This window comes from Neisseria flavescens (assembly GCF_001618065.1).
Classification (GTDB): domain Bacteria; phylum Pseudomonadota; class Gammaproteobacteria; order Burkholderiales; family Neisseriaceae; genus Neisseria; species Neisseria flavescens_A.
Genome location: NZ_LAEI01000001.1, coordinates 56,071 through 112,513, shown reverse-complemented (window position 1 = coordinate 112,513; position 56,443 = coordinate 56,071). Strand labels below are relative to the sequence as shown.

Here is a 56,443-nt window from a genome sequence, read left to right as displayed (position 1 = left end):
GCAGACGGCGAAGTTTGGGCGGCTTGTTGTTTTTATGTGTTTGATGAAGCCAATGCCCGTCTAATTGTGTTGACTTCTTTGAAAACAAAGCATGGCGGACTGATGAGCCGTTCTGCCAAAGTAGCCGGCACCATTGCCGGACAGCCTGACAGTATCACGAAAATCAGCGGTGTTCAGTTTGCGGCGACTGCCGCTTTGATTGAAGATGAAGCGGATTTGAAAGCGGCGCAGTCTTTATTTTACAAAGCGCATCCTGCTGCTCGAGTGATGAAAAGTGATGTCTGGGTGTTGAATTTGGATAATGTAAAATTCACTGACAATAAATTGGTATTCGCACAAAAAACGTATTGGAATCGTGAGGATTAAGAAAAGGCCGTCTGAAAGATGAAATTTCAGACGGCCTTTGATGCTTTAAGAATTAATCGTGTCCGATGTCTACGGTTTTTTCTTTGTAACGTGTGTCGGGAATCAAAACAATTTTATCGTCCACTTTGCCGATGGCTTTCACGTCTTTGCCCGGATAGTCCAGTTGATGCAGGAAGTAGCGGATACAGTTCAAACGTGCACGTTTTTTGTCGTCGGAACGGATGATGACCCAAGGCGCGTCGCCGGTGTGGGTGTGGAAGAACATAGCGTTTTTGGCTTCGGTGTAGTCGTCCCAGCGGTCGAGTGACTGGATATCCACAGGGGACAGTTTCCAGTGTTTCAGTGGGTCGTCACGACGGGAGATGAAGCGACGGAGTTGTTCTTCGCGGGATACGGAGAACCAGAATTTGAACAGATGGATGCCGCTGGCAACAAGCATACGTTCCAATTCAGGGGTTTGACGCATAAAGAGCAGGTATTCGTTGGGTTCGCAGAAGCCCATTACGCGTTCTACGCCTGCACGGTTGTACCATGAGCGGTCGAAGAATACCATTTCGCCTGCGGTCGGCAGGTTTTGGATGTAGCGTTGGAAATACCATTGGCCGCGTTCGGTAGTAGTCGGTTTTTCCAGTGCGACAACGCGTGCGCCGCGCGGATTCAAATGTTCCATAAAGCGTTTGATGGTACCGCCTTTACCGGCTGCGTCGCGGCCTTCAAACAGGCTGACAATACGCTGACCGGAATCTTTAACCCAGCTTTGTACTTTCAACAATTCGATTTGCAACTTCTGTTTTTCTTTTTCGTAAACAGAGCGGCGCATACGTTGTTTGTACGGGTAGTTGGCAGGAAGCGGTGCGCTGCTGGAATCTTCGTCAGTGCCGCGTCCTTCGTGTTCCAAAACAGCCTTTTCGAATACTTGCAGCTGGTCTTGTTTCTCGCCCAGTTCAACATTCTCGAACGGTTCTAATTGGTGGTCTGCCATAAAGTCTCCTTATCGATTAAGTTTTAAATGATATGGTGTGGTATGACTTGATTTTACCTCTTTATGCTGTGTTAGCCTACATAAAATTACACATAAGCAATTTTTCCGGTTTATTTGATAATTTTTGTAAAAACAGCGTATAATCAGCCTATTTGTATCATACATCATGCCTTATTTCGCCCTGTTCGACGATGCGTTAAGCGGTCGTGCAAAACTCTATCAAAATCATGTGGAAAGCTGCCTTTTTCATCATAACGAACTGGCGTCGTTGAATGATGTTTTGCAGGCAGGCTGGAAAAAAGGCCTGTATGCAGTGTTGTTTGCAGACTACGAATTCGGATTGCCACTGATGGATATTTCATCCGCGTGCAGTGGCAATTTGCGTTTGCACTGGTTTGCTACTTGTGCAGAAATCGATGCCGAAAGCTGGCTGGCCAATCATTCAGACGGCCTTGAGGCAGGCATCTCCACTCCCCGATTCTCTGTATCTGAAGCCGATTATCTCGAGCATATCCACCAAATCCACGAAGCCATCCGCCGCGGCGATACCTATCAAATCAATTACACCGCGCGTCTACACCTGCAAACTTACGGCAATCCGATCCAGCTTTACCGCCGTTTGCGTCAGCCTGTGCCGTATGCCGTTTTGTCTTGTCTGCCTGACGGGGCAGGGCAGGAAGCGTGGACTTTGTGTTTCTCTCCCGAACTTTTCCTCAAAATCGATTCAGACGGCCTGATCACAACCGAGCCGATGAAAGGCACTGCGCCGATTCTTCATGACGGACAAGATGAGCGCCGCGCCGTTGAATTGCAAAACGATCCGAAAAACCGTGCCGAAAATGTGATGATTGTCGATTTGTTGCGCAATGACCTCGGTAAAATTGCACAAACGGGCAAAGTACGCGTGCCTGAACCGTTTAAAGTTTCCCGTTTCGGCAGTGTTTGGCAGATGACCAGTGCTATCGAGGCACAGGCACTGCCTGATGTTTCGGTTGCCGATATTCTTCATGCAACCTTCCCGTGCGGCAGTATTACCGGCGCACCCAAACGAATGAGTATGCAGATTATTGAGTCTCTTGAATCCGAACTGCGCGGTTTGTACACAGGCAGCATCGGCTTTTTGCATCCGTGCAATACGGGTTTGGGGTTTGAAGGTGTGTTCAATGTCGTGATCCGCACCTTATCCCTGAAGCTGATTTCAGACGGCCTTTATCAAGGGGTTTATGGTGTGGGTTCGGGGATTGTAATTGATAGCGATCCTGAAGCCGAATATCGCGAGTGCGGTTGGAAGGCGCGTTTCCTCAATGACTTGAGGCCTGATTTCGGTATTTTTGAAACCATGCGCGTGCAAGACAAACAATGCCGTTTGCTCGATTTGCATTTAGACCGTCTAAAAATTTCGGCACAAGCGCTCAACCTGCCTTGGCCTGAAAATGCGGCAGAGCAAATCCAATACTATATAGATGCGTTGCCAAGTGGATTATTTAGAGTCAAAGCCGCTTTGTTTTCAGACGGCCTTGCATTGAGCCATGCGGCTGTTTCTGAATTGGATAGGCAACAATACGTCATCCTGAGTGTGCACACATTAAGCCAACGCGATTATCTGCGCCGCTTCAAAACCACGCGCCGTGAAATTTTTGACCAAGCATGGAAAACGGCAGAAGGGCAGGGCGCATTTGACAGCCTGTTTTTTAATTCAGACGGCCTTTTGTTAGAGGGTGGAAGAAGCAATGTGTTCGTCAAATATCAAGGACAATGGCTCACGCCGTCTTTGGATTTGGATATTTTGAACGGAGTGATGCGCCAAGCGGTATTGAAGCAGCCGCAGCTATATTTAGGTGCGGATACAATCAAGGAAACCCACATCACGCGCGTGATGTTGGAAAATGCGGAAGAAATCCGCTTGAGTAACGCTTTAAGGGGCATGTTTGCGGTTTCGCTCCGTAAATAAATGGCAATAGTCAAATCATCGTGATTCAAATTGTCGTAAAGCGGCAATATCCGATAGAATACGTCATTTCAACATTGAGGCCGTCTGAAAGGGAAAACAATATGGCAAAAGCAAAAGGTGGATTGGGACGCGGTTTGGATTCGCTGATTTCCAATGCAGTGGACAGCAGCAGTAGCGACCGCCTGACAACGGTTGCCATCGCCGATATTCAGCCCGGCCGTTATCAGGCGCGCGTGCAAATGGATGACGAAGCCTTGCAGGAACTGGCTGACTCCATTAAAGCGCAAGGCATTATCCAGCCGGTTATCGTACGCGAACGTGGTCTGTCTCAATATGAATTGATTGCCGGCGAACGCCGTTGGCGCGCTTCTCAGTTGGCCGGTTTGACCGAAATTCCCGTCGTCATTAAAACCATCAGCGACGAAACCGCGTTGGCCATGGGTTTGATTGAAAACCTGCAACGTGAAAATCTCAATCCGATTGAAGAAGCACAAGGTTTGAAACGCCTTGCCGACGAATTCGGCCTGACTCATGAAACCATCGCAAAAGCCGTCGGTAAAAGCCGTAGTGCCATCTCCAACAGCCTGCGCCTGTTGAGTTTGCCTGAGCCGGTTCAGGAAATGCTTTATCAACGCCGTCTGGAAATGGGTCATGCCCGTGCGTTGCTGACCTTGCATGTGGTTGACCAATTGGAGTTGGCGCAAAAAGCCGTCAAGAACGGTTGGTCGGTGCGCGAGGTAGAACGCCGCAGCCAGTTGGCGCATCAAAAAGCCAAACCGGAAGCAGCCAAAACCATCAGCCCGGATATCCGCCGTATCAATGATGCCCTGACCGAGCGTTTGGGTGTCAATGCCGAAGTCAAAACCAGCAATCAGAAAAAAGGCAAAATCGTACTGCATTTTGATACGCCGGAAACGTTTGACTACCTGCTGAAACAGTTAGGCATTAATCAAGAGTTTTAACGGTTTTATGAACAGGCCGTCTGAAAAAAGTTTTTCAGACGGCCTGAATTTTTGAAAAAGCGTAGAGCGTATAAATGTTTACAATACAAATCAAAATCTTCTGTAAAATCTATGTAACAACATGTAATTTGTGTTAAACTCCGTTCCAGCAAAGATTTGTTTTATATGTGTTAATCATTTATTTGTGAAAGGTTCACAAAGATTAACATATTGCTTGACGTTAACAAACTTCTTGATTATATTAGCCTGCCTTGCTTTTTGGGGTACAAAGTACAATGAATCAGATAGTCCCATTGCAAGTGATTGTATTATTAATAATTTCAGTTGTTTGTGCGTTATTTTCCGGATTGCCCGGCTTCCTCTCTGCTTTGGCGGGAGGATTTTCGTACATTTTGCCTACCCTAGTTGCAGTTTTACTTTTAAAGTTTTCCCGACGAAATCCCGATCTGCAAAGTTCGATGTTTATCGGCGGAGAGGTTTTAAAAGTAGTGCTGTCGCTGGTATCTATGTTGGTCGTTTTTGCGATATGGCATCGATCACTGGTATTTTACCCATTTTTATTGGCGTTTCTTGGCGTCAGTCATTTGGTTTTTTTATTATTGTTGAGAGTAAAACACTATGGCAGGTGAAACTATGACCGCTGCCGACTACATCAAGCACCACTTGCAAAGCTTGACCAGTATGTCGGATGTTACTCAGGGTCAAGGACTGAAAAACATTGCTGATTTTTCGTTCATTAACCTTGATGCAATCTTTTTTGCCGTTCTGTTGGGCGTAATCGGCAGCTTCCTTTTGTGGCGCGGTGCCAAAAAAGCGACGGCCGGTGTTCCCGGTCGTTTCCAAGCGGCTGTTGAAATTCTGTTCGAATTCGTGGATGACATGTGTAAGAGCATTATCCATAACGAACAATCGCGTAAAGCCGTTGCCCCATTGGGTCTGACCTTGTTTGTCTGGATTCTCTTGATGAACGCCATGGATATGCTGCCGGTTGATTTGCTGCCGATGGCATGGCAAGGCATTACCGGTAATCATCATGCCCTGTTGCGCGTCGTGCCGACAGCTGACTTGAATACGACTTTGGCTCTGGCGATTGGCGTATTGCTGATCTGTATTTACTACAATGTTAAAATCAAAGGCCTTGGCGGTTGGATTCACGAGTTGTTCTGCGCACCTTTCGGTCCGTGGCTTGCTCCAGCCAACTTCCTGCTGAACTTGGTAGAGTTTTTGTCCAAAACCGTATCCCACGGTATGCGGTTGTTTGGTAATATGTATGCCGGCGAGCTGGTGTTCCTGTTGATCGCTCTGTTGGGCGGTGCATGGGCGTCAACCGGCAGTGTCGAAACTTTGGATCCGATTTTATTTGTGTTCCACCTGATTGCCGGTTTGGCTTGGGCGATTTTCCACATTTTGGTCATCACCTTGCAGGCATTTATTTTCATGGCGTTGGCGTTCGTATATATCGGACAGGCGCATGATGCACACTAATCAAGTAGTTTTTTCGTAGTTTGTTTTTGTAGTTTAACCTTTACTATTTTAAGGAGTTTAAAAATGGGTTTGATTGCTATCGCATGTGGTTTGATCGTTGCCTTGGGCGCATTGGGTGCCTCTATCGGTATCGCAATGGTTGGTTCTAAATACTTGGAATCTTCTGCTCGCCAACCTGAGCTGATCGGTCCTCTGCAAACCAAACTGTTCTTGATCGCTGGTCTGATCGACGCGGCTTTCTTGATCGGTGTGGCTATTGCCCTGTTGTTCGCCTTCGTTAACCCGTTTGGTGGTGCGTAATCAAGACGGAGCGATCCGTTCAGATACAGGCTTGCCGTCTGTTTGATTAACCCAGATACGAAGGTTAAGTAACGTGAATATTAATGCAACCTTATTTGCGCAAATCCTAGTTTTCTTTGGCTTGGTTTGGTTTACGATGAAATTCGTATGGCCTCCGATTTCCAAAGCATTGGATGAGCGTGCCGCAAAAATCGCCGAGGGCTTGGCTGCCGCCGAGCGCGGTAAGAGCGATTTTGAGCAGGCAGAGAAAAAAGTTGCAGAACTTATGGCCGAAGGGCGTAATCAGGTAACCGAAATGGTTGCCAACGCCGAAAAACGTGCTGCAAAAATTGTAGAAGAAGCCAAAGAGCAAGCTTCTCATGAAGCAGCACGCATTGCAGCCCAAGCAAAAGCTGATGTAGAGCAAGAAGTTAACCGTGCACGCGAAGTATTGCGCGAACAGGTCGCTTCATTGGCTGTTAAAGGTGCGGAATCTATCCTGCGTAAAGAAGTCGATGCTTCCAAACATGCAGATCTGCTCAGTGCCTTAAAACAGGAGCTGTAATCTTATGGCAGAGTTCGCAACGATTGCCAGACCTTATGCGAAAGCATTGTTTAGTCTGGCTCAGGAAAAAACCAAATCGAGTCTTGGTTGGGCGAACTGAAAGAACTCGCAGCGGTTGTTCAGGATGAGAAAGTCATTGCTTTCATCGAGCAGCCGGAAACGGGAGCTTCCGAAAAGGCAGAAACGCTCAAAGGTCTTGTCGGTATCAAAAATGTCGAATTGGCAAATTTTATTACCGTTTTGGCCGAGCAAAAGCGTTTGCTGGTATTGCCGGAAATTTATGCCCAATATCAAGATTTGACCTTGATACACAACAATACGAAATCGGCAGTAATTTACAGCGCGTATGAGCTCAGTTCTCAGCAGCTGGCCGATGTTACCAATATCCTGACAAAACGCTTCAACAGCAAATTGGATGTGGTAACTAAAGTTGCCCCTGAATTAATCGGTGGCATCAAAGTAGAAGTGGGTGATCAGGTCTTGGATTTGTCCGTACAAGGCAAACTGAATGCTTTGTATGCGACTATGACAAATTAGGAGAGTTTTCATGCAGCTTAATCCTGCTGAAATTAGCGATTTGATTAAAGCCAAAATCGAAAATCTGTCCGTCAATGCAGAAGTGCGTACCCGTGGTACCGTTGTTTCTGTTACAGACGGCATTGTGCGCATTCATGGCTTGTCAGACGCGATGCAAGGTGAGATGCTCGAATTCCCCGGTAACACTTTCGGTCTGGCCATGAACTTGGAGCGTGACTCCGTCGGTGCCGTAGTGTTGGGTGAGTACGAACACATTAAAGAAGGCGATACAGTTACCTGTACCGGTCGTATTTTGGAAGTGCCGATCGGTCGCGAACTGGTTGGCCGCGTGGTTGATGCATTGGGTCGTCCTATCGATGGTAAAGGTCCAATCAACACAACATTGACTGCTCCAATCGAGAAAATTGCACCGGGTGTGATTGCGCGTAAATCGGTTGACCAACCAATGCAAACCGGCCTGAAAGCCATTGACTCTATGGTTCCGGTTGGTCGTGGCCAACGTGAGTTGATCATTGGTGACCGTCAAACCGGTAAAACTGCCGTAGCACTGGATGCCATCGTTAACCAAAAAGGTACAGGCGTTATCTGTATCTATGTGGCTATCGGTCAAAAAGCATCTTCTATTGCCAACGTAGTACGCAAATTGGAAGAGCATGGTGCGATGGAGCATACCATCGTGGTTGCTGCAACTGCTTCTGAAGCCGCTGCACTGCAATACATTGCTCCTTACTCCGGTTGTACCATGGGTGAATTCTTCCGTGACCGTGGTGAAGATGCGTTGATCGTATACGATGACTTGTCTAAACAAGCCGTTGCATACCGTCAAATTTCTCTGCTGTTACGCCGTCCTCCTGGCCGTGAAGCATATCCTGGCGACGTATTCTATCTGCACTCCCGTCTGTTGGAACGTGCAGCCCGTGTCAGCGAAAACGAAGTTGAAAAACTGACCAATGGCGAAGTAAAAGGCAAAACCGGTTCTCTGACTGCGTTGCCAATTATTGAAACCCAAGCCGGTGACGTATCAGCATTCGTACCAACCAACGTAATCTCGATTACAGACGGCCAAATCTTCTTGGAGACCGACTTGTTCAACGCCGGTATCCGTCCTGCAATCAATGCCGGTATTTCCGTATCGCGCGTAGGTGGTGCAGCACAAACCAAAGTCATCAAAAAACTGGGTGGCGGTATCCGTTTGGCGTTGGCACAGTACCGTGAATTGGCGGCGTTCTCGCAATTTGCTTCCGATTTGGACGAAGCAACACGTAAACAGCTGCAACACGGTGAAGTGGTTACTGAATTGATGAAACAAAACAATTCAGCACATTGAATACTGCCGAAATGGCATTGACTTTGTGGGCGATCAACAACGGTTCTTACGCAGATGTTCCGGTATCCAAAGCCTTGGCTTTCGAAGCAGAATTCTTGAGTTTCGTACGTACGCAACATCCTGAGGTTCTGGAAGCGATTAATGCATCAGGCGCAATGTCTGACGAAAGCGAAAAAGCATTGACCGAAGCCATGAAATCTTTCAAATCTTCTTACGCTTACCAAGCATAAGTATTGAGATGAAAGGAGTCTGAAATGGCAGTCGGAAAAGAGATTCTCACCAAAATCCGTAGTGTTCAAAATACCCAAAAGATCACTAAAGCGATGCAAATGGTGTCGACCTCTAAAATGCGGAAGACTCAAGACCGGATGCGCTTAGCGCGTCCGTACGCCGAAAAAGTGCGTACAGTAATGAGCCATCTTGCACAGACTAATGCCGATCATGGTATCAAATTGTTGGAGCCGCACCGCGAAGTGCGTCGTGCCGGTTTCATTTTGATTACCTCGGACAAAGGTTTGTGCGGTGGCTTGAACGCAAACGTACTGAAAAAGTTTTTGGCGCAAGTTCAAGAGTATCAGGAACAAGGTATCGAAGTCGAAGTCGTGTGCCTGGGTAGTAAAGGTTTGGCTGCATGCCAAAGCATCGGTTTGAATGTTATTGCCAGCGCAACCAATTTGGGTGATACCCCAAAAATGGAATTGCTGCTCGGCCCTCTGACCGAAATCTTCCAACGTTATGAGAAGCATGAATTAGACCGTATCCATATGGTTTACTCACGTTTCGTCAATACAATGCGCCAAGAGCCGCGTATGGAAGTTTTGCTGCCTATCGGTGAAAACGTTATTGACGACGGAACAGGTCATTCTTCATTTACTTGGGAATACCTCTACGAGCCGAGTCCTATCGCCGTATTGGAATATTTGGTTCGCCGCTATTTAGAGTCTGTGGTTTATCAGGCATTGAGCGACAACATGGCATCTGAACAAGCCGCGCGTATGGTAGCGATGAAAGCCGCAACCGACAACGCAGGCAATGCCATCAAAGAATTGCGCTTGGTGTACAACAAATCGCGTCAAGCCGCGATTACCACAGAATTGTCAGAAATTGTAGCAGGTGCAGCGGCAGTTTAATGCCGTCTGAAGCCTGAACAGGAAATTAGGATACGATAATGAGCCAAGGCAAAATCGTACAAGTTATTGGTGCGGTGGTTGACGTGGAATTTCCACGCGACGCTATCCCGCATGTTTACGATGCCCTGAAATTGGACGAGAACGGTCTGACTCTGGAAGTTCAACAGCTTCTGGGTGACGGCGTTGTCCGTACTATTGCAATGGGTAGTTCAGACGGCCTGAAACGCGGTATGTCTGTAAGCAATACTGGTGCGCCAATCACTGTGCCGGTAGGTAAAGGTACATTGGGTCGTATTGTCGACGTATTGGGTACACCTGTTGATGAAGCAGGTCCTATCGATACCGACAAGAGCCGTGCCATTCACCAAACTGCTCCAAAATTCGACGAGTTGTCTTCAACTACCGAATTGCTGGAAACCGGTATTAAAGTGATCGACTTGCTGTGTCCGTTTGCTAAGGGCGGTAAAGTAGGTCTGTTCGGTGGTGCCGGTGTGGGCAAAACCGTGAACATGATGGAATTAATCAACAACATCGCCAAAGCGCACAGCGGTCTGTCCGTGTTCGCAGGTGTGGGTGAACGTACCCGTGAAGGTAACGACTTCTACCACGAGATGAAAGATTCCAACGTATTGGATAAAGTAGCCATGGTGTATGGTCAAATGAACGAACCTCCAGGCAACCGTCTGCGCGTTGCTTTGACCGGTTTGACCATGGCCGAATACTTCCGTGACGAAAAAGACGAAAACGGTAAAGGTCGCGACGTATTGTTTTTCGTTGACAACATCTACCGTTACACTCTGGCCGGTACCGAAGTATCTGCACTGTTGGGCCGTATGCCTTCTGCAGTGGGTTACCAACCGACATTGGCTGAAGAAATGGGTCGTTTGCAAGAGCGTATTACCTCTACCCAAACTGGTTCCATTACTTCCATCCAAGCCGTATATGTACCTGCGGATGACTTGACTGACCCGTCTCCAGCGACAACTTTCGCCCACTTGGACGCGACCGTCGTATTGAGCCGTGATATTGCATCTTTGGGTATTTACCCGGCAGTTGACCCGCTTGACTCTACTTCACGCCAATTGGATCCGATGGTATTGGGTCAAGAGCACTACGACGTAGCACGCGGTGTACAGTCTACTCTGCAAAAATACAAAGAATTGCGCGACATTATTGCCATTCTGGGTATGGATGAATTGTCTGACGAAGACAAACTGACTGTGATGCGTGCCCGTAAAATCCAACGCTTCCTGTCTCAACCGTTCCACGTTGCCGAAGTATTTACCGGTTCTCCAGGCAAATACGTTTCATTGCGTGACACCATCGCCGGCTTTAAAGCCATCTTGAACGGCGAATACGACCATCTGCCTGAACAAGCGTTCTATATGGTAGGCGGCATCGAAGAAGCGGCTGAGAAAGCGAAAACCTTAAACTAAGGAGGCCGGCATGAGCACCATGCAAGTTGAAGTGGTTAGTAGCGAGCAAAACATCTATTCGGGCGAGGCCAGCTTTGTGGTGGTTCCGACCGTTCAAGGTGAGCTTGGTATTTATCCACGACACGAGCCGATTATGAGTTTGGTACGTCCCGGCGCATTGCGTTTGACTGTTCCGGGTGAAGCTGAAGAAGTGCTGGTTGCCGTTTCCGGTGGCGTTTTAGAAGTACAGCCTGATAAGATTACCGTATTGGCAGACGTTGCCGTCCGCAGTACAGAAATGGATCAGGCGCGTGCTGAAGCAGCTAAAAAAGCAGCCGAGGCAGGTGTTTCTGCAGCCAAAGATGATAAATCTCTGGCCGAAGCGCACAAAGCATTGGCAGCAGCCATTGCCCAGCTGAAAACTTTGGACTACCTTCGTTCGCAAAAAAACAAGTAATGTGGGTTCATCAAGAAAAAGCACAACAAAATGTTGTGCTTTTTTATTTGCCTGAAGATAAGCGGTTTGATATTAAAATGTCGATAGATGAGTAGATGGCAAGTTTGAAATCGAAACGGTAGAACAGGTTTTTATGATTAAATTATTGGTGGATCATTATTGAAGTAGTTAGCCTTGTGATTCACATTTAAAATAGCCCACCCAATCTTTTTATCCTCAAAAAATAGATTGGATGATTCCTAATTTATTGCAATCGCAATAGAATTGAATTTATCAGTATTGAAAATATTAGCGTTTTTCTGAGCTCTTATATCAAAAAGGCCGTCTGAAAAGTTTCAGACGGCCTTTAAACCATTATGATTGTATCTGTTTATGATTGGTCGATGGTTTTATCAAGTCCTTGGGTCAGGCCGTTGATGTCGCCACCATTCAGTCCCAACTCTTTCAAGAGACCGTCAACCAACGGAGCTTGGCTGCGGTAGCGCAGGGCGCTGTTGACCATTTGGTCTGCAAGGCTGGCTTGTGTGGTTTGGCCGTCTGAAACACCTTCCGCACCGTTTGCACCACCAGCAAAGCCACCCAGACCATTGACTTGCAAGATTTTGATATCTTCGATTTTTTCCATTGGGCGGACGGATTCGCGGATGATGTCAGGCAGGTGTTTTAAGAGGGCAAGGCGGACTTGCATTTCAACCTGTTCAACGCTCAGGACGTTGGCAGCTTCGTTCACAGCGCGTGTACCTTCTGCATCAACCTTGTATTGTTGCTCTTGCGCTTGTGCCAACAGAATTTTGGCATCGGCCTCACCTTTGGCCTGCAGGCGTTGTTTCTCAGCTTCGGCTTCGGCGGCAATACGCACGGCTTCGGCTCGGTCTTGTGCAGCTTGTTTTTCGGCTTCAGCGGCGACGGTGAGCGAAATCGCATCTTTTTGCGCGGCTTCTTCAGCGGCAATCAACTCAACTGCTTTGGCACGCTCGGCGCGTTCGGTTTCGCGTACGGTAATCACGCTTTCTTCTTCACGAACAGCTGCGGCACGGGCTTTGTCGGCTTCGGCTTTGGCTTCGGATTCGGCGCGTGATTTTTCGGCAACGGCGATGGCGCGGTCTTGTTCGGCCAATTCGATGGCTTTGCGGCGTTCAACCTCCGCTTGCTCAACGGCTTGGGCTTTGCGGATGTCTTCGTTTTTAATGTCACGTTCGGCGGCAATGCGTTTCAGATCTACTTCGCGTTCGGCGGCAATTTTAGCTTCTTCCGCTTCACGTTTTTTCTGAGCTTCTTGTTCGGCGATGCTGGCTTCTTGTTCAGCACGGCGTACCGAGATTTCACGCTCTTGCTCGAGTTTGGCGTATTCTTCTTCGCGTGAGATTTTCAGGCGTTGTTGTTCGGCTTCGAGGTTTTTGGTTTTAATTGCCAAGTCGGTGTCTTGTTCGATTTCGTTACGTTTTTTGCGGCGGCCTTCGATGGTTTCGGTCAGTTTGGTCAAACCTTCCGCGTCAAAGGCGTTTTGCGGGTTGAAGAACTCAAAGCTGGTTTGGTCGAGGCCGGTCAGGGAAACGGTTTCGAGTTCGAGACCGTTTTTAAACAAGTCTTCGCTCACGACTTGTTGTACTTTCTGAACGAAATCAACACGTTTTTCATGCAGCTCTTCCATCGCCATTTCGGCGGCAACGGCGCGCAGGGCGTCAACGAATTTACCTTCGACGAGGTCTTTCAACTCATCGGGAGACATGGTTTTCATACCCAGCGTTTGTGCAGCGGTCGCAATGCTCTCGGCGCTGGGTTTAACGCGGACGTAAAATTCCGCCATCACGTCAACGCGCATACGGTCGCGGGTAATCAGCGCTTGTTGGGCAGCGCGGCGCACTTCAAGGCGCAGTGTATTCATGTTGACGGGGATGATTTCGTGCAATACGGGCAGCACCATCGCACCGCCGTTCATAATGACTTTTTCGCCACCAAAACCGGTGCGGACAAATGAAACTTCTTTGCTGGCACGGCGATACAGACGGGTCAGGATAAGGCCGAGTACAAACAGCGCGACGAGTATGACGCCGGCGATAGTGCCGATGGAGACCAAATTCATGGTTTTTCCTTTCTTCTTGTTAATATGCCTTTGGGGGCGGTGGATTCAGAAGGCTTTGAGAGAAAGAGGCCGTCTGAAAGGGTTAAAAATATGGGTTGAAATAATAGGGGGGGTGTTTTTTCTAATTGTTATTTCAAATTTCTAGATGGTAAGGATAGGGAGGTGAAGTATCTATTTTTCCCGTATCGATAAATCAGCGGTTTCAGACGGCCTTAATCAACCAAGCTGCCGCTCGGATTCAAAATCGCTTTAAATGTATTTCCGTCCAACGACACCAGCAATACTGCATCACCTTGTTTTAATACATCTTCAGAGTCAGGCTCTACCATCACATAATGCTGTTGGCCGTAAGCATCTTTCACGCGCACCTGCGCCGCATTGCCTACCCGAGCTTCGCCCAACACCACCGTACCGACGCGGCCGATTAAACTTTCCTGCAAAACGGCAGTGGTTTCATCTTTCGGCATAATTTTGTACAAACCGCTAGCTGTTACCCGCACTAAGGGCAGGGAAAGAAACCAAACGATGACTGCTGCCAGCGTGCCATTCAGATAACTGCCGAATACAGTGGCAAAGGCCGTCTGAAACAGATAACCCGTCAGTCCGTATACGGCAAGAAACACCACCATCAACATCAACACCGGGATACGTCCGACATACAGCCAGCTCAGGAAACGCACGAATATGCCTGCATCCGCCACATCCAATCCGACCTCGGCGTGCGCGGTTTCGGTCAGACTGTCGGGCAACAGGTTGTCCAGCCAGTCGCTGATACCGCCTGCCAGCATGGAAATGACTTCCAACACACCGAGCAAAACCATCAGCGCAATGGCAATGCCGAAGATTTCAGTTTCGGGGGCGTTGATTAAATTCCACATATCGCATTTCCTTATTCTTTTTAATTTTCAGACGGCATATATTTTATTTTAAAGTTAAGCCGATTGGATATGGGTATTTTTATTAATTTGTCGTAACTGACAGGATTTTTCCCAATCCGGCATCTTTTTGTTATTGAGGTGTGTATGGTTTTCTTTTTTCAGACGGCCCCGTGAAGATAGAGGCCGTCTGAAACCGCGATTTTCTCAATATGGCTTATGATTTCGCTTTCAATGCCGCCAATCTTTCGGCAATGCGGTTGTTGCGGCTTAAGTCTTCCAGTTCTTTCAGTTTGGCCAACTGCGCCGCATCGGTGCTGCTGTGTACCGAGTTTTGGCGACCCATCACACGGTCGAAGGCATTGCCGCTTTTTTCGGCATCACGGGCAATGCGGTTGAGGTCGCTGCCGTTGCCACCGGCTGTTTTGCCTGTGCCCATGCTTTGCTGCGCGGCGCGCCAGTCTTGCAACTGCTGCTGCATCTCGCGTTTTTTTGCCTGCAGGGCGGCGATAAAGCCTTCGAGCTCTTTTTCTTGTGCGGCACAATCGGCAATGGTGTTTTCCAAGATGGGCAGACGCGCTTCGATGTCCATCTGTTCGGCGATACCCGCTTCGGCAAGGTCGTCGCGACCGGCATCCACGGCAGCTTGTAGGTTGGCATCGATGGCTTCGTGGCGGTTGCTCTCATCCGCCATTTTCTTGGCGGCAAGGTGTTTCTGCGCCAATACTTTGCCCAACTCAGCACGAACTTCATCTACTGCACGCTCAATTTCGCGGATGCTTTCGTTCATTACCGCTTCAGGCGCAAGGTTTTCCGCCGCATCAATCAGGGCATGAAAACCGCCGCTTACCAGACGGCCTACTCGGCGGGATAGGGTTTCGCTCATTTGGATTTTCCTTTCTATCTTTCTTTATGTTGATAAATGCATATAAGCTGCACACTTTGTTTTTCTGCTGGCCTTTTATTATTTCCAGCCATATACAATTAGCGTATCGGCCTGTATTTCAATTTCGTATTGTCCGTTTTGGTGGATGATTAAGAGTAATGTTTCATGGTCGATATTAGGTGGAAGTGTAACAATTATGTATTCGATTTCTGCAAGTTTTAACGGGCCGGCCATGCCGTCAGCCGTATAGCCACGCAGGTTTGTGCTATATGATTCGGAAGAACTGAGCGTGTCGGCATAAATTTCCAATTTCATCGAATATAAATATTCATCACCCAATATTTTGGCACGGGCTTCTACTACGCCAGTATATTCAGTAATTAGACGGAAGATTTTTGCCCACTTGCTGTTATTCATCAGGCCGTATTTACTGGCTTGGATGGTTGCAATACGCTTTTCGTACCTTCTCTGTCGTTCAGCCTGTTTACCGTTGTGCGTCATTCCTCACCTATCTGCTGCACAATCTTCGCCAGTTTCAAAGTGTTTTCAAGCTGTTGCAATATGCTGTCGTCGTATGCCGCGCCTTTACCGGTTACGGCGAGCTGCAAGATGCTGTCGGTCAGGCGGACGATGCGCCACATCAGTTCGCGTTCGTATTTTTTCAAATCGTCGAGGTCGGCTTCTTCGGGTAGGTCGGCGGCGAGTGTTGCGCCTAAGTCGGGAAGCTGTTCAAACAACCTCGCCACGATATGCGAATGCACTCCGGCCTGTTTTTCAGCGTGCAAGATTTCGTGTTTTGCCGCTTGGAAAAATTGCTCCTGCGCCGTCAGTGCGGAGCCGTAATTGCGTGTCTGCGTATGCGCCAAGCGCGCCAGTTTGAGCAATTCGCGGATTTTTTCAGACGGCGTATTCGCACCTTCGATTTTAAGTTCGGCAATAAAATCAGCATCTTCCTGAGTGATGCGCACGCTGATTGGGATACGGTTCGTTGCATTCATATTCGTTTGTTTTGGTTTGTATTCATTTGAATACAAATATACAAGATGGGATTCTGAGGCGCAATACCTGAAACCGTATATTTATGTAAACATCAGGCCGTCTGAAACCTGATTTTCGGTTTTCAGACGGCCTTTTCCTTTATAATCCGTACATTATTTTCATACACACAGCAGGTTCTCCATGTCCAACAAACCCACACTCCTTCTCGTTGACGGCTCTTCTTATCTTTATCGCGCCTATCATGCTATGGGGCAGAACTTGTCCGCGCCCGACGGTGCGCCGACAGGGGCGATGTATGGTGTGTTGAACATGCTGCGCCGGTTGCGGGCGGATTATGTGCACGACTATTGCGCGGTGGTGTTTGACGCGAAGGGCAAGAATTTCCGCCACGAGATGTTCCCCGACTATAAGGCGACGCGCCCGCCGATGCCGGACGATTTGCGCCCACAGGCGGAAGCCTTGCCGGATTTGGTGCGCCTGATGGGCTGGCCGGTATTGGTGATTCCGCAGGTGGAAGCGGACGACGTTATCGGCACTTTGGCTAAGATGGCTAGCGAAGCAGGGTGGAACGTGGTGGTGTCTACCGGCGATAAGGACATGGCGCAGTTTGTGAACGAGCGCGTGACGCTGGTGAACACGATGAGTGGCGAAACGCTGGATATTGAAGGCGTGAAAGAAAAATTCGGCGTGCGTCCCGACCAAATCCGCGATTATCTCGCGCTGATGGGCGACAAGGTGGACAATGTGCCGGGTGTGGAGAAGTGCGGCCCGAAAACGGCGGTGAAGTGGCTGGAAGCCTACGGCTCGCTGGCTGGTGTGATGGAACACGCTGCGGAAATCAAGGGCAAGGTCGGCGAAAACCTGCAAGCCGCGCTGCCCCAACTGCCGCTGTCGTATGATTTGGTGACGATTAAAACCGATGTGGACTTGCACACCGAGCTTTCAGACGGCCTCGAAAGCCTGCGCCGTACTACACCTAAATGGGCGCAGTTGGTTGTCGATTTCAAACGCTGGGGTTTCCGCACTTGGTTGAAAGAGGCAGAGAGCCGTATGCACGAAGCGCAAAACACAGATTTATTCGGCAGCGAGCATATCGGCGAACAGGCCGCATTGGCGATGGAAACACAGCCTGAAAAGCAACCTGAACTCGCTCCAGCCCCTGAAAAACTGGATTATCAAGCTATTACCACCGAAGCGCAGTTTGCCGCTTTGTTGGACAAACTGGCGCAGGCGGAAAAAATCGGCATCGATACGGAAACCACGTCCCTAGACGCGATGAACGCCTCGTTGGTCGGCATCAGCATCGCGTTCCAAGCAGGCGAAGCGGTTTACATCCCCGTAGGCCACAGCCTGACTGCTGCGCCCGAACAACTTGATTTGCAAGAAGTATTAGGCCGTCTGAAACCGCATTTGGAAAATCCTGCCCTGAAAAAAATCGGGCAAAACCTCAAATACGACCAACACGTTTTCGCCAACTACGACATCGCCCTGAACGGCATTGCCGGCGATTCCATGCTTGCTTCCTATATCATCGAGAGCCATCTCGGACACGGTTTGGACGAATTGTCTGAACGCTGGCTCGGCTTGGAAACCATTACCTACGAATCGCTGTGCGGCAAAGGCGCGAAGCAAATCAGTTTTGCTGACGTTGCCATCGGACAGGCAACTGAATACGCCGCCCAAGACGCAGATTTCGCCCTGCGCCTTGAAGCGCACCTGCGTGCGCAAATGGACGCCAAACAGCTTGAAATGTATGAAAAAATGGAGCTTCCCGTCGCGCAAGTATTATTTGAAATGGAACGCAACGGCGTACAAATCGACCGCGCCGAACTCGCCCGCCAAAGTGCGGAACTCGGCGCCGAGCTGATGAAGCTCGAACAAGAAGCCTATGCTGCCGCAGGCCAGCCGTTCAACCTCAACTCGCCCAAACAGCTTCAAGAAATCCTGTTCGACAAAATGGGCATCCCCACCAAAGGCCTGAAAAAAACCGCCAAAGGCGGTATTTCCACCAACGAAGCCGTGCTCGAACAGCTCGCGCCCGACTATCCATTGCCCAAAATCATCCTGCAAAACCGCAGCCTGGCGAAACTCAAATCCACCTACACCGACAAACTGCCCGAAATGATTTCCCCCAAAGACGGTCGTGTGCATACCACTTACGCCCAAGCCGTCGCCATTACCGGCCGCCTCGCCAGCAACAACCCCAACCTGCAAAACATCCCCATCCGCACCGCCGAAGGCCGCCGCGTGCGCCGCGCCTTCACCGCACCGCAAGGCAGCGTCATCGTTTCCGCCGACTATTCCCAAATCGAGCTGCGCATCATGGCGCACCTCTCCGGCGACAAAACCCTCATCGCCGCGTTCCAAAACGGCGAAGACGTACACCGCCGTACCGCCGCCGAAGTATTTGGCATCGTCCCCGAAAACGTCTCGTCCGAACAACGCCGCTACGCCAAAACCATCAACTTCGGCCTGATCTACGGCATGGGCCAATACGGCCTCGCCAAATCATTGGGCATCGACAACATCTCCGCCAAAAACTTTATCGACCGCTACTTCGCCCGCTATCCCGGCGTCGCCGAATATATGCAGCGCACCAAAGAACAAGCCGCCGCGCAAGGCTTTGTCGAAACCCTGTTCGGCCGCCGCCTCTACCTGCCCGACATCCACAACAAAAACGCCAACGCCCGCGCCGGAGCCGAACGCGCCGCCATCAACGCCCCCATGCAAGGCACCGCCTCCGACCTCATTAAACGCGCCATGATAGACGTGTCCCGCTGGCTGGCTTCAGATGACCTGAAGAGCAAGCTGATTATGCAGGTGCATGATGAATTGGTGTTGGAGGTACCCGAAGCCGAGCTGGATTTAGTCAAAGAAAAACTGCCGCAGATTATGGCGAAAGTGGACGAAGGGATGTTGAACGTGCCGCTGGTGGCAGAAGTGGGCGTGGGGATGAATTGGGAAGAGGCGCATTGAGGAAATGGGTATGTATTTTAATCGCTATGTTTTTGATTGTTATCTGCAAACTGATTCAGCAAGAGAAACTAAAAACTTCTTTGAAAATTTATCTGTATGGGTAAAAGAAGAAAAATGGAAGGAAATATACTCTTACTTATTTAAGCAGGGATATACACAGGAAAGCGAAGGTTATTGGATAGAAACTTTTGTCTTTATACAAGACCTATTAGCAAATTTTTCAGATTGGGAACGTGCTGAGAATCTCGAGCAGGCAATTGAAGAGTTTGAAGGATTTGTTGATTCTTTTCTTGCTGAAAGTGATAAAAAGGAATGTAGGGACAAATTGGCATGGTTAGATGGAATTTCATTGTTTTTGTATCTAAAAGACCCTGAACATTATATTCCGTATTTTTTTACTAACCGGTTTTTCTTGTTGGAAAGAGTTTTTCAGTCATTTGATATACCTTTACCAATGCCGCCAAGTAAACAGAAATACCGTGATCGTTTCCTTTACTATGGAAATTTATGCCGAGATATATACGAATTTCGGAAAAAATATTCATTAGACTATATAGAATTAAGTTGTTTTCTATATGATTTTTCGTTAAAAACCCTACCTGACTTTATCAATACCGATGAATTGCCTGATGCGATCAATATTTATATCAGCGGAGGAACCAAAGAGGATACGGATTTATTAAGGAAGAATGGGGAAAAATATCAAACTTTTTGGCAGGGAAATTCACAAACGAAAATAGGGGATATTATTTTATTGTATAGTTTGTCCCCGTATAGTGGATTGACGGCTATCTTCCGCGCGGTATCTCCTACCTACTATGATCCATTTAGTTACTATCCTGAACGAGTTTGGGTAGGCTTTCCCATAGTCATTCCAACGATTCATTTATCTGAATTGAAAAGTAACCCAGTTTGGAAAGAAAAAGGTTTGGTTAAAGCCAATATGCAAGGAGTGAATGGAAGGGAATGCACATCAGATGAATACAATGCAATCATAGAGATTTTAAAATCTAAAAACTTTGATGTTTCTATACTGCCAAAATTACCATTTTTAGACGAGCCTGATTTTGGCAATTTAAGTAATGAACGGGATGTAGAAATTACTTTACTTGAACCGTTGTTGAAACAATTAGGTTTTGATGAAGATGATTGGCTAAGGCAGATGACTTTAAGAATGGGGCGTAATGATCGTGTTTTTCCTGATTATGCCCTATTTGCAAATGATCGACGTGGAGAAGAGAATGCTCGATTTATTTGGGAAGCCAAATATCGTATTGCTAATGAAAGACAGTTAAAAGATGCCTTCCTGCAGGCAAAGTCTTATGCTTTGCGTTTGGGGTGTGATGGCTTTGGCTTGGTTGCGCTTGAAGGGGTATGGATTTCAACTCGGCAAGATGACTTTAAGTGGGAGCAATTGTATAAGTTTTCTTGGAGTGAATTGAAACAAAAAGAAAATTTTTCAAGATTGACAGGATTGGCAGATAAACGTGTATTGATTAAGTAGTTGTCGGTTGAATTCAAAACATATCCGAGGTCGTCTGAAAACCTTTCAAGGTTTTCAGACGATGTTATATTCAGCATTACTAGATTTTAAGAATTTGATTTAATGGCAACCCCATTTTAATGGGTGTAATTAAAAAATAGTTATGGTATCGAAAATAAAAAATGAATAAGACTGGGAATATAAGATGAAATTGTTACTCGCTTGTTTTTTAATAGCTATCGCGATTTTTCTTTTCAGGCTTATGAGGCGAAGTACGGCTAAGGAATATGCTCCTGTCGATACTCCTGATCCTATTCAAGCTATTACTCAGTTGGCAGAAGAAGGGAATGTCCATGCCCAATATAAATTAGCTGGGTTATGTTGTAATAAAGAGCCTAAAGATTATCGAAAGGCAGTGCATTGGTATATGAAGGCGGCAGAGCAGGGGCATCTTGATGCGCAATGCCTTTTGATAAAGGAGTATTCTAGTTTTTTGACTAACAGGGACTATGAGCAGTTGAAACAGTGGCTGTATGTGAAGGCAGAGGAGGGTATTGTTCAAGCCAAATTCTATTTGGGTGAGCTGTATTTCCAACTGTCAGATTATGAATAGGCATTGTATTGGTATCGTTTGGCTGGTAATCAGGGATATGGTCCTGCGATGTGCCGATTGGGTCAGATGTATGAGAATGGAATGGGTGTTGCGCAAGACTATAAACAGGCAGAAGAATGGTTTCTTAAAGGCGGGCCATATGGCGATGCTCAGTGGTATCTGTTGACGATGTATGAGCATATGGCAAATGAAGGAAATATAGAGGCTCAATATAAATTGGGTTTTCAGTATCGATACGGTGGAAGTGTAGATCAATGGGATCCTTCTTTTGGTATTGATTATAAACAGGCACTGTCTTTGTTTCGTAAATCGGCGGAACAAGGGCATGCCGATGCTCAGTTTCAATTGGCTCAGATGTACAATGATGGAGTAGGCGTAACGCAAAATGATGTGTTGGCGATTTATTGGTATCGTAAAGCGGCAGAGCAGGGAGTTGCATCGGCTCAGTTTCGTTTAGGCATTAAGTATAAACTTGGCCAAGGTTTTCAACAGGATGACACGCTGGCTCAAGAATGGTTTGAGAAGGCTTATAGCAACGGGTATCCTCGTGAGGAATCTTAAGTTTGAATAAGTAGTTGCTCAAGTAACCTGACAATAATATTAGGCCGTCTGAAAATCCCTAAATATTTTCAGACGGCCTTTTTCTATTTTTTCCATTTCCTGTATTATTCATATTGATTTAAACACTCTTTCTTGAAAGGTCAAAAATAATGTCGCTCACTTTAAAATCTGTTCTGACCGCCGGTTTGCTCCTTCTTGGATTCCAAGCTGCAGCCCAAGATATTCCGCAAGCGTTTCAAGGCAAATGGGCCGGGCGTTCTGAAGGGAAGGTATCGCCCAAACATATAAGGGCTTTATGTGCCATGGGTTATGATGAAAACGCTGCTATGGATAATGTCGATGTGTCGGAAGATAGTGGCTTTTATATTGAAATAGGTAAAAAATCAATTGAATTAAAGGGTTGGGAATGGGGTGCGAAATATATGAAACTGAATTATCGAATTTATTCGACCGATAAAATTGCAGGTACGGCACGCGTTCGGGATGAGCAGCCGGAGCTAGGTACGCAGATTTATAACGATAATTTTGAGTTTTCTTTAAACCGAGGCGTGCTGACGCAAAGATTCCGTGATTACTCGACGGATGGCTCAGGCAAAAAAGTTTGGCGGACGCGTACGCTGATGCGTTGTAAATAAGATTCGGTAAATTGTAGCCAGTCTACCAAACCTAAACCCAAAACCCATCCGAGGTTGTCTGAAAACTTGAAAATCAGGTTTTGAGACAACCTTTATTCTTCCTGCCGACAGGCATACAATCAAAAGTGCAGTACCTTTCATTGATTCAATATAAGGAGACAGTTATGCGCGGCATAAAATCAGTTGCATTGTTGTGTACTTTGGCATTGGGTGCGCCGGCGTTTTCGGCGGGTTTGACCAAAACGCTGCCGAGAGATTTGACGGCGGCTCAGGCGCAGGCGGTGGTGCAGGCTTCGATGAAAAAGGCGCGTGAAATCAAGGTGCCGATGAATATTGCGGTCATGGACGCGGGCGGTAATTTAAAGGCGTTTACGCGTATGGACGATGCGTTTATCGGCAGCATTGATATTGCGCAGAAAAAAGCGAAAACGGCACGCTATTTCAATATGTCCACCCGCGATTTGGGCAAGGCTTCGCAGCCGGGTGGCGAGCTTTACGGTATTGAGGTGACCAACGACGGTTTAGTGATTTTTCCCGGCGGTGTGCTGCTGGTGGATAAAAACGGCGTTATCGTCGGCAGCGTCGGCGTGAGCGGTGGCTCGGTCGATGAAGACGAAAGCGTCGCAAAAGCAGGTGCGACGGTATTATCGGGAAGGTAAGCCGTAGTTTGAAACAAGACCCAATGCGTTTCTTTTCATGATTTGCGTTGGGTTGTTGAAACAGGCAGAGGCCGTCTGAAAATCCCTAAATATTTTCAGACGGCCTTTTTCTATGCGGATTCTTTATATTCTATTCGCCGTATGCTTTTATTCTCGGCCTTTTGTCTCTTTTTTTCATGAATAATGGTGCCGGTGTTACAATCGGCATATTCTTATTGTTATCAAACAGGTGTTTTATGCAGTTTTTCGGCCTGCTTATTCCTATTATTATCGGCTATTTTGCTGATGAGATGTTCACCGGCATCATTATTGGGTCGTTGTTTTGGCTGGTTGCTTGGTCAATCGCCAAACAACGCCAAGAAGAGCGTTTGGCTGAATCTGCTACGGCAGGCGACAGGATGCAAAAGCTGGAGCAGGAAATCGAGCTGCTGAAACAGCGTTTGTCGGTGTTGGAGCATGAGGCTGTCCGTGATGAGGCGAAAGTAGGGCAGGGGCTTGAGGCTCGGCCTGTTGCCGATGTTCAGACGGCCTCTGAGCCGCTTCATGCTAAGGTTGAGCCTGAGGCGGAAGCTGCGCCTGTTAAGCAGAAAATCGAGGAAGCGTTTGCCCCTTCTTTTTCTATACCTATTGATCCTGTTTCTGCCAAGGCTTCTGCTTCGCCTAGGCCTGTTGTGGAATCGGAAGTTATCGAGGCGGTTGCTCCGGTTGCTGCTGAACAAGAAGAGCAGTCTAAGGAAGAGGCTGTTGGTGCTTCGATGCCGTCTGAAAATGGAGATGCGCCATCGCGTCAATTCGTTATCCATAAAGAACAGGCGGAATTCGGAGAGTACAAGTTTTCCGACAATCCGATTGTTGCTTGGTTTTTGCGCGGCAATCCGCTGCTGAAAACCGGTATTGTGGTGCTGTTCCTCGGCCTGGCGTTTTTGCTGCGCTATGCTTCCGAGCGGGTTCATGTGCCTGTCGAACTGCGTTATCTGACTGTGGCAGGCGCTGGTTTGGCGGCGGTGGTCGGCGGCTGGAAGCTGCAAAGCCGTAAGCGTGAATATGGCTTGGTGTTGCAGGGTTTCGGCGTGGCGGTGATGTATTTGACGGCGTTGGCGGCGTTGAAACTGCATCCGCTGTTGCCTGTGTCGGTCGTGTTCGGGCTGATGGTGGCGATGGTTGTGCTGATGGCGTGGCTGGCGGTAAGGCAGAATGCGCAGATTATGGCGCAGGTTGCTTTAATCGGCGGTATGGCCGCGCCTTTGCTGACTTCAGACGGCAGCGGCAATTATTTGGTGCTGTTTTCTTATCTTGCCCTGCTCAATGGCGGTGTGGCCGCGATTGCGTGGTTTAAGGCATGGCGTCCGCTGAACCTGACGGGCTTTGCCGCTACTTTTGCCATTGCCGCGCTGTGGGGCATGCGAAGTTATACGCCGGAACATTTCGCCACTACCGAGCCTTTCCTGATTTACCACTGGCTGCTCTATACCTTTATCGCTTATCTGTTTGCACGCCGTAAGCTGACGGAAAACAGCGAAGACAGCGTTACGCCGATTGCCGACAATGCGACTTTGGAAGAAATCGGCAAGAGTATTTATACACACGGCCTGCGCGTGCATGTCCTCGACCATACTTTATTGTTTGGTACGATGGCGGCGGCGTTTGGCCTGCAATACCGCATGGTGGAGCATTGGCCGTCTGCGGATGCGCTTTCCGCATTGGGTTTTGCCGCTGTGTACGGACTGGCCGCGCTGCTGCTGAAACGTCAGCAGGGTTTGTATATTTTGCGTCAGGCGTTTTTTGCGTTGGCGGTGTTGTTCCTCACGATTGCCGTTCCGCTTTATTTTGAACCGAGCAATACGGTTATCCTGTGGAGTGCAGAATCCGCACTGGTTTATTTCTTCGGTCTGCGCCAACAGCGTCCGCATATCCGTTTGGGTGCGCTGATGGTTTATCTCTTGGCGGCACTGATTCAGCTGGGCAATTATCAGGGCTTTGGTACTGATACCGTTCTGGAAGGGCAGTGGTTTACAACGGTTGTGGTGTTGCTTGGCGGAGCGGCGATTTACTTGCTGTGGTATTTCCCGCGTCGCGAAGGTTCGGCGCAATGGGAAAAATCCGTTCAGACGGCCGTGTTGTCTGCCACCTTGCTGTACATCTCTATTTTGCCTTTGCTCTTCTTAGCCGACCAAGGCAGCATTGTCGCTCTCTCCGCTTTGGCGGCGGCGTGGGCATTCTGCCGGCGCAAACATGAGCCGAATGTGTTTATCACATTTACCTTGGGTAATGTATTGTTCGCCCTGTTGCTGCAAAGCAGCATCATTTATGAATCCCAAGGCTTCCTGAGTCATCTGTACCTTATTGCTGCTACGCCTTTGCTTTTTGCGGCTGCCTACGCGCTGCAATATCCGCGTGTGCAGGTTGCAAGCGAAAAGCCGGAAGGAAACGAGGTTTACTTTGCGCAGGTTTCAGGCTGGATCATCCTGCTTACTGCGTTGGCAACAGGCAGCTACGCCCTCTATATGCAATGGACAGGCGAGGAAACCCTGTTTATCGAGTTGTGGATGTGGCCGATATTTGCCGGCTTGCTGCTGTTTGCCAAACGTTTGAAATGGGAAGAGCTGTTGCAGGCAAACTTGGCATTCCTGCCCGTGTTTGCCCTGCATTTCGTCTTCTACCATACCGAACACGCATGGACAGCCGCCGCAGCCTTGCCGCTTGTGGCCGCCACCGTGTTGAACTTCATTATTTTGAACAACTATCCGCACCATGATCTGATTTGGTTGCACAAACTCAATATCACGATACTCGGCGTACTTTGGACGCTTTGGACGGCGCTGTATGTCGGCGGCCTCCTCTCCGGCGTTTGGTCGCAGCTCTCATGGCTGGTTGTGCCTTTGGCGATGTGGATTGTTTTCCATACGCAGCGCCAACGCGAATTTTTCAGACGGCATCAAGCCATTTATCAGCATTTTGCTATGCCGTTGTGCGCCCTTGCCGCTGCCTGTTGGATGCTGTGGACCAATTTCTCCACGCCGTTTCAACCTTCGCCGTTGCCGTATATTCCCGTGCTCAATCCGGTGGAACTCGCCAGCGCCGGTATGCTTTGGTTTGCCCTGAAATCCCTGCCTGAAGCCTTACCGCCCGACCTTCGCCGTACCACGGCAACCACAGTTTCCGCCTTGGCATTTATGCTGATCAGCGCGGGCGTGATGCGCGTATGGCATTTTTATGACGGCATCACTTGGCGTCTCGACATCATGCTGCAATCCTTCGGCCTGCAAGCCAGCCTCTCCGTCGTTTGGGCAGTAACCGCCATCATCTTGATGGTACTCGGCAACCGCCGCAAACAGCGCTCCTACTGGATGACAGGCGCGACGCTGATGGGTATCGTGGTCGTCAAACTCTTCTTGATCGAGCTTTCCAATAGCGGCGGTATCGAGCGCATTGCCTCCTTCATCATCGTCGGCCTGTTGCTGCTTCTGGTCGGCTGGTTTGCACCCGTTCCGCCCAAAGCAGAGAATGATGGCGAACCTAAAGCCTAATCATTAATCTCAAATAAAAAGGCCGTCTGAAAAACCATTTAGTTTCAGACGGCCTTTATTTTTTTAGAAGGTACCATCTGCTTTGTTCTAGAATGTCTAATCGTATTGAGTTATGATGCCTTTTAATATTATATAAATGGATAAGCCGTAGGCTGTCTGAAAAAACGAAAACGGGTGCAACCCGAATATTCGCATACCACGCATGATGCGCCCGACAGACTGACCATGGGTGGACACATAAAGATAAAAACCGCTACCGAAGGAAATAGAAAATGCCTAACCGCAATGAGCTTCCCTTAATTTATTCTTGTTCCGGATGTTCCGATGTGGCGCAGCTGGCCAACAACACTGCCGTAGCGCTCGACCATGCCGGAGAATTTGAAATGTCGTGTATTTCCGGCGTGGGCGGCAAAGTCGCGCCGTTAGTGCGCAAAGCGCAGTCCGGACGGCCGATGTTGGTTATTGACGGCTGTCATTTGCATTGCGCCAAATCGTGTTTGGAAAATGTGGGCGTTGAAATCCCGGAAGGGCATCATGTAAAACTATACGAACTGGGCTACAAAAAACGCTTTGGCAAAAGCTATGACGAAGCTACGGTAGAAGAAGTTTATCAATATGTTTTGACGAAGAAGAAAGATACGTTCAACAGTTGAATGCCTTGATTTGCGATTGTGATTTAATATGAAGGTATGATTTAAAAGTGGTTTGAATGTAACAAAGGCCGTCTGAAAACGGATAGCAATTTTGAGCTAAAACGTTTTCAGACGGCCTTTATCATTCCAAGCCTTCTAATTTTTACATCTCTTCCAATTTCGCAAACTTGGTGTCCAGCTCTTTCACGCCCTGTTTGCCGAAGTTGATGGTCAGGCGGGCGGATTCGCCTTTGTCCACGGCATCGATGATGACGCCGGTGCCGAATTTGGCGTGGCGGACGTTTTGGCCGATGCGGAAGCCTGCGTAGGTTTGCGGCTGTTTGAAGTCGTCGAGGATTTTGTCCCGTTGTACGGCGGTTGGGCGTGTATTGCCGTAGCTGTCGTAGGCAGGTTTTTTGACGGACAGGTAGTGCAATACTTCGGGCGGGATTTCTTCGACGAAGCGGGAGACGATGCCGAATTGGGTTTGTCCGTGCAGCATGCGTTGTTGCGCCATGGTGATGTAGAGGCGTTTACGGGCGCGGGTGATGGCGACGTACATGAGGCGGCGTTCTTCTTCGAGGCCGCCGCGTTCGGCGAGGCTCATTTCGCTGGGGAAGCGGCCTTCTTCCATGCCGGTGAGGAAGACGGCGTTAAATTCCAAGCCTTTGGAGGCGTGGACGGTCATCAGTTGGACGGCTTTTTCGCCTGCGCCTGCTTGGTTTTCACCGGATTCGAGGGCGGCGTTGCTCAAGAAAGCGAGGATGGGGAAGGCGGGGTCGTCTGAAATGTTCTCAGGCAGGGTTTCAAAGTTGCTGTCTTCGGGTTTGAACTCGATGGCGGCGTTGACGAGTTCGTCGAGGTTGTCGAGGCGGTCTTGGTTGTCGCCTTTTTGGGTTCGGTAGTGTTCGGTCAGGCCGCTGTCTTTGAGGATGCCGACGATGATTTCGGACAGGGGCATTTGTCCGACTTGGTTGCGCAGGGCTTCAATCAGGCGGACGAAGGCGGCGATTTTGGTGGCTTTTGCGCCGGCATTGCAGGCTGCCTGCCAGAGGGTGATGCCTTGTTCGTTTGAGGCCGTCTGAAGGTTTTCGATGGTGCGTGCGCCGATGCCGCGCGGTGGGAAGTTAATCACACGCAAGAGGGCGTTGTCGTCGTCGGGATTGACGGCAAGGCGCAGGTAGGCGAGGGCGTGTTTGATTTCTTGGCGTTCGTAAAAGCGCAGGCCGCCGTAGATTTTGTAGGGAATGCCGCTGCGGAACAGGCTTTGTTCGATGACGCGCGATTGGGCGTTGCTGCGGTAGAGGACAGCAATTTCGTCCAAATCCCAGCCTTCGCGTTCGAGGGCTTTGGTTTCGTCCACAATGAATTGGGCTTCTTCGAGGTCGGTAAAGGCGGAGTAGTAGCGGATTTTGTCGCCTGCTTCAGCGTCGGTGCGCAGGTTTTTGCCGAGGCGTTCGTCGTTGTTTTCGATGACGGCGTTGGCGGCGGCGAGGATGTTGCCGACGGAGCGGTAGTTTTGTTCGAGTTTGACGGGCGTGTTGATGTGGAACTCTTCCATCAGCGCGGTCATGTTGCCGACGTTTGCGCCGCGGAATCGGTAAATGCTTTGGTCGTCGTCGCCGACGGCAAAGACGGCGGCATTGTTGCCGGCAATCAGTTTCAGCCATGCGTATTGCAGTTTGTTGGTGTCTTGAAACTCGTCGACCAGAATGTGGTTGAAGCGGTTTTGGTAGTGTTGGCGTAGGATTTCGTTGCTTTGCAACATTTCGTAGCTGCGCAGCATGAGTTCGGCAAAATCGACCACGCCTTCGCGTTGGCAGATTTTGTCGTATTCGGCGTAGCACTCAATCATGCGGCGCGTGTGCGGATCGGGCGCGCTCAAGACGGAAGCGCGCAAACCGGATTCTTTTTGCGCGTTGATAAAGCCTTGCAGCGAACGCGGCGCGATGATTTCTTCGGCGATGTTGAGGCTTTTGAGCAGGCGTTTGATCAGGGAAAGCTGGTCGCTGCTGTCGAGGATTTGGAAGGAAGAGGGCAGGCCGGCGTCGCGGTGGTGCAGGCGTAGAAAGCGGTGGCAGAGACCGTGGAACGTGCCGAGCCACATGGCGCGGACGTTGACGGGAATCATTGCGCCCAAACGGGTCTGCATTTCTTTGGCGGCTTTGTTGGTAAACGTTACTGCCATAATGCTGTGCACGCTGGCTTGTCCGCTTTGCAAAAGCCATGCGATACGCGTGGTCAGCACGCGCGTTTTGCCGCTGCCCGCGCCTGCCAAAACGAGGGCGGATTGCGGCGGCCAGGTTACGGCGGAGAGTTGTTCGGGGTTTAAGCCTTGCAGGAGGTTGGGGGCGGATTCGTTGGGAAACATGAAAAGGCCGTCTGAAAATAAATGGGAATGCGATATTTTAAAGGAAATACAAAAGGCCGTCTGAAAAGATGTTTCAGACGGCCTTTGCGTTGGAAGCCGATTAGAACGGACGTACTTCCAAACCGAACATACGGCGCGCGGTGTTCAGCATTTGGCAGCTGAAGCCCCACTCGTTGTCGTACCATGCGAACACTTTAACCATTTTGCCTTCGGTTACTTTGGTCAGCGTAGAGTCGAATGTGCTGGCTTGGGTGGTGTGGTTGAAGTCCATAGAAACCAGCGGCAGGGTGTTGTAACCCAAAACGCCTTTCAGACGGCCTTCTTCGGAAGCGGCTTTCATCAGCGCGTTGATTTCTGCGACAGAAGTCTCACGGCTTGCTTGGAAGCTCAGGTCAACTAGGGAAACGTTGACGGTCGGTACGCGGATGGCGAGGCCGTCGAGTTTGCCTTTCAGGGCAGGCAATACCAAGCCGACGGCTTTTGCCGCGCCGGTTTTGGTCGGAATCATGTTTTCCACGCCGCTACGCGCACGGCGCAGGTCTTTGTGGCGTACATCGGTTACGGTTTGGTCATTGGTCAGCGCGTGGATGGTGGTCATCACGCCGTTTACGATACCGATGTTTTCGTTCAACACTTTGGCCACAGGCGCCAGGCAGTTGGTGGTACAAGACGCGTTGGAGATAACGCTCATGTCGTCGGTAATCACGTCGTCGTTTACGCCGTAAACGATGGTTGCGTCAACGTCATCGCCGCCGGGAGCGGAAATCAGCACTTTTTTCGCGCCGCTTTCCAAGTGGATTTTGGCTTTCTCTTTGCTGGTGAACGCGCCGGTACATTCCATTACCAAGTCAACGCCCAATTCGCCCCATGGCAATTCGGCTGGGTTGCGGGTGGAGAAGTAAGGGATTTTTTTACCGTCGATGATGAGGTGTTTTTCATCATGGGAAACATCGGCGTCAAAGCGGCCGTGAACAGTGTCGAATTTGGTCAGGTGAGCATTGGTCTCGATGCTGCCGCTGGCATTGATGGCAACGATGTCGAGTTGGTCTTGCAGTTTGTAGTCAAAAATAGCGCGCACTACTTGGCGGCCGATGCGGCCGTAACCGTTGATGGCAACTTTGATACCCATGGCTTTTCCTCTTCTTTTGGGTTTGGGTTGTGGATTGAATGGCGGCAATTATAGCAAAAATGTAGTGCTGTGTAATTAATGTTTTATTGAAATTTTTTGGTTTGATTATTTTTAATTGTAGATGATTAGAGTAGAAATGCAGGTTTAAATTTAATGTTATTTTATATTTTTTGAAATTTTATTTTTTATTTATTCTATTTTTGGTGTTTTATGCTTGTTTTAAATCATGGTAATGAAGGGAACGGGAAAAGGCGGATTGTTTTTGTTTATATTAAACAGAATTTGCGTGTGGCTTTTGATTACAACATACAACAGTGGAATTTTCAGACGGCCCGGATTGGACGGAAGGAAAACAGGCCGTCTGAAACATTTTGATGACGGGGGATTTGAATGCGTTGGGTTGCCGCTTTTCCTTACGGGATAAGGGAAAGGCGGTTTGCGGCGAGGGCGGTTGTCAGTGGGAAGGGGAGGGAAAAACGGGGCTTGGGTGTTGCGTTTGGCTTGTATATAAAGAAGTGTATGAAGATTTTAGTCGTAGTGCATGAAGATTTTCCTTGCGATTTTAATGCAATACTGACTTGCCAACAGTGTTAAATTTTTTTACGATAAGGTCAGATTATGTTTGCATGGTCATAAGCGGTGCATTCTTTAAATACCGGATATTATCCTTGTCCGAATATCTATTTTAACCGGCCGGTTTGTCCGACCTGATTTCTAAATATATACGCGCAAGGCCGGGAGGCCTTGACGACACTCGATTTTTAAGAGGTTCATCGTGTCAAATTCTCAATCCAGCGAACGCGCGACGTTTAGCAGTCGCCGCGCCTTTATGTTTGCTGCCATCGGCTCGGCCGTGGGCTTAGGCAACATTTGGCGATTCCCTTACATCGCTTTCGACAACGGCGGCGGTGCTTTCGTCCTCCCTTATTTGGTTGCGCTGTTGACGGCAGGTATTCCGCTGTTGCTGCTCGACTACGCTATCGGCCACCGTTACCGCGGCTCGCCTCCTTTGGCTTTCCGCCGCCTCGGCCGTTTGTTTGAGCCGATGGGTTGGTGGAACTTCCTGACCAACGTCATCATCTGTATCTACTACGCCGTGATTGTCGGCTGGGCGGCAAGCTATGCCTATTATTCTTTGACTTCGGCATGGGGTGCGGATCCGCAGACCTTCTTCTTCAAAGACTTCCTGCAAATGGCCGATGCCAAAGACTTGGGTTTGGACTTTGTCGGTAAAGTGGCCGGCCCGCTGATTGCCGTTTGGGTGTTTACGCTGGCGATTATGGCTTTGGGCGTACAAAAAGGCGTAGCCGGTGCGTCCACATTCTTCATGCCTTTGTTGGTGGTGATGTTTGTCATCATGGTGGGCATTGCGCTGACTCTGCCGGGTGCGGCAAAAGGTTTGGACGCTTTGTTTACGCCTGACTGGAGCCGTTTGGCGGATCCAAAAGTCTGGGTAGCCGCATATGGCCAGATCTTCTTCTCGCTCTCCATCTGCTTCGGCATCATGATTACTTATTCTTCTTACCTGAAGAAAAAAACCGACTTGGGCGGCACAGGCTTGGTTGTCGGCTTTGCCAACAGCAGCTTTGAGTTGCTCGCCGGTATCGGCGTATTTGCTGCATTGGGCTTTATGGCTCAAGCCGCAGGCAAGGAAGTCAGCGAAGTGGCATCTAACGGTATCGGTTTGGCGTTTATCGCGTTCCCGACCATCATCAACCAAGCGCCGATGGGCGCGTTGATCGGCGTGTTGTTCTTCGGCTCGCTGGTGTTTGCCGGTGTGACTTCCATGATTTCCATCGTTGAAGTGATTGTGGCCGCAATTCAAGACAAAATGAACATCGGCCGTGTCAGCGCAACGCTGATTGCTGGCGTTCCCATGGCGATTATTTCCACCTTGCTGTTCGGTACGACCACCGGCCTGCCTGTGTTGGACGTATTGGACAAATTCATCAATACTTATGGCATTGTGGCTTCCGGTTTTGTTTACGTTTTGGCGATTGTCTTGTTGAACAAGCTGCCGGAACTGCGTAACCACTTGAACGCGCTGTCTTCCATCCGTGTCGGCAAAGTGTGGACCGCCAGCGTGGTGGTTACCGTCGCCATGCTCGGCTATATGCTTTATCAAGATACCGCCGGCCTCTTAAAAGAGAATTACAGCGGCTATCCTGACAGCTTCCTCAATATCTTCGGCTGGGGAATGGTAGGCGCCATCCTCGTATTGTCGGTCTTGCTGTCATTCTTGCCGTGGAAACACGGTCAGGGCTTCAATGTCAAAGACGAACATGAACACGAACGTGAAGGAGAAGAATAATGAGTACTTCAGCCATTATTATGATGCTTGTCGCATTGATCGTCATTTGGGGCGGATTCATCGTCTCCGTCCTGCGCCTGCCTAAAGAATAAGGCTTGAGCAAATGAAAGGGCCGTCTGAAACTTAAATTTCAGACGGTCTTTTTGCGACATGACGGGGAAAGTGGGAAAGAAGGATTCCCCTGATTGGTGGGGTAGTCTGGAAGTTTGATTATGTATTATTGATTATGATGTGTAAATTATATCTATTTGTTTTTAAAAGATTTTAGTCCGATTGTCGTTTTAATGAACCGTTGTTCCCTTTGGACCCTACCTGCTATTTTCTTTGTTTTAGAATAAAGGCTCTCATCGACCTGATGGGGTATTGGGTACAGCAACTGTTTATTTTTAAGGAGACTTCCGTGGCTAAAGTATATCAACCAGGTACAGAAATTGATTCTAAAGATTTTGTTTTCGGTCTCGATCCACGCGAGTGGAATGGCTTTTTTTCAAAAGGCATAGGGTCGGATAATGGCCATAATGAGCATGTCTTCCGTCTCGATCCGCGCGAGTGGAACGGCTTTTTTTCAAAAGGAGTAGAGTCCGATCATGGTCATAATGAGCATGTTTTCCGCCTCGATCCGCGCGAGTGGGACGGTACTTTTTCAGGAGAAGGCAAAGGTCCTAATGACGGTTATGATGATGACCATATCATCCGCCTTGATCCGCGTGAGTGGGAAGGTTTTGAGCCTGCACAACCGGCCGCGAAGCCGATATTGGAATCCAAAGCTTTCGATGGCGATGAACTTTTGAGCCGTGCCTTTGGTGAGGTTGATCCTCTTGATTCTTCTGTCGGTCTTTCCTCAGACAATGCGACCTATTCAAGCAATGGTACAGGTTCATCTGCGTTGGATACCATTCATGATTTAGCAGAGGCTTCTATTTTCAAACTGTAATCGTTCCATAATATAAAAGGCCGTCTGAAACCGATATGTGTTTCAGACGGCCTTTTTGTGTATGGTCATCGGGACGAAGCCTAACTCATCATCCAAATTACCAAATGCACCATGGTCGGGCCAAACAATACCATAAACAGTCCGGCCAGAATCATGGTCAGACTCGCCATGACGCCTTCAGTTTCGTGGCGTTGTCCGGCACGCGATGTGCCGAAGCCGTGGGCAGCATTGCCGAATGCTACACCGTTGGCGGTATGGAAACGGATGCGGGTAAAGGCCAAAAAAAGGTCGCCGAATATCATGCCGACAAAGCCGGTGATGATGGTGAACAGGGAAACGAGCGAGGCGGAGCCGTGGATTTCGCTGGCAAGGACGACGGCAAACGGGGTGGAGATGGAGCGCGCCATCAGGCTGTTGGTCACTTCGTTGTTGAAGTGGAACATATGGCTCATGAGGAATGCGCTGATTACGCCGACAAACATGCCCACCATAATGGCGATGGAGAGGATGGGCAGTTGGCGGCGGATGACTTCGCGGTTTTCATAAATGGGGACGGCAAAGGCAACGGTAACTGGAGTAAGCAGGAAGACGATGCCTTGGGTATATTTGTGGTAGGTGTCGTAATTGACGCCGAATGCCAGCAGCAGGAGGATGGTGCTGACGGAGACGGTAACGACGGGGGAGAAAATCATTAAGGGTTTTTTGCGGTGGATTTTTTTGGCAACGACATAGGCAAAGCAAGTCCAGATGAAGCAGGCGAGGGCGGTATAGTCCATTTTTATTCTCTATTTTTAGGAGTGGAGTTTTTTGTAGAGGCGGCGTTTCCAGCGGTAGCAGAAATCGAGGGTCAGGGCGGTGCTGATCATCACGAGCGCGGTGCCGACGGCGATGGTCAAAATCAGCTGCCAACCTTCGGACATCAGCAGGTCTTGATATTGCAAGACGGAAACCATGATGGGGATGAAGAAAAAGACGAGTTCGCCCAATGCCCATTTTGCGCCGTGGTCAACCATGCCCGGGCGGATGATGCCGAGCCCCAAAAGGGCGAGCATGAGGAACAAGCCCAATACGCCTGAAGAAACAGGCAGATGCGTGAAGCGGACGATAAGGTCGGAGACGCCCCATACTGCGCCGATGATGGCAAGCTGCAAGGCCGTCTGAAAAAATCTGGTGAGGGAATCCATGATATGGGTGTGTGTTGAATGAAAGGCTTGATTATAGAAACCTGGTTTCTGCATAATATGAATTATTAAACGAATAATCATGCCTTAGAGGAATAATGGACTTCAAAAGCCTGTATTGTTTTGCCGAACTCATCCGCCTGCAAAGTTTTTCGGCCACCGCTTCCGCGTTGAATTTGACGCAGCCGACGGTCAGCAAAATCATTCAGGCTTTGGAAGAAGAATTGGGCGTGCCGCTTTTGTGCAAAGAAAACGGACGCAAAAAGCGGCAGGTGCAGCCGACCGCAATCGGCGAAGAAGTCTATCGCCATGCGTTAAACCTTTTGCACGAACGCGATTTGCTGCTGGCCCGCATTGACGATTACCGCCATGTCAAAAGCGGGACGCTGCGTTTGGGTTTGGCCTTGTTCGGCAGCGATTTGCTCGGGCAGGCTTTGTTTGATTTCCACCACAAATGGCCGGACATCGAATTGTCGTTTTTGGAACAAGGCTCACTCGCCATCGAGCAATCCCTGCGCAACAACGAACTCGATGCCGGGCAGCTGCTCGCTCCGGTTCACGAAGACTTCGACAGCATCACGTTGTGCGACTATCCGCTGGTGGTCTTGATGCCGAAAAATCGGGCGAGACACGATGCGCTGACGCTCAAAAGCCTGCAACACGAGTCCTTCATTCTGTTTGGCGCAGGGTTTTCCCTCAATGAAACCATTCAGACGGCCTGCCGCAATCAAGGTTTTAAACCCAACGTTGTCTGCCGTACCGGACAATGGAATTTGGTCGCCGACATGGTGGCGCACAATATGGGCATTGCCTTGTTGCCCGAATACTATGCCCGAAAAATCAATCCCGATGTCTTTGCCGCCATTCCTTTGGTCGAACCCGAAATCCGCTGGCAGCTCACCATGGCATGGAAAAAACACCAACGTCCGACGCCGGCCTTAAGGGCTTGGTTGGACGTGGTCAGGGAAGCGTTTGGCAGGCGAAACAAATAAAATCAAATCATCAGGCCGTCTGAAAAAAAGGGTGTCGATATCACCCGATTTCAGACGGCCTTTCCCGTTAAAAATGGTAAAATGGCCTAAAAAAGAGTAGAATATGCACCGTTTACAACTCTGCGCCTCTCAGCAGGCTCGAATTATGGACCTTCCCAGTTCGCCTTTGAACTTCCCATCAGACACACAACAACAATAATCATCCCGCCGAAATGCCTTCCCGCGTCCGGCGGGCGGAGCATTTATGAGCATCGAACAAACCCCTCCGAATCTCGACAATACCCCCGACAATGATGTGGTAGAAGACCGCATTTCTGACGATCGCATCTCTGACGATATCGACCGCATCCACGCCTTATGCGAAATCCTCGAGCCGTCCTTTGAACAAATCGAAGCAGGCGTGCCGATTGAAGACGAAAGCCTGCGTGACAAGTTCACCGAGCTGACCGTCCTCTTGGCCGAGCTGCACCCTGCCGACGTGGCCGCCGTCTTGGAATCCCTGCCGCCGCGCGAGCGTAACATCGTCTGGCTTTTGGTCGCCCCGGAAGACGACGGCGAAGTATTGCTGGAAGTATCCGACGCCGTACGCGAAACGCTGATCGAGTCCATGGACAAAGACGAGCTGTTGGCCGCCGTCGATGATTTGGACGCAGACGAATTGGCAGAACTGGCAGACGACTTGCCGCACCAAGTGGTGTACGAAGCGCTGCAAACGCGTGATGAAGAAGAACGCGAGCAGGTCAAAGCGGCGATGTCTTACGAAGACAACCAAGTCGGCGCGATTATGGACTTTGAATTGGTCAGCATCCGCGCCGATGTGGCGTGTGAAGTCGTATTGCGCTACTTGCGCCGTTTCGACAGCCTGCCCGACCATACCGACAAGATTTTCGTGGTCGATGAAAACGACGTGTTGCAAGGCGTGCTGCCCATCCGCAAACTCTTGGTCGCCGACCCCGAAGACATGGTGGCGGACGTGATGGCCACCGATGTCGTGCGCTTCCGTCCCGAAGACGACGTGGAAGAAGCGGCACAGGCGTTTGAACGTTATGACTTGGTCACCGCGCCGGTTGTCGATGAAACAAAAAGCTGATCGGCAGGATCACCATTGACGAAATGGTGGACGTGATCCGTGAAGAATCCGAAGCCGACATGTTTAACATGGCCGGTTTGCAAGAAGAAGAGGACTTGTTCGCCCCGATTTGGGACTCGGTGAAAAACCGCTGGATGTGGCTTGCCATCAACCTGTGTACCGCCTTTATCGCCAGCCGCGTAATTGGCGCATTTGAAGGCAGTATCGAGAAAATCGTCGCACTGGCTGCGCTGATGCCCATCGTCGCCGGCATCGGCGGCAACTCCGGCAACCAAACCATCACCATGATCGTCCGCGCCATGGCAATGGGACAAATGACCAGTACGCAGGCAGGCCGCCTGCTGAAAAAAGAAGTCGGCGTCGCCCTCGTCAACGGCATTATTTGGGGCACGGTAATGGGCGTGATTTCATGGCTGCTCTACGGCAACATCGGCATCGGTTTGGTCATGGTGGCCGCGATGACCTTGAACCTTTTGCTGGCCGCGACCGTCGGCGTCCTCATTCCCGTCATGATGGACAAAGCCGGACGCGACCCGGCATTGGGCAGCTCGGTGCTGATTACCGCGGTTACCGACTCCGGCGGCTTCCTGATTTTCTTGGGATTAGCAACCATGTTCCTGTTGTAATAGGAAAAAAAAGACGTGTTCGATACGTCCTTTTCAAACCGTTTAAAAGGCCGTCTGAAATTTCAATTTTCAGACGGCCTTTGCTGTTTTTTAAAGCTTTACATCATGAGGGCGTTTAGTTTTGGGGCTGACGTAGATTAGCCCCTTGTTTAAAGCGAAGTCAGAAAAGTCAGAAATCCCAATATCACGCCGACTGCGTTGGGTATAATCAGAATCCAGTCTTTCCGGGGTTCTTTGCTCCAACCGTACAAAACCCAAATCAGACAGGATACTGCTGCAAACAGGGGTTGCCACGGCTGCGCCTTTGCCCCTTGCATATTGGCGATAATTTGGGGGATATAGGCGACAAATACGAAAATACCTATTGCCGCTCCTATGCTGCCGACAACGGTATTGAATTTTGCTTTGCTTATCATGCTGGTAAGTCTCCTTTTAATATGAAAATCGAGGCGGTAGATAATATGGGCAGGCTGACTCAGCCGAGGGAACAGCCGCAGCCGCAATGATGTTCGTGGCCTTGGCCATGTTCGTCCGAATCTTCGGCAAGCAGGGCTTCGTAGTCGCCGCTTTCAATCAGGCTGACCAGTTCTGCCGGACTTTCCGCGCCTTATACCTAGTCGCAGGATAAATAACTCTATTCTACCGCAAAATATGTATGTCATCATCCATCATTTGGCCTTGGCTGCCGATGAGGTTTTCGAGGGCTCTGTCGAGCTGGACGAAAGCTATTTCGGCGGACAGCGTAAAGGCAGACGTGGTCGAGGTGCGGCAGGAAAAGTGGTTGTCTTCGGCATTCTGAAACGCAACGGACGGGTCTATACCGTTGTGGTGGATAATGCCAAGTCTGAAACGTTATTCCCTGTCATCAAAAAGAAAATCATGCCGGACAGCATTGTTTACACGGATAGCCTGAGCAGCTATGATAAGTTGGACGTGAGCGGTTTTATCCATTACCGCATCAACCATTCCAAGGAATTTGTCGACCGTCAGAACCACATTAACGGCATTGAGAATTTTTGGAATCAGGCAAAACGTTTCTTGCGAAAATACAACGGAATCGATCGCAAATCTTTCCCGCTGTTCTTGAAAGAATGCGAATTTCGATTTAACTTCGGCACACCGTCTCAACAGCTTAAAATCCTGCGAGATTGGTGTGGAATTTAGGGCTAATCTACGTCAGCCCCTTAGTTTTTGATGACGTTTACGGCGTAATGGGCAGTAGTGTTACGGCGGGCTTGGGCGCGCATCATATAGACCTGCACTTTATATTTGCCCGATTGGGTAGCGATACCGTCAAATTTATCGCCTTGTGCCGAACCGTTAAATACGGCTTCATCGTCTTTGGGTGCCCATACGTTGAAATAGGCGTTAGGGCTGCCGGTTTTACTGATGCGCAGGCGGTCGCCCTTGCGTACGGAGAACAAATGCTCGGCGGTTTGATAGCCGGTGATTTTGCCGGAAAAACGCTGCTTGGTTTGTTTGTGTGCCGAAGCTGGTTTTGAAGCTTCCGCTTTAGGCGTGGCGGCATTTGAATAAGTGGTAAACAGTAAGGGAAGGGCGGCTAACAAGAGAAATTTTTTTCATGGGTTGGGTCTCCGAATGTGGGGCGCCAATATGGCACTCATTTTGATAACCCATCAGTATGTTCATATTTTTATAAAGCCAAAGCCGAATAGGGCAATATTCATTTTTTCAATCAGGCCGTCTGAAAACAAATATTATTCAGACGGCCTTTTCTGATAATATAACAACGAATTATTCCTTTCGGAGCCGTTATGACCTTCCCGCCACTCAAATCTCCCCTGAAATTTTACGCCGTTGTTCCCACTGCTGACTGGGTCGAGCGCATGGTCAAAGCAGGTGCCGACACGGTGCAACTGCGCTGTAAAATCCTGCATGGCGACGAGTTGAAACGCGAAATCGAACGTTGCGTCGTAGCCTGTCAAAACAGTGCAACCCAGCTTTTCATCAACGACCACTGGCGCGAAGCGATTGCCGCAGGTGCATACGGCGTGCATCTCGGGCAGGAAGACATGGACACTGCCGACCTAGCCGCGATTGAAGCTGCCGGTTTGCGCTTGGGCTTGAGTACGCACTCTGTTGCCGAACTCGATCGCGCCTTGTCCGTACAACCTAGCTACGTCGCCAGCGGCGCGATTTTTCCGACCACGACCAAACAAATGCCCACCGCCCCGCAAGGCTTGGAGAAACTGCGCGAATATGTGAAACAGGCTCGCGGCATACCCGTCGTCGCCATCGGCGGCATCGATTTGAACAACGCTGAAGATGTACTTGCCACCGGCGTTTCCTCCCTCGCCGTCGTCCGCGCCGTTACCGAAGCGGAAAATCCCGAAGCCGTGGTTAAAGCGTTTCAGGCTTTGTGGGATGAATAAGGCCGTCTGAAAATAAGAAGTCTGACAAGAGGAGCAAACATCATGAAGATTATATTAAACAATGAAGCCATCACATTAAACGGCACAACCGTTGCCGACCTTATCGCCCAAACCGCGCCGCAGAAACCGTTTGCCGTTGCCGTCAATACCCAGTTTGTCGCCAAAGGTGCGTATGCGGAAACGCTGTTGAACGAAAACGACAAAGTGGACATTGTACGCCCCGTAGTCGGCGGATAAGCGGTTTTACTGTGCGTATATCTGCGCTATTGGTTTAATGCTGAGAAAAGGAAAAGAGATGTTTATCGTATCGTTGGAATATATTAAAGACTTGGCTGCGGTTGAAACCTACCTGTCCGAGCATATTGCGTATCTTGAACGGTATTATCAAGCAGGTGTATTTGTGATGTCTGGCCGCAAACAGCCGCGGACGGGCGGCGTTATCCTGATGAAAGCATCAGGCAGGGAGCAGGTGGAAAAGTTAATTGCAGAAGACCCGTTTCACCGAGAAGGTGTAGCGAAATACACAATTACCGAGTTTATTCCGACTAAGGTTGCCGAAGGACTTGAAAACTATTTGGAAACTATCTGAACCGATTTTTCAGAAGGCTATTGCCCCAAAAATAATATTACAAAGGAATCCATCATGTTTACCCTATACGGAGAAACTTTCCCTTCACGGCTGCTGCTCGGTACGGCTGCTTATCCGACGCCGGAAATCCTCAAGCAGTCTGTCCAAATCGCGCAACCGGCGATGATTACCGTTTCGTTACGCCGCGCCGGCAGCGGCGGCGAAGCGCATGGGCAGGGCTTTTGGTCGTTGTTGGAAGAAATTGGCGTACCTGTGTTGCCCAATACTGCAGGCTGTCAAAGCGTGCAGGAAGCCGTGACTACTGCGCAAATGGCGCGCGAAGTGTTTGAAACCGACTGGATCAAACTCGAACTTATCGGAGACGATGACACGTTGCAGCCGGATGTGTTCCAACTGGTTGAAGCGGCGGAGATCCTGATTAAAGACGGCTTCAAAGTGCTGCCTTATTGCACCGAGGATTTGATTGCCTGTCGCCGACTGCTCGACGCAGGCTGTCAGGCGTTGATGCCGTGGGCGGCGCCGATTGGCACAGGTTTGGGCGCAGTTCATGCTTATGCGCTGAAAGTTCTGCGCGAACGCCTGCCCGACACGCCGCTGATTATCGACGCAGGCTTGGGTTTGCCTTCGCAGGCGGCGCAAGTGATGGAATGGGGCTTTGACGGCGTGTTGCTGAATACCGCCGTTTCCCGCAGCGGCGATCCGGTCAATATGGCACGCGCTTTTGCGCTTGCGGTCGAGTCGGGCCGTCTGGCTTATGAGGCGGAACCTGTGGAGGCGCGTGATAAAGCGCGCGCCAGTACGCCGACGGTGGGCCAGCCTTTCTGGCATTCGGCGGAATATTGATACACATTAGGGCGTGTCGAACACGCCCTTTTTTATTGGTGGGAAACCTGATTTCAGCTTGAACAGAATGTTCAGACGGCCTTGGCCAAAAGCTGTTTCAATGGTTTTAAGATTTGCCATGCCTGCGCTTTGAGTTGCGGCTGCATCAGCAGGCGGGCGGGGTGGGGAATGACGAAATGCGGCCGCTCTGCGCACAATTCGTTCATCAACCCAATCATGTCAGGGCTATCAAAGATTTTGCCGAGGAACAATACTGCGCGCGCTTGCGAAGCGGTCAGCTCGTTTTGCATTTCGGCAAGCTCGGAGCGGATGTGTTCGGCATCGGGCAGGGCGGTGAATACGGGCGCGGTTTTGACCCATGCGGTTTTATGCGCCTGCTCGGGCTTGAGGCCGATGGCGGCGAGGATGTTGTCGAGAAGCGTGCCGACGTCGCCGCTAAACAGCGTACCATGCAGGCTGTCTTCGGTGGACGGGCAAATGCTGACCACCATGATTTCAGACGGCCTGATGGTTACGTCAAGACGGGGCAGATTGTCTGAATGTGCGGCTTTTTCTGTTTTTGCCGGTGTTTCGGCAATGGCTTTGGGTGCCGCTTCAGGAACGCGTACAGCAGGTTTGGCCGTTTGCGCAGTGGCAATGGCGGCGGTGCGTGCCTGATGGGCACTTGCGGATAAAGTGCGCACGGCTTGCGCGGTATCGGCGGCAATGGTTTTGGGGCGGACGGGCGCGGCTGATGCTGCGGCTTGAGGCGCAGCATGGATGATTTTGGCGTTTTGGTTCAGCCACATCGGGCCCAAGCCCAAGGCTTCGTGCAGGTGCAGGTAGCGGCTGCTTAACATGATTTCTCCATCAATACGGCATCTTCGCTGCCACCATCGGGCAGGGCGTAGTAGTTTTTACGGCGGCCGCAGGTTTGGAAGCCGTGTTTGCGGTAGAGCTGTTGTGCGGTTTCATTGCTTGAGCGGACTTCGAGTAGCAATCGGGTTGCGCCTTGCTGTTGCACTGCGTTTTGCCAGTGTTGCAGCAGGGCGGACGCAATGCCTTGGCGGCGGTATTCGGGCGCGACGGCAATCAGGTGCAGCTCAGATTCGTCAAATACGGTTTGCCACACGATAAAGCCGGTAATTTGGTGGTCGGTCTGGCTGAGCCAAACGCTGTCGGGATGGTGTTGAACGGCCGATTCAAACTGCTGCGCCGTCCACGACGAAGGATTGCCTTGTGCGTCGATGGCGGCAAGGGTGGGGCAGTCGGCAAGTACAGCTGGGCGCAGGTTCACGGTTTGGCCTTTTGTTGACCTTGCTCTTGTGCGGTCAGGGCAATTTTGTTGCGGACGTACAGCAGCTCGGCATGCGCCGCATCGGTGGCAGCATAACGGCCGCTGCGGGCAAGTTTGAGATAGTCGGCGGCAGTCGGCATATCGGCTTGACCATCAAAAGGCGGTTTGTCGGCGAGGGCAAAGGCATTGCCGATGCCGCCGGTAGGCGTTTTGTCTTCGGGCGCGGTAATGGCGACGGCTTTGCCAACCGTGTAATCGCTCAAGCGGACGTGGTTTTGCGTATCAAACCATGCGTAGAACACTTCGCCCATGCGCGCATCGGTGGCCGCCAGTACGCAGCTTGATGGCGGCAGCAGCGAAGCGGCGGCATCGAGGCAGGGAATACCGATCATGGGCGTGTCAAACGGCGTGGCCAAACCTTGTGTAACCGCCGCGCCGATACGCAGGCCGGTAAATGCGCCGGGGCCTTGTGCATAAACGATGCAGCCCAAATCGGCGGCCGTGATGCCCGCTTCTTTGAAGAGGCGTTCGATTTGCGGCAGGATTTGTTCGGATTGCTTGGTACCGACGTTTTCGTGAAACAGGCGGATTTCGCCTTGATGTTCCAATGCGATGGACAAAAAGGATGTGCTGGTGTCGATGGCAAGAGTCGGGCGGTTGTCGGTTGGCATGGTGTATTTTTTTAGAAGGATATGGGTTGCCATTATAGTGGAACGGCGATGGGGAACAAAGCACTCGGGCGGCGCTTTGGTAAAAACGCCGTTTACCGCAAAGCTGTTCGATAAGTGAACCAAGGTTTCAGGCCGTCTGAAAACGTTTCAGACGGCCTTGTTTTATTGGTCGAGTTTCAATAAAGGTGAACCTGCTTTTTCAACGGCGCGGCAGTAGGCTTCATGCGCTTCGATGCGCTGCAAATAAGCGCGGATATTGGGGTAGTCGGAAAAAGCGAAGCGGTCGGCCGCAGCTTGCAGCGGATAGCTCATCATGATGTCGGCACCGCTGAGGCTGTTGCCGACCAACCATTCGCGGTTTTCCAACTCGCTGTTGATGTGGGAAAGATGCAGCGCGGCTTGCGGATGGATAAAGCTGCTTTTGACGCTGCCGCTGATTTTGCGGGCAATCGGTTTGACGAAAAACGGCATGGGCGCGTTTTCAATCCGGCGGAACACCAGTCCGAGCAACAATAACGGCATCAGCGAACCTTCGGCATAATGCAGCCAGCGTTGATATTGCCAGTATTCGTGGCTGCCGCGTTCTGGCATCAGACGGCCGTTGCCGTAGGTTTGAATCAGATAGTCGGTAATCGCGCCGCTTTCCGCCAAGATAAAGCCGTCATCATCCAACAAGGGCGATTTGCCCAAGGGATGGATGGCTTTGAGTTCGTCAGGGGCGAGCAAAGTGTCGGGATGACGGCGGTAGGTTTGTAGACGGTAAGGCGTACCGAGGATTTCAAGCAGCCAAACAATGCGCAGGGCGCGGGATTGGTCGAGAGAATGTAGGGTAATCATGAGGGGCTTTATATATCAGTTTGTTTGAGGCCGTCTATGCTGATTTGGCAGGCATTGGCGTATTTTTGCAGGGTTTTGGCCGGTAGTTTGGCGAACACTTCGGGGCGGAAATGCCGATGAAGCTGCCATTTCCATACGCCTGCCGCCATGGCCAAGCCGGTTTCATCATAACGGCAGCGGAACATATGGTAGTACAGCGGCGAATATTCGCCTTTTTCGACGGCTTCGCGCGCGGCCTGCGTTTGGGCATCGAGTTCGCACACCGCCATTTCGGTGGCGTAGGCTTCGTCCTGCCAACCGTTGCTGGTGGCTGCTTCGTAGTGGCCGTCGCGGGTGCCGTAGATGACTTTGCGGTGGCCGTGGTAGCTGGCGCTGTTGTCTTGAGGGATGTCGTCAATCTTCATTCAGACGGCCTTTACTGCTTCCAAAAGCATGAAACATGTTGAAAAGCGTCCGCTTTCCGGAACGTAACACAGGATTTTTTGGCCGTGTTCGATGGGAAAGGTGCGCATAAATTCTTCAAGGATGATGTAAATCGAGGCCGAACCCGTGTTGCCTTTGCTGTGCAGATTGGTAAACCATTTTTCCTGCGGAATGTCGAAGCCGATGTTTTTCAGGCCGTCTGAAAGGCGGTCGCGGAAAAAGCCGGAAGAGTAGTGGGGTAGGAACCAATCGATTTCTTCGGCGCGGATGCCGTGTTTGGCGGCGATTTTGGAGAGGGGTTTTTCCACTGTATAGCGGACGATATTTTCGTTCAGCAGTTTGACGTCCTGCTTGACCGCCATCAGGCTGTGGCGGCGGCCGTAATCGGCATCGGCGTGTTTCCAGCCTTCAAATACGCCGTCGCGGAATTCTGCGCCGGCATACATGCAGGGTGGCATTTCGTTGGCGTAGGAAAGCAGGTCTATCCAATGGATTTTCAGGCTGAGGCTGTCTGAATTGGGGCGGTCGGACAGATACACCGCGCCTGCGCCGTCAGACAGCATCCAGCGCAAAAAGTCTTTTTCAAAACCGATTTCGGGGGAAGCGTTTTCCAGTTTTTTATGGTCGGTTTCACTTTGAAATAATTCGCCGCGCATGACCGCCGAGGCGTTTTCGGAAGCAACGGAAACTGCATGTGCGTGTTCGCCGGTACGCACAGCGTTGTAGGCGTGTTTCATCGCCGCCATACCTGCCGCGCATACGCCTGCCATGCTGAACACTTCGCAAGGCGGCATATCCAGCAAGCCATGCACCATCACGCCGTGTCCGGGCATGGTTTGGTCAGGGTAGGAAGTGGCGCAGGCCAGGCTGCCGATGGCTTCTGCAGGAACGCCTTGGGCAAACAGGCCGTTGACCGCTTCGGCGGCTAATTCGGCATTGGTGTGCGTCGTGCGGCGGCTTTCGGGATCGATGGCGTAGTGGCGCGACAAAATGCCGTTGGAACGCAAGATCATACGGCGCACGCGTGAAGGCACATCGCCTGCCATGCCGAGGACGGCTTCCATTTCGTCATTGCCGACGGGGGCATTGGGCAAGAAGGCAGAAATGCGGTTGAGATAAACGTCTTTGAGTGTGTTATTCGATGTCATGATGTGGTTGTCAAAATAATCAACCGATAAACCGCGCCGCGTAGTCGCAGCTTGCAGTTAACGGGATGTTGTGTGTTTCGGCGTATTCCATCAGCGCGCTCACCAGCAGTTTGGCAATGCCGCGATGACGGAAGTTGGGCGAGACCACGGTATGGTTTACGTCCCAGCCGCCGTTATGTTCGGTATAGCTGATATAGCCTGCTTCCAAACCGTCAATGTCGATTTGAAAGCGACGGCGTTCGGGGTAGTGGATAACTTCGGGCATGATGGATTCCTGGTTTGAGGCCGTCTGAAACAGATTATCTGCCTGACGGTTGTTCATAATAATCCGCCAGCTTTTTCAGACGGCCTTTGAGCAGCGGATGCAGCAGTTTTTTCAAAATTACACTGATGGGTAAAACCACCAAAATCATCGCCAATAAAAAGACGATGTAGAAGCACAACAAGGCACGGCGCAAAAGCGGAGAAATCCTGCCTGCCGCCATCAAAAGCTTGCCCCAGACGAAGAAGCTGCGGCCGGCGGCACGTTCGCTGAAAATCAGTTTTTCATTCACTGTCACCGCGCCCATGTTTTGAAACAGGGTTTCGTCCAAAGGCTGTTGGTTCAATAGTGTATCGCGCAATTTCGTACCAAACCGCGCCGCATCCGCCAATTCTTCTTCAGCAATGCCGGCGGAGGGTAGGGAGCGGAAATAGCGCTTGTCGCCGGTCAGCATCCATGCTGGCGTGGTAATGAAACTTGCCGCGCTGTTGCAGTCATCGATTTTTACGATGTTGCCGATGAGTTTAGCGCCGTTTTGTTTCAGCAAAGATTTCATTTTTTCCTGCGCGCCCAGCCACATATTGCGGCAGCCGATAAGCGTGATGACCGGTTTGCCGTCCAGCAGCCGGCGCGTTTCTTCGCGTTGCAAAAAGGCGGTCATCGGTTGCGAAGGAGAGAGGAACCAAACGGTGTAGGCAATGACCACCACATCGTAATCTTCGGATGGGATTTGCGGCGGCAGAATCGGGGCGGGTTTTAAATGGACGGTTTCAGGAAAGGTATCGAAAAAACACCAAAACGGCCACGGAAACGGAAACGCCTGCTCCGGTACAATATTGACGCAATCGACCTGTACGCCGGCTGTTTGCAACGGCGCGGCAAAATTTCGCGCCAGGCTGGAGAGCTGCCCCGTTTGCGAGTAATGCACAATCAGCACCTTTTTCATTATCTTCCCTGCAATGAGTAAGTTATGGTTGGTTTGGACGGTATTATATAGTAAACCGACCTGCCTTGAACTTTATTCATATTCAGTATGTTCGCGAAAGTTTCAGCCGATTTGGATGGAAGCACCGTATTCTGTCGGAATGGGGCGGTAAAGCGGATTTTTATACCATGCCAACATGAACAACGGCCGTCTGAAATTTTTCAGACGGCCTTGTGTGGAAATCGGGACGCATGGTCTGGAACGGGATTTGTGCTAAGTATGGGGTGCAAATCGTATAGATAAAAAAATAACCGCTTCAAGGCGGTTTGTGGTGGCCAGAGGCGGAATCGAACCGCCGACACACGGATTTTCAATCCGTTGCTCTACCAACTGAGCTATCTGGCCTTCGCGTGTTTCGTTGCGAGATGTGAATTAAACCAAATTTCGTTGCCTTGTGCAAGCGTTTGCAGGCTTTATTTTTGAGACGGTAAATTAAGATTTTGTTTTGTATTGAATTATTTTTCGTTTTAATTGGCGGTTTTTAGGTTTGCTGGTTTGATTTTCAGACGGCCTAAGATACAATCGGCTTTTTTGCTTTGGATTTATGCCATGCTGTATGTGTTTGTTCGTGATATGTGGGATGTTTTACGTTTGCGCTATCGTTCGCCGGAGACGTATTTGTATCCGCCTTTGGTGATGGCGGCGGTGTTACTGCTGTTGGGTGTGGTGAACGCGGCCAGCATGTCGCCTTTGTTTGGCAGTGGCGCGGCGGCGGTGTGCCTGTCGGTGATTTTGGTGATTGTGAAATGGTTGGTGTTGAGCCGCTCGATGCGTAAGGTGCTGCATTATTACGGTGCGCCCCGGTTGCCTTTGTGGGGCTTTATTTTGGTGTCTGAGGCTTTGCTGCTGCCGCTGTTGCTGGTGTTGTATGTGCCGGCGTTGGCTGCGTTTGCGCTGCTGTGGCAGGCTTGGGTTTTTGTGGTGCAGGTACGCGGTTTGATGTGGATGGGGAATGCGACGCTAGGCCGTGTTTTGGTGGGCTATCTGTTGTATGGTTTCGGCGTGTTGTGTGTGGGTACGGTGATTTTGATGCTGTTTATTGCCGCCGGTTGGTTGGATATGGAAACGTTGAATCAAAACCTGCAGGCGTTGACGTCTGCCCGTAAATAATCAATGAAAATTGGAAGGCCGTCTGAAATGTTCGGACGGCCTTTGTTTTATGTGTTTGTTTCGTGGTCTTGCAGGATTTTTTGATAGACGGGGTCGGGGAGGTAGCGGCCTATCATGTCGCGCCAGCCTTGGGGGCCGACCAGGCCTTTGACCATGGTGGAGGATACTTCGGCTATTTCGCGCGGCGGCATTAGGAAGACGGTGGAGATTTCGGGGGCGATGTCGCTGTTGATGTAGCGCATCGAGCGTTCGTATTCGTAGTCGGCGGCGGAACGGATGCCGCGGACGATAAAATTGGCTTTGGCTTCGCGGGCGTAATCGACCAAAAAGCGGTTTTCAAACACGCTGATGCGGACATTGGGGAAGGGGTGGGTAATGGCATCGAGCATGGCGCGGCGTTCTTCTATGGTGTAGGTGCTGCGCTTTTCGGGATTGGTGCCGATGGCGACAATGAGTTCGTCAAAGAGGGATTGGGCTTCCTGTATCATCCACAGGTGGCCGAGGGTGGGAGGATCGAAGCTGCCTGCGTACACGGCACGGCGCGGAGTGGTCGTGGTCATTTTGGGTTGGAAAGAGGATTTGTGTACGTTCAGGATAGGGGAGTTTGTCGGTGATGTCAAAAATCAAAAAGGCCGTCTGAAATTTCAGACGGCCTTTGCGACTTTATCAGTCGTCATCGCTAATAGAGATGAGGATTCTCAAGAGGCTGCTGAAAATGTTGTAGATGGAGATGAAGATGGTCAGCGCCGCGCTGATGTGGCTGTCTTCACCGCCGTCGATAACGGTACGCACCTGCCACATAATCATCAGGGAACTGAAGACAACGAAGCCGGCCGCGATGGTCAGGCTCAGGGCAGGGATCTTGAGTAAGATGTTGGCCACAACGGCAATCATGAGCACGATGGCACCGGCGCCGAGGAAGCTGCCGAGTTTGTTCATGTTCATTGTGGTGCGGCGTGCCATGGCGGACATGGTGAAGAATACACCGGCGGTCATGGCGGCGGCCGTACCGACGATTTGCGCGCCGTTGTTAATAGACAGGGTGTATTGCAACATAGGGCTAATGGCAAGGCCCATACCGAAAGTGAAGATCATCAACAGGGCTACGCCGACGTTGCTGTAACGGTTTTTCTCGATCAGGAAGGTCATGCCGTAGAAAAAGCCGAAGAAGGCGGCCAGGGCAACATAGTATGAACCGAACATGGCGAAAATGTTAAAGCCTGTTTTGGCGGAAAAGAATGCGCCGGCAATGGCAGGAATGAAAGACAGGCCGAGCAGGCGGTAGGTTTTTTGCAGGACGGTATTTTTGGCAACCGAGCCTTGCGAGGTATAGTCGTAAACGTCGTTTTGCATGGCGTTTGCTCCAGTGTGGATTGAAATGAATGAAATTTGGATTTTAACAGAGAATCATGGGTTTGTATGATTTATCTGTTCTATTTGCCTAATATGCGGGGCAATCGGGAATTTTAAAGGCCGTCTGAAAATCGGATTTCAGACGGCCTTGGCTTTTCAATGCTTATTTAGGCTCTTGCGGAACATAGCCTTGTACGGCGTCTGCACCGTCGCCGAAGAAGTACTGTTCCATCTGCTGGGCGAGGTATTCGCGCGCGCGCGGATCGGCAAGGCTTAGGCGGTTTTCGTTGATCAGCATGGTTTGGTGACGGGTCCAAGCCATCCATGCTTCTTGGGAAACGTTTTCAAAAATGCGTTTGCCCAATTCGTTGGGCAGCGGCGGAAATTTCATGCCTTCGGCTTCTTTGCCGAGTTTGACGCAGTGAACCATACGGGTCATGGCGGTTTCCTTATGTGGGGTTGCAAAGGTTGGTATTTTAGCCGATTGCACGGATAGGGGAAAGCGTGGGTTTCAGACGGCCTGAAACCTTGCTATGATGGTCTTTTCTGTTTAGTCAGGCAAAGATTATGAACCGCCTCGATACTGCCCGCCGTTATTCCCTTTTTCTCGCCCGCAACCTTGATTCTGGCAAACTCAAGCCCGAAATCTTCCTGCCTATGCTGGACAAGGCGTTGACCGAAGCTGATTTCCAAGCCTTTGCCGACTGGGACAAAATCCGCGCGGAAGAAAACGAGGAAGAATTGGCGCGGCAGTTGCGCGAGTTGCGCCGTTATGTCGTGTCGCAGATTATCGTGCGCGATATCAACCGCATCAGCGATTTGAACGAAGTGACCCGTACGATTACGCTGTTTGCCGATTTTGCCGTCAATACCGCGTTGGACTTTTCCTACGCCTATTATCAGGACATGTATGGCACGCCGATCGGGCGTTATACGAAGTCGCCGCAACATTTGAGCGTGGTGGCGATGGGCAAGGCAGGCGGCTATGAGCTGAACGTGTCTTCCGATATCGATTTGATTTTTGTCTATCCCGAATCGGGCGACACCGATGGCAGGCGCGAACGCGGCAATCAGGAGTTTTTCACCAAAGTCGGGCAGAAACTGATTGCACTGCTGAACGACATTACCGCCGACGGGCAAGTGTTCCGCGTCGATATGCGGCTGCGGCCGGACGGTGATTCCGGCGCGCTGGTGTTGAGTGAAACCGCGCTGGAGCAATATTTGATTACGCAAGGGCGCGAATGGGAACGCTACGCGTGGTGCAAAGGCCGCGTGGTCACGCCGTATCCGAACGACATCAAATCGCTGGTGCGCCCCTTCGTATTCCGCAAATATCTGGATTACAGCGCATATGAAGCAATGCGCAACCTGCACCGCCAAATCCGCAGCGAAGTCAGCAAAAAAGGCATGGCGGACAACATCAAACTCGGCGCGGGCGGCATCCGCGAAGTCGAATTTATCGCTCAGATTTTCCAAATGATACGCGGCGGACAAATGCGCGCGCTGCAACTGAAAGGCACGCAGGAAACGCTGAAAAAACTTGCCGAATTGGGCATCATGCCGTCTGAAAACGTCGAAACCCTGCTCGCCGCCTACCGCTTCCTGCGCGACGTCGAACACCGCCTGCAATACTGGGACGACCAGCAAACCCAAACCCTGCCCACCTCGCCCGAACAGCAGCAACTGCTCGCCGAAAGCATGGGTTTCGACAGTTATGCCGCCTTTTCAGACGGCCTCAATGTGCATCGGAACAAAGTCAATCAGTTGTTCAACGAAATTTTGAGCGAACCCGAAGAACAAACGCAAGACAACAGCGAATGGCAATGGGCATGGCAGGAAAAACCTGACGAAGAAGAACGGCTAGGCCGTCTGAAAGAATATGGGTTTGATGCTGAAATCATTGCCACGCGGCTCGACCAAATCCGCAACGGCCATAAATACCGCCACCTCTCCGCACACGCCCAGCCGCGTTTTGACGCCATTGTGCCGTTGTTGGTACAAGCGGCGGCCGAGCAATCCAACCCGACCGATACGCTGATGCGGCTGTTTGACTTCCTCGAAAACATCAGCCGCCGCTCCGCCTATCTCGCCTTCCTCAACGAACATCCGCAAACCTTGGCGCATCTGGCACAAATCATGAGCCAAAGTTCATGGGTGGCGGCGTATCTGAGCAAATACCCGATTCTGCTGGACGAACTCATCAGCGCCCAGCTTTTGGATACCACGTTTGACTGGCCAGCACTCGCCGTCTCGCTTTCAAACGACCTCAAAGCCTGCGGCGGCGATACTGAAGCGCAAATGGACACATTGCGCCATTTCCAACACGCCCAAGTCTTCCGCCTCGCCGTTCAAGACCTTGCCGAATTGTGGACGGTAGAATCACTTTCCGATCAACTCTCCGCACTTGCCGACACCATCCTCGCCGCCGCTGTGCCATGCGCGTGGGCGGATATGCCTAAAAAACACCGCGACACGCCGCAATTTGCCATCATCGGCTACGGCAAACTGGGCGGTAAAGAGCTCAGCTATTCCTCCGACCTTGACTTGGTTTATCTTTATGACGACCCTCATCCCGATGCAGGCGACGTGTACAGCCGTCTTGCCCGTCGCCTGACCAACTGGCTTTCCGCTGCCACCGGCGCAGGCAGCCTCTACGAAACCGACTTGCGCCTGCGCCCCAACGGCGACGCCGGCTTCCTTGCGCACAGCATCGCCGCCTTTGAAAAATACCAGCGCGAAAACGCATGGACGTGGGAACACCAATCCCTTACCCGCGCCCGTTTTATTTGCGGTACGTTTGATGTTCAGACGGCCTTCGACCGCATCCGAACCGAAATGCTGACTGCCGAACGCGACCAAACCGTTTTAGCAGGCGAAATCATTGAAATGCGCGAAAAAATGTTCCCCACCCATCCGCCTGCCGACAGCAACGTCAAATACGCGCGCGGTGGCGTGGTCGATGTCGAATTTATCGTCCAATATCTGATACTTGCCCATGCCCGCCAGTATCCGCAACTCTTGGACAACTACGGCAACATCGCCCTGTTGAACATCGCCGCCGACTGCGGCCTCATCGACAAAACCCTTGCCGAACAAAGCCGCACCGCCTACCGCTTCTACCGCCAGCAGCAACACAACACCAAACTGCGAGATGACCAAAAAACCGAAGTAACGGATGAATTGCTGACCCACTACGGCAACGTGCGAAAACTATGGCAGGAAGTATTCGGGGCAGAAGTGAAGTTCGGATAAGCAGGCGGGCGTATTCAGCGTCAAAGCCTGCACGGCAACATAATTTACCGCTACAACAAACTCATTCTAAACATATAAGGAAAACCAACCATGAAGAAAATAGCACTGTTTTTAACGGTTTTACTGTCGTCGGCCGTAGCCCAAGCCGCTGATTACTTTTTGCCTTATACCGAATGCGATGGCTCTGCAAACGTCCGTTCCGCTCCTGATACACGCAGCAAAATCATGACCGTACTGGATTATGAAAGCAAAAAACATAAAATACTCAGTAAACAGGGTAAATGGTTTCATATTCAATTAGACGGGCACCGTACAGGCTACGTCCATCAAAGCCAAGGCTTTATCGTGCACAATTATGTTGTCGCCAGCCCTGACGGATCGGCAAACGTCCGTAACAACAGCTACCCCGAAGAACCGATCAGGCAAGGCGAAATCATCAAAACACTCCCAAACGGAACACGTGTACAGATCGCCCCAGCCTTCAGAAAAGGCGACTGGTTGTGGTACAGCAATCAGGGAGCTTACACAGAAAAAGACGAGTATGGTCATCATGTTTTGACTCAGGGTTATATCCACAAAAGTCAACTTCGACGCGTGGAGTAATAAACAAGCAATTTATCCGATAAAGCATACTTTCGGACATAAAGTAGGTACTGTTTTGCCGAAGACATAAAAAAGCCGTCTGAAACTTTTCAGACGGCCTTTTATGGCATTTATTCTTCTTCCGGTTCGGCTTCTGCCTCTGCAGGTTTTTCAAGGAAATTGCCTGCTAACCACAGTAAAGCGCCACTACCTGTAATGCCTGCTTTAATCCACATGGCGGTATCTTCGCCCCATTCGTAAATCCAGGCCAAGACTTTGGGGACGGCGTTCATATAATTCAAACCGAATGCCAATACGCCGAGGATAAATAAAGTACTGCCCAAGCTTTTCATAATTATTCCTTATAAAATCAAATGTGTGCATCAAAACCAATCAGCGGTGTAATGATGCTGAGTGAATGTAAATATGTCAAAAGATGGCATTATAGTAGGTTTTATGTAAGGAAGATATTTTTATGAAAGTTGATTGGCAGCTTGAGTGAAGATTTTTGTTTACGTATTACTGATTCAGCTTGAGCATAATCTGCAAAAACTGTTCTTATTTTCTGTCGATATTGTGATACAGCAAAACAAGTTCTAAAATATGCCGCTTATTTATATATTAAAAACAAGGAGAAACTGATGTCTAAGGTTGCAGTACTCGGTGGCGGTCTGTCGGGCCGTCTGATGGCGTTCCAACTGGCAGAGCAGGGCATTTCGGTCGAGTTGTTTGAGAAAGGCGAACGCAACGGCGCGCAAGCCGCTGCTTATGTTGCCGCGGCCATGTTAGCGCCGTCTGCCGAAGCGGTGGAGGCAACGCCCGAAGTCATCCGTTTGGGCAAACAAAGCATTGCGCTTTGGCGCGCGATTGTCGGCCGCCTGAATACGCCGGTGATGATGCAGGAAAACGGCAGCCTGATTGTCTGGCACACGCAGGACAAGCCGCTTTCTGCCGAGTTTGCCCGTCATTTGAAGCGCGGCGGCGTGGCGGAACATGAAACCATACGTTGGAACGCGGATGAAATCGCGACAAACGAGCCGCAACTGGCAGGACGGTTTTCAGACGGCCTGTATCTGCCGACAGAAGGGCAGTTGGACGGACGGCAAGTATTGAATGCGCTTGCCGATGCTTTGGAATCAATGAATGTGGCGTGTCATTGGTCGTGCGAACGAGAAGCCGAAGATTTGGCGGCACAATACGATTGGGTCATCGACTGCCGCGGTTACGGCGCAAAGAGCGCGTGGAACAGGCCGTCTGAAAGCGTTTTGCGCGGTGTTCGCGGCGAAGTGGCACGCGTTTACGCACCCGAAATCGAGCTTTCCCACCCCGTGCGCCTGCTGCATCCGCGCTATCCTTTGTATATCGCGCCGAAGGAAAACCATATTTTTGTGATTGGTGCGACCCAAATTGAAAGCGAAAGCCAAGCGCCTGCCAGCGTGCGTTCCGGTTTGGAACTTTTGTCCGCGCTGTACGCCGTGCATCCGGCATTTGGCGAGGCGAACCTTTTGGAACTGGCCACCGGCTTGCGCCCGACTTTAAACCACCACAACCCCGAAATCCGCTTCAACTGTGAACGCCGCCTGATTGAAGTCAACGGCCTGTTCCGCCACGGCTTTATGATTTCCCCGGCCGTGACCGGAGCGGCCGTGCGTTTGGCCGGTGCGCTGTTTGCCGGAAGCGACATTCCCGAATACGACGAAACCAGCGGTTTGCCGTATATCCGCGCTGCGAATTGAAGCCGTTGCGGACGAAGTTGCTTGAAAATCGGGCAAATTGTTTGTGAAAGACAGCCACAGGCCGTCTGAAAATGATAAAATCGCCGTCAATTCAATTAACCTTGCGTCTGAAAACCGCATGATGCCGTTTTCAGACGCCAAACCAATTTCCTATTTAACGATAAGCACATGACAACCCAAACCCTCTTAATCGAACTTCTCACTGAAGAACTCCCGCCAAAAGCCCTCAATAATCTGGGCAACCATTTTGCCGCTTCCGTTGCCGAAGGCTTGGAAAAAGCGCAACTGATTGACGGCGCAGCCGAATATACTGCCTACGCTTCTCCGCGCCGTTTGGCCGTTCAAGTCAAAAATGTGAAGGCCGTTCAAGCTGATCAAAAAATCGTGAAAAAAGGCCCGGCCGTGGCGAATGCCATGAAAGACGGTGCGCCGACTAAGGCTTTGGAAGGTTTTGCGCGCGGTGCGGGTGCGAAAATCGAAGACTTGACCATCATCAACGACGGCAAGCAAGACGTGTACGCCTACGAATACGTCCAAACCGGCAAACCGCTAGGCGAGCTTTTGGAAGACATCATCAATGCCGCAGTGAAAAAATTGCCGATTCCTAAAGTCATGCGTTGGGGCAGCAGCACGTTTACCTTCGTGCGCCCCGTTCACGGGCTGATTGTGCTGCACGGCAGCGACATCGTAAACGTCAGCGTTTTGGGGCTGCAAAGCGGCAACAAAACACTGGGGCACCGCTTCCTCTCCAACGGCGAAATCACCATGGAAAATGCCGACAGCTACGCCGCCCAAATGCGCGAACAAGGCAAAGTTGTTGCTTCGTTTGCCGAACGCAAAGCCGCCATTCAGACGGCTTTGAACGAACAAGCAGGCCGTCTGAACGCGACCGTTGCCGCCGATGAAGCATTGTTGGACGAAGTGACTGCATTGGTCGAATGGCCTGTGGTATTGGAAGCCGGTT

55 protein-coding genes, 1 tRNA gene and 4 pseudogenes (2 of these 60 running past the window's edge) are annotated in these 56,443 nt (G+C 50.4%); 35 read left to right on the top strand and 25 right to left on the bottom strand.

Features of this window, described 5'->3' with window-relative positions:
* On the top strand, positions 1–366 hold the 3' portion of the coding sequence (locus TW89_RS00605; RefSeq protein WP_070826678.1) for a pyridoxamine 5'-phosphate oxidase family protein. Its footprint begins 69 nt before the window's first position; the window shows 366 of its 435 coding nt (coding positions 70–435); the start codon falls outside the window, past its left edge; its stop codon occupies positions 364–366.
* A 52-nt stretch (positions 367–418) separates the two neighbouring features.
* Here TW89_RS00605 and ppk2 read toward each other — a convergent pair whose 3' ends face one another.
* On the bottom strand, positions 419–1,348 hold the full coding sequence (gene ppk2, locus TW89_RS00600) for a polyphosphate kinase 2 (RefSeq protein ID WP_036492084.1): 930 nt from the start codon (positions 1,346–1,348) through the stop codon (positions 419–421).
* Positions 1,349–1,514: 166 nt separating this feature from the next.
* Here ppk2 and TW89_RS00595 point away from each other — a divergent pair, with 166 nt between their 5' ends.
* From TW89_RS00595 to TW89_RS00545, 11 genes and pseudogenes are all read left to right on the top strand, one after another.
* Positions 1,515–3,299: a bifunctional chorismate-binding protein/class IV aminotransferase gene (locus tag TW89_RS00595; RefSeq protein WP_128580208.1), complete on the top strand. Its 1,785-nt coding sequence runs from the start codon at positions 1,515–1,517 to the stop codon at positions 3,297–3,299.
* A gap of 101 nt (positions 3,300–3,400) precedes the next feature.
* The gene (locus TW89_RS00590) at positions 3,401–4,261 is read left to right on the top strand and encodes a ParB/RepB/Spo0J family partition protein (RefSeq protein ID WP_128580207.1); all 861 of its coding nucleotides are present in this window, start codon (positions 3,401–3,403) and stop codon (positions 4,259–4,261) included.
* A 275-nt stretch (positions 4,262–4,536) separates the two neighbouring features.
* The gene (locus TW89_RS00585; RefSeq protein WP_128580206.1) at positions 4,537–4,890 is read left to right on the top strand and encodes an ATP synthase subunit I; all 354 of its coding nucleotides are present in this window, start codon (positions 4,537–4,539) and stop codon (positions 4,888–4,890) included.
* Positions 4,880–5,746: a F0F1 ATP synthase subunit A gene (atpB, locus tag TW89_RS00580; RefSeq protein WP_003748099.1), complete on the top strand. Its 867-nt coding sequence runs from the start codon at positions 4,880–4,882 to the stop codon at positions 5,744–5,746. Before TW89_RS00585 ends, atpB begins: the two co-directional genes overlap by 11 nt.
* Before the next feature lie 63 nt (positions 5,747–5,809).
* Complete coding sequence (gene atpE, locus TW89_RS00575) at positions 5,810–6,046, top strand: F0F1 ATP synthase subunit C (RefSeq protein WP_003748101.1); 237 nt, start codon at positions 5,810–5,812, stop codon at positions 6,044–6,046.
* A 73-nt stretch (positions 6,047–6,119) separates the two neighbouring features.
* On the top strand, positions 6,120–6,590 hold the full coding sequence (locus TW89_RS00570; protein WP_128580205.1) for a F0F1 ATP synthase subunit B: 471 nt from the start codon (positions 6,120–6,122) through the stop codon (positions 6,588–6,590).
* 4 nt (positions 6,591–6,594) lie between these two features.
* Positions 6,595–7,127: pseudogene (locus TW89_RS00565) on the top strand (F0F1 ATP synthase subunit delta).
* A gap of 10 nt (positions 7,128–7,137) precedes the next feature.
* Positions 7,138–8,684: pseudogene (gene atpA, locus TW89_RS00560) on the top strand (F0F1 ATP synthase subunit alpha).
* A gap of 24 nt (positions 8,685–8,708) precedes the next feature.
* Positions 8,709–9,584 (top strand): F0F1 ATP synthase subunit gamma, encoded by an 876-nt coding sequence (atpG, locus tag TW89_RS00555; RefSeq protein WP_004519003.1) that lies wholly within the window; start codon positions 8,709–8,711, stop codon positions 9,582–9,584.
* Positions 9,585–9,622: 38 nt separating this feature from the next.
* On the top strand, positions 9,623–11,020 hold the full coding sequence (atpD, locus tag TW89_RS00550; RefSeq protein ID WP_003683789.1) for a F0F1 ATP synthase subunit beta: 1,398 nt from the start codon (positions 9,623–9,625) through the stop codon (positions 11,018–11,020).
* 10 nt (positions 11,021–11,030) lie between these two features.
* The gene (locus TW89_RS00545; RefSeq protein WP_049331696.1) at positions 11,031–11,456 is read left to right on the top strand and encodes a F0F1 ATP synthase subunit epsilon; all 426 of its coding nucleotides are present in this window, start codon (positions 11,031–11,033) and stop codon (positions 11,454–11,456) included.
* 370 nt (positions 11,457–11,826) lie between these two features.
* On the opposite strand, the gene TW89_RS00540 is transcribed toward TW89_RS00545, so the two are convergent.
* The 5 genes from TW89_RS00540 to TW89_RS00520 all read right to left on the bottom strand — a co-directional run bounded on the left by TW89_RS00540 (position 11,827) and on the right by TW89_RS00520 (position 16,298).
* Positions 11,827–13,539: a flotillin family protein gene (locus TW89_RS00540; RefSeq protein ID WP_128580204.1), complete on the bottom strand. Its 1,713-nt coding sequence runs from the start codon at positions 13,537–13,539 to the stop codon at positions 11,827–11,829.
* 212 nt (positions 13,540–13,751) lie between these two features.
* Positions 13,752–14,417 (bottom strand): YqiJ family protein, encoded by a 666-nt coding sequence (locus tag TW89_RS00535; RefSeq protein ID WP_128580203.1) that lies wholly within the window; start codon positions 14,415–14,417, stop codon positions 13,752–13,754.
* A gap of 214 nt (positions 14,418–14,631) precedes the next feature.
* Positions 14,632–15,300: a PspA/IM30 family protein gene (locus TW89_RS00530; RefSeq protein ID WP_063076784.1), complete on the bottom strand. Its 669-nt coding sequence runs from the start codon at positions 15,298–15,300 to the stop codon at positions 14,632–14,634.
* Positions 15,301–15,378: 78 nt separating this feature from the next.
* The gene (locus TW89_RS00525) at positions 15,379–15,801 is read right to left on the bottom strand and encodes a toxin-antitoxin system protein (protein ID WP_128580202.1); all 423 of its coding nucleotides are present in this window, start codon (positions 15,799–15,801) and stop codon (positions 15,379–15,381) included.
* Positions 15,798–16,298: a hypothetical protein gene (locus TW89_RS00520; RefSeq protein ID WP_128580201.1), complete on the bottom strand. Its 501-nt coding sequence runs from the start codon at positions 16,296–16,298 to the stop codon at positions 15,798–15,800. The genes TW89_RS00525 and TW89_RS00520 overlap by 4 nt, the downstream gene beginning before the upstream one ends.
* Before the next feature lie 181 nt (positions 16,299–16,479).
* Here TW89_RS00520 and polA point away from each other — a divergent pair, with 181 nt between their 5' ends.
* The 8 genes from polA to TW89_RS00480 all read left to right on the top strand — a co-directional run bounded on the left by polA (position 16,480) and on the right by TW89_RS00480 (position 27,406).
* Complete coding sequence (gene polA / locus TW89_RS00515) at positions 16,480–19,275, top strand: DNA polymerase I (protein WP_128580200.1); 2,796 nt, start codon at positions 16,480–16,482, stop codon at positions 19,273–19,275.
* A 10-nt stretch (positions 19,276–19,285) separates the two neighbouring features.
* Complete coding sequence (locus tag TW89_RS00510) at positions 19,286–20,779, top strand: hypothetical protein (protein WP_128580199.1); 1,494 nt, start codon at positions 19,286–19,288, stop codon at positions 20,777–20,779.
* Positions 20,780–20,963: 184 nt separating this feature from the next.
* A complete protein-coding gene (locus TW89_RS00505) occupies positions 20,964–21,371 on the top strand; it encodes a tetratricopeptide repeat protein (RefSeq protein ID WP_128580198.1) in 408 nt (135 codons plus the stop codon).
* A 48-nt stretch (positions 21,372–21,419) separates the two neighbouring features.
* Complete coding sequence (locus tag TW89_RS00500) at positions 21,420–21,932, top strand: tetratricopeptide repeat protein (protein WP_283114147.1); 513 nt, start codon at positions 21,420–21,422, stop codon at positions 21,930–21,932.
* Between the two features lie 149 nt (positions 21,933–22,081).
* Positions 22,082–22,567, top strand: coding sequence for a hypothetical protein (locus TW89_RS00495; RefSeq protein ID WP_128580196.1), 486 nt, complete (start codon positions 22,082–22,084; stop codon positions 22,565–22,567).
* Positions 22,568–22,731: 164 nt separating this feature from the next.
* On the top strand, positions 22,732–23,226 hold the full coding sequence (locus TW89_RS00490; protein ID WP_128580195.1) for a GlcG/HbpS family heme-binding protein: 495 nt from the start codon (positions 22,732–22,734) through the stop codon (positions 23,224–23,226).
* 236 nt (positions 23,227–23,462) lie between these two features.
* Complete coding sequence (locus TW89_RS00485) at positions 23,463–26,753, top strand: DUF2339 domain-containing protein (protein WP_128580194.1); 3,291 nt, start codon at positions 23,463–23,465, stop codon at positions 26,751–26,753.
* A gap of 272 nt (positions 26,754–27,025) precedes the next feature.
* Entirely contained in the window at positions 27,026–27,406 is a 381-nt protein-coding gene (locus TW89_RS00480; protein ID WP_107860439.1) for a putative zinc-binding protein, read from the top strand.
* A 142-nt stretch (positions 27,407–27,548) separates the two neighbouring features.
* Here TW89_RS00480 and uvrD read toward each other — a convergent pair whose 3' ends face one another.
* Complete coding sequence (gene uvrD / locus TW89_RS00475; RefSeq protein WP_128580193.1) at positions 27,549–29,756, bottom strand: DNA helicase II; 2,208 nt, start codon at positions 29,754–29,756, stop codon at positions 27,549–27,551.
* Between the two features lie 100 nt (positions 29,757–29,856).
* Positions 29,857–30,885 carry a type I glyceraldehyde-3-phosphate dehydrogenase gene (gene gap / locus TW89_RS00470; RefSeq protein ID WP_128580192.1) on the bottom strand — a complete coding sequence of 343 codons (1,029 nt, stop codon included), beginning with the start codon at positions 30,883–30,885 and terminating at the stop codon, positions 29,857–29,859.
* Positions 30,886–31,660: 775 nt separating this feature from the next.
* Between gap and TW89_RS00465 the strand changes: the two genes are divergently transcribed.
* From TW89_RS00465 to TW89_RS00455, 3 genes are all read left to right on the top strand, one after another.
* On the top strand, positions 31,661–33,196 hold the full coding sequence (locus tag TW89_RS00465) for a sodium-dependent transporter (RefSeq protein WP_128580191.1): 1,536 nt from the start codon (positions 31,661–31,663) through the stop codon (positions 33,194–33,196).
* The gene (locus TW89_RS00460; protein ID WP_036472778.1) at positions 33,196–33,288 is read left to right on the top strand and encodes a methionine/alanine import family NSS transporter small subunit; all 93 of its coding nucleotides are present in this window, start codon (positions 33,196–33,198) and stop codon (positions 33,286–33,288) included. The genes TW89_RS00465 and TW89_RS00460 overlap by 1 nt, the downstream gene beginning before the upstream one ends.
* A 308-nt stretch (positions 33,289–33,596) precedes the next feature.
* Complete coding sequence (locus TW89_RS00455) at positions 33,597–34,130, top strand: hypothetical protein (protein ID WP_128580190.1); 534 nt, start codon at positions 33,597–33,599, stop codon at positions 34,128–34,130.
* Between the two features lie 80 nt (positions 34,131–34,210).
* Here TW89_RS00455 and TW89_RS00450 read toward each other — a convergent pair whose 3' ends face one another.
* Both TW89_RS00450 and TW89_RS00445 read right to left on the bottom strand, forming a co-directional pair.
* Positions 34,211–34,906 (bottom strand): LrgB family protein, encoded by a 696-nt coding sequence (locus TW89_RS00450; protein ID WP_128580189.1) that lies wholly within the window; start codon positions 34,904–34,906, stop codon positions 34,211–34,213.
* Positions 34,907–34,921: 15 nt separating this feature from the next.
* The gene (locus TW89_RS00445; protein ID WP_128580188.1) at positions 34,922–35,395 is read right to left on the bottom strand and encodes a CidA/LrgA family protein; all 474 of its coding nucleotides are present in this window, start codon (positions 35,393–35,395) and stop codon (positions 34,922–34,924) included.
* A 14-nt stretch (positions 35,396–35,409) separates the two neighbouring features.
* Between TW89_RS00445 and TW89_RS00440 the strand changes: the two genes are divergently transcribed.
* Positions 35,410–36,303, top strand: coding sequence for a LysR family transcriptional regulator (locus TW89_RS00440; protein ID WP_128580187.1), 894 nt, complete (start codon positions 35,410–35,412; stop codon positions 36,301–36,303).
* Between the two features lie 244 nt (positions 36,304–36,547).
* Positions 36,548–38,019 (top strand): annotated as a pseudogene (mgtE, locus tag TW89_RS00435) (magnesium transporter).
* A 149-nt stretch (positions 38,020–38,168) separates the two neighbouring features.
* On the opposite strand, the gene TW89_RS00430 reads toward mgtE, so the two are convergent.
* The gene (locus TW89_RS00430; RefSeq protein WP_004518970.1) at positions 38,169–38,435 is read right to left on the bottom strand and encodes a SemiSWEET family transporter; all 267 of its coding nucleotides are present in this window, start codon (positions 38,433–38,435) and stop codon (positions 38,169–38,171) included.
* Between the two features lie 218 nt (positions 38,436–38,653).
* Here TW89_RS00430 and TW89_RS00425 point away from each other — a divergent pair.
* Positions 38,654–39,183 (top strand): annotated as a pseudogene (locus TW89_RS00425) (IS1595 family transposase); the annotation flags it as partial.
* 20 nt (positions 39,184–39,203) lie between these two features.
* Here the strand turns inward: TW89_RS00425 and TW89_RS00420 are convergent.
* Entirely contained in the window at positions 39,204–39,587 is a 384-nt protein-coding gene (locus TW89_RS00420) for a hypothetical protein (protein ID WP_004518967.1), read from the bottom strand.
* Between the two features lie 207 nt (positions 39,588–39,794).
* On the opposite strand from TW89_RS00420, the gene thiE reads away from it, so the two are divergent.
* Genes thiE through TW89_RS00400 form a run of 4 tightly spaced genes read left to right on the top strand, consistent with a single transcriptional unit; the run spans position 39,795 to position 41,844 of the window.
* Positions 39,795–40,412, top strand: a complete 618-nt coding sequence (gene thiE / locus TW89_RS00415) for a thiamine phosphate synthase (RefSeq protein WP_004518966.1) — start codon at positions 39,795–39,797, stop codon at positions 40,410–40,412.
* 42 nt (positions 40,413–40,454) lie between these two features.
* The gene (thiS, locus tag TW89_RS00410; protein ID WP_128580186.1) at positions 40,455–40,649 is read left to right on the top strand and encodes a sulfur carrier protein ThiS; all 195 of its coding nucleotides are present in this window, start codon (positions 40,455–40,457) and stop codon (positions 40,647–40,649) included.
* Between the two features lie 58 nt (positions 40,650–40,707).
* Positions 40,708–41,001, top strand: coding sequence for a YciI family protein (locus TW89_RS00405; RefSeq protein WP_063068398.1), 294 nt, complete (start codon positions 40,708–40,710; stop codon positions 40,999–41,001).
* 54 nt (positions 41,002–41,055) lie between these two features.
* Positions 41,056–41,844, top strand: a complete 789-nt coding sequence (locus tag TW89_RS00400; RefSeq protein WP_070606171.1) for a thiazole synthase — start codon at positions 41,056–41,058, stop codon at positions 41,842–41,844.
* Between the two features lie 71 nt (positions 41,845–41,915).
* On the opposite strand, the gene TW89_RS00395 is transcribed toward TW89_RS00400, so the two are convergent.
* The 9 genes from TW89_RS00395 to TW89_RS00355 form a co-directional block, all read right to left on the bottom strand.
* A complete protein-coding gene (locus TW89_RS00395) occupies positions 41,916–42,683 on the bottom strand; it encodes a uracil-DNA glycosylase family protein (RefSeq protein WP_128580185.1) in 768 nt (255 codons plus the stop codon).
* The gene (gene rimI / locus TW89_RS00390; RefSeq protein WP_128580184.1) at positions 42,677–43,120 is read right to left on the bottom strand and encodes a ribosomal protein S18-alanine N-acetyltransferase; all 444 of its coding nucleotides are present in this window, start codon (positions 43,118–43,120) and stop codon (positions 42,677–42,679) included. Before rimI ends, TW89_RS00395 begins: the two co-directional genes overlap by 7 nt.
* Positions 43,117–43,824, bottom strand: a complete 708-nt coding sequence (gene tsaB, locus TW89_RS00385) for a tRNA (adenosine(37)-N6)-threonylcarbamoyltransferase complex dimerization subunit type 1 TsaB (protein ID WP_128580215.1) — start codon at positions 43,822–43,824, stop codon at positions 43,117–43,119. The genes rimI and tsaB overlap by 4 nt, the downstream gene beginning before the upstream one ends.
* A gap of 129 nt (positions 43,825–43,953) precedes the next feature.
* On the bottom strand, positions 43,954–44,628 hold the full coding sequence (locus TW89_RS00380; RefSeq protein WP_128580183.1) for a glutathione S-transferase family protein: 675 nt from the start codon (positions 44,626–44,628) through the stop codon (positions 43,954–43,956).
* Between the two features lie 8 nt (positions 44,629–44,636).
* Positions 44,637–45,032 carry a hypothetical protein gene (locus TW89_RS00375; RefSeq protein ID WP_128580182.1) on the bottom strand — a complete coding sequence of 132 codons (396 nt, stop codon included), beginning with the start codon at positions 45,030–45,032 and terminating at the stop codon, positions 44,637–44,639.
* Positions 45,033–46,199, bottom strand: a complete 1,167-nt coding sequence (locus TW89_RS00370) for a beta-ketoacyl-ACP synthase III (RefSeq protein ID WP_128580181.1) — start codon at positions 46,197–46,199, stop codon at positions 45,033–45,035. It lies immediately after the preceding gene.
* A 19-nt stretch (positions 46,200–46,218) separates the two neighbouring features.
* Positions 46,219–46,464, bottom strand: a complete 246-nt coding sequence (locus TW89_RS00365; protein WP_049332250.1) for a GNAT family N-acetyltransferase — start codon at positions 46,462–46,464, stop codon at positions 46,219–46,221.
* A 34-nt stretch (positions 46,465–46,498) separates the two neighbouring features.
* Positions 46,499–47,407 (bottom strand): dialkylrecorsinol condensing enzyme, encoded by a 909-nt coding sequence (locus TW89_RS00360; RefSeq protein ID WP_128580180.1) that lies wholly within the window; start codon positions 47,405–47,407, stop codon positions 46,499–46,501.
* A gap of 308 nt (positions 47,408–47,715) precedes the next feature.
* Positions 47,716–47,791 (bottom strand) — tRNA-Phe (locus tag TW89_RS00355).
* A 204-nt stretch (positions 47,792–47,995) separates the two neighbouring features.
* Here TW89_RS00355 and TW89_RS00350 point away from each other — a divergent pair.
* Entirely contained in the window at positions 47,996–48,556 is a 561-nt protein-coding gene (locus TW89_RS00350; protein WP_128580214.1) for a hypothetical protein, read from the top strand.
* Positions 48,557–48,603: 47 nt separating this feature from the next.
* Here TW89_RS00350 and coaD read toward each other — a convergent pair whose 3' ends face one another.
* From coaD to TW89_RS00335, 3 genes are all read right to left on the bottom strand, one after another.
* Complete coding sequence (gene coaD / locus TW89_RS00345; protein WP_049345008.1) at positions 48,604–49,116, bottom strand: pantetheine-phosphate adenylyltransferase; 513 nt, start codon at positions 49,114–49,116, stop codon at positions 48,604–48,606.
* A 106-nt stretch (positions 49,117–49,222) separates the two neighbouring features.
* Positions 49,223–49,909, bottom strand: a complete 687-nt coding sequence (locus tag TW89_RS00340) for a Bax inhibitor-1 family protein (RefSeq protein WP_128580179.1) — start codon at positions 49,907–49,909, stop codon at positions 49,223–49,225.
* A 163-nt stretch (positions 49,910–50,072) separates the two neighbouring features.
* On the bottom strand, positions 50,073–50,348 hold the full coding sequence (locus TW89_RS00335; protein WP_003682648.1) for an oxidative damage protection protein: 276 nt from the start codon (positions 50,346–50,348) through the stop codon (positions 50,073–50,075).
* Positions 50,349–50,476: 128 nt separating this feature from the next.
* Between TW89_RS00335 and glnE the strand changes: the two genes are divergently transcribed.
* Positions 50,477–53,161, top strand: a complete 2,685-nt coding sequence (gene glnE / locus TW89_RS00330) for a bifunctional [glutamate--ammonia ligase]-adenylyl-L-tyrosine phosphorylase/[glutamate--ammonia-ligase] adenylyltransferase (RefSeq protein ID WP_128580178.1) — start codon at positions 50,477–50,479, stop codon at positions 53,159–53,161.
* 90 nt (positions 53,162–53,251) lie between these two features.
* Positions 53,252–53,764, top strand: coding sequence for an SH3 domain-containing protein (locus TW89_RS00325; protein WP_128580177.1), 513 nt, complete (start codon positions 53,252–53,254; stop codon positions 53,762–53,764).
* Between the two features lie 110 nt (positions 53,765–53,874).
* On the opposite strand, the gene TW89_RS00320 is transcribed toward TW89_RS00325, so the two are convergent.
* The gene (locus tag TW89_RS00320; RefSeq protein WP_128580176.1) at positions 53,875–54,096 is read right to left on the bottom strand and encodes a cell division protein; all 222 of its coding nucleotides are present in this window, start codon (positions 54,094–54,096) and stop codon (positions 53,875–53,877) included.
* A 288-nt stretch (positions 54,097–54,384) separates the two neighbouring features.
* On the opposite strand from TW89_RS00320, the gene TW89_RS00315 reads away from it, so the two are divergent.
* Both TW89_RS00315 and glyS read left to right on the top strand, forming a co-directional pair.
* Entirely contained in the window at positions 54,385–55,479 is a 1,095-nt protein-coding gene (locus TW89_RS00315) for an FAD-dependent oxidoreductase (protein ID WP_128580175.1), read from the top strand.
* Positions 55,480–55,647: 168 nt separating this feature from the next.
* Positions 55,648–56,443, top strand: the start of a protein-coding gene (glyS, locus tag TW89_RS00310) for a glycine--tRNA ligase subunit beta (protein ID WP_128580174.1). It continues 1,268 nt past the right edge of the window; only the first 796 of its 2,064 coding nucleotides appear in the window; the start codon lies at positions 55,648–55,650; the stop codon falls past the right edge of the window.

Bases quoted from the DNA above. Each gene is read 5' to 3' on its own strand.
- TW89_RS00480 (WP_107860439.1), top strand. From the start codon at position 27,026: ATGCCTAACCGCAATGAGCTTCCCTTAATTTATTCTTGTTCCGGATGT.
- TW89_RS00495 (WP_128580196.1), top strand. From the start codon at position 22,082: ATGTCGCTCACTTTAAAATCTGTTCTGACCGCCGGTTTGCTCCTTCTT.
- TW89_RS00320 (WP_128580176.1), bottom strand. From the start codon at position 54,096: ATGAAAAGCTTGGGCAGTACTTTATTTATCCTCGGCGTATTGGCATTC.
- TW89_RS00460 (WP_036472778.1), top strand. From the start codon at position 33,196: ATGAGTACTTCAGCCATTATTATGATGCTTGTCGCATTGATCGTCATT.
- TW89_RS00430 (WP_004518970.1), bottom strand. From the start codon at position 38,435: ATGATAAGCAAAGCAAAATTCAATACCGTTGTCGGCAGCATAGGAGCG.
- atpB (WP_003748099.1), top strand. From the start codon at position 4,880: ATGGCAGGTGAAACTATGACCGCTGCCGACTACATCAAGCACCACTTG.
- TW89_RS00535 (WP_128580203.1), bottom strand. From the start codon at position 14,417: ATGTGGAATTTAATCAACGCCCCCGAAACTGAAATCTTCGGCATTGCC.
- TW89_RS00585 (WP_128580206.1), top strand. From the start codon at position 4,537: ATGAATCAGATAGTCCCATTGCAAGTGATTGTATTATTAATAATTTCA.
- TW89_RS00315 (WP_128580175.1), top strand. From the start codon at position 54,385: ATGTCTAAGGTTGCAGTACTCGGTGGCGGTCTGTCGGGCCGTCTGATG.
- TW89_RS00365 (WP_049332250.1), bottom strand. From the start codon at position 46,464: ATGCCCGAAGTTATCCACTACCCCGAACGCCGTCGCTTTCAAATCGAC.
- TW89_RS00350 (WP_128580214.1), top strand. From the start codon at position 47,996: ATGCTGTATGTGTTTGTTCGTGATATGTGGGATGTTTTACGTTTGCGC.
- TW89_RS00405 (WP_063068398.1), top strand. From the start codon at position 40,708: ATGTTTATCGTATCGTTGGAATATATTAAAGACTTGGCTGCGGTTGAA.
- TW89_RS00545 (WP_049331696.1), top strand. From the start codon at position 11,031: ATGAGCACCATGCAAGTTGAAGTGGTTAGTAGCGAGCAAAACATCTAT.
- glnE (WP_128580178.1), top strand. From the start codon at position 50,477: ATGAACCGCCTCGATACTGCCCGCCGTTATTCCCTTTTTCTCGCCCGC.
- atpG (WP_004519003.1), top strand. From the start codon at position 8,709: ATGGCAGTCGGAAAAGAGATTCTCACCAAAATCCGTAGTGTTCAAAAT.
- TW89_RS00505 (WP_128580198.1), top strand. From the start codon at position 20,964: ATGAAATTGTTACTCGCTTGTTTTTTAATAGCTATCGCGATTTTTCTT.
- TW89_RS00520 (WP_128580201.1), bottom strand. From the start codon at position 16,298: ATGAATGCAACGAACCGTATCCCAATCAGCGTGCGCATCACTCAGGAA.
- TW89_RS00400 (WP_070606171.1), top strand. From the start codon at position 41,056: ATGTTTACCCTATACGGAGAAACTTTCCCTTCACGGCTGCTGCTCGGT.
- gap (WP_128580192.1), bottom strand. From the start codon at position 30,885: ATGGGTATCAAAGTTGCCATCAACGGTTACGGCCGCATCGGCCGCCAA.
- thiE (WP_004518966.1), top strand. From the start codon at position 39,795: ATGACCTTCCCGCCACTCAAATCTCCCCTGAAATTTTACGCCGTTGTT.
- TW89_RS00530 (WP_063076784.1), bottom strand. From the start codon at position 15,300: ATGAGCGAAACCCTATCCCGCCGAGTAGGCCGTCTGGTAAGCGGCGGT.
- uvrD (WP_128580193.1), bottom strand. From the start codon at position 29,756: ATGTTTCCCAACGAATCCGCCCCCAACCTCCTGCAAGGCTTAAACCCC.
- TW89_RS00540 (WP_128580204.1), bottom strand. From the start codon at position 13,539: ATGAATTTGGTCTCCATCGGCACTATCGCCGGCGTCATACTCGTCGCG.
- TW89_RS00360 (WP_128580180.1), bottom strand. From the start codon at position 47,407: ATGAAAAAGGTGCTGATTGTGCATTACTCGCAAACGGGGCAGCTCTCC.
- TW89_RS00500 (WP_283114147.1), top strand. From the start codon at position 21,420: ATGTGCCGATTGGGTCAGATGTATGAGAATGGAATGGGTGTTGCGCAA.
- TW89_RS00590 (WP_128580207.1), top strand. From the start codon at position 3,401: ATGGCAAAAGCAAAAGGTGGATTGGGACGCGGTTTGGATTCGCTGATT.
- TW89_RS00490 (WP_128580195.1), top strand. From the start codon at position 22,732: ATGCGCGGCATAAAATCAGTTGCATTGTTGTGTACTTTGGCATTGGGT.
- TW89_RS00595 (WP_128580208.1), top strand. From the start codon at position 1,515: ATGCCTTATTTCGCCCTGTTCGACGATGCGTTAAGCGGTCGTGCAAAA.
- tsaB (WP_128580215.1), bottom strand. From the start codon at position 43,824: ATGGCAACCCATATCCTTCTAAAAAAATACACCATGCCAACCGACAAC.
- TW89_RS00375 (WP_128580182.1), bottom strand. From the start codon at position 45,032: ATGAAGATTGACGACATCCCTCAAGACAACAGCGCCAGCTACCACGGC.
- TW89_RS00370 (WP_128580181.1), bottom strand. From the start codon at position 46,199: ATGACATCGAATAACACACTCAAAGACGTTTATCTCAACCGCATTTCT.
- TW89_RS00340 (WP_128580179.1), bottom strand. From the start codon at position 49,909: ATGCAAAACGACGTTTACGACTATACCTCGCAAGGCTCGGTTGCCAAA.
- atpD (WP_003683789.1), top strand. From the start codon at position 9,623: ATGAGCCAAGGCAAAATCGTACAAGTTATTGGTGCGGTGGTTGACGTG.
- thiS (WP_128580186.1), top strand. From the start codon at position 40,455: ATGAAGATTATATTAAACAATGAAGCCATCACATTAAACGGCACAACC.
- TW89_RS00450 (WP_128580189.1), bottom strand. From the start codon at position 34,906: ATGGACTATACCGCCCTCGCCTGCTTCATCTGGACTTGCTTTGCCTAT.
- TW89_RS00395 (WP_128580185.1), bottom strand. From the start codon at position 42,683: ATGTTAAGCAGCCGCTACCTGCACCTGCACGAAGCCTTGGGCTTGGGC.
- TW89_RS00510 (WP_128580199.1), top strand. From the start codon at position 19,286: ATGTATTTTAATCGCTATGTTTTTGATTGTTATCTGCAAACTGATTCA.
- ppk2 (WP_036492084.1), bottom strand. From the start codon at position 1,348: ATGGCAGACCACCAATTAGAACCGTTCGAGAATGTTGAACTGGGCGAG.
- TW89_RS00380 (WP_128580183.1), bottom strand. From the start codon at position 44,628: ATGATTACCCTACATTCTCTCGACCAATCCCGCGCCCTGCGCATTGTT.
- coaD (WP_049345008.1), bottom strand. From the start codon at position 49,116: ATGACCACGACCACTCCGCGCCGTGCCGTGTACGCAGGCAGCTTCGAT.
- TW89_RS00440 (WP_128580187.1), top strand. From the start codon at position 35,410: ATGGACTTCAAAAGCCTGTATTGTTTTGCCGAACTCATCCGCCTGCAA.
- atpE (WP_003748101.1), top strand. From the start codon at position 5,810: ATGGGTTTGATTGCTATCGCATGTGGTTTGATCGTTGCCTTGGGCGCA.
- TW89_RS00485 (WP_128580194.1), top strand. From the start codon at position 23,463: ATGCAGTTTTTCGGCCTGCTTATTCCTATTATTATCGGCTATTTTGCT.
- TW89_RS00325 (WP_128580177.1), top strand. From the start codon at position 53,252: ATGAAGAAAATAGCACTGTTTTTAACGGTTTTACTGTCGTCGGCCGTA.
- TW89_RS00335 (WP_003682648.1), bottom strand. From the start codon at position 50,348: ATGACCCGTATGGTTCACTGCGTCAAACTCGGCAAAGAAGCCGAAGGC.
- TW89_RS00525 (WP_128580202.1), bottom strand. From the start codon at position 15,801: ATGACGCACAACGGTAAACAGGCTGAACGACAGAGAAGGTACGAAAAG.
- polA (WP_128580200.1), top strand. From the start codon at position 16,480: ATGTCCAACAAACCCACACTCCTTCTCGTTGACGGCTCTTCTTATCTT.
- TW89_RS00445 (WP_128580188.1), bottom strand. From the start codon at position 35,395: ATGATTATTCGTTTAATAATTCATATTATGCAGAAACCAGGTTTCTAT.